The organism is Fibrivirga algicola, from assembly GCF_011742925.1.
In the GTDB taxonomy this organism is placed as follows: Bacteria; Bacteroidota; Bacteroidia; order Cytophagales; family Spirosomataceae; genus Fibrella; species Fibrella algicola.
Window position 1 is genome coordinate 576,715 of record NZ_WAEL01000003.1, and the last position, 57,671, is coordinate 634,385.

A 57,671-nucleotide genomic window follows, 5' to 3' on the forward strand; every position below is an offset into this window, starting at 1 on the left:
GTTTCATTCTGCTAACGATTGCCCTCGTACTGTTGCTGGCCGCATTTGAATCAGGCACGGGACGGCCCAGACGGGTGTCTCGGTCACACCGTACAGCGTCAAAAAAGCACACCAGGAAAGTGGTGAAGGTGGCAAAAGTTGCCAAGGTTGTGGCTGCGGCACGGCCTGTTGTTTACCCTACCGCTCGCCTTGAGTCAGAGCAGTTGGCCGGATATCAGGGTGTGAACGTACTCCAGATTCCCACCAACGGCGAAAGCTGGGTCGACAGCGTATTCCAGACCATGACGCCCGATGAAAAAATCGGGCAGTTTTTCATGGTGGCGGCCTTCTCCAACCATAGCGAAAGCCACCGGGTATACATCGAGCACCTGATTCAGAACTACCACATTGGCGGCGTCATCTTCTTCCAGGGAGGCCCCCATCGGCAGGCTGTGCTGACCAACAAATACCAGAGTTTGTCGAAAATCCCGTTGCTGGTAGGCATCGATGGCGAGTGGGGCCTCGGTATGCGCCTCGACAGCACCATGGAGTTTCCCCGGCAGATGACACTGGGGGCTATTCGCGACAACGACCTGATTTACCGGATGGGTGTTGAAATTGGCCGGCAATGCAGCCGCCTCGGCATTCATATCAACTTTGCGCCCGTTTCGGATATCAACAGCAATCCACAGAATCCGGTCATCGGTATTAGGTCCTTCGGCGAGGGTAAAGAGAACGTAGCCAGCAAGGCATCAGCCTACATGAAAGGCCTGCAAATGCAGCACGTAATTGCTACGGCCAAGCATTTTCCCGGTCACGGCGACTCCAATGTCGATTCGCACCATTCGCTGCCCGTCATCAGCCGCTCGTCGGCGCAGATGCACGACATCGACCTGTACCCCTTCCGAAAACTCATTGGCGATAGCCTGATGGGCGTTGTTACCGGCCATTTGCACGTGCCGGTGATGGACAACCAGACACCTGCTGTGGCTGCTACGCTATCTGAAAAGATTGTCACCGACCTGCTCAAGAAGGAGCTGGGTTTCCGTGGCCTGGTATTTACCGATGCCCTTAACATGGGCGGGGTCAGTCGTACAAACCGCTCGGAAGTAGTGAACCTAAAAGCGCTGATTGCCGGTAACGACATTCTGCTTTATCCCGAAAATATCCGGGAAGCCACCCGCGTCATCAAGGAAGCCATCACGTCAGGTACGTTGCCACAGGCGTTCATTGATGAAAAGGTGAAGAAAATTCTGCGGGCTAAGTACTGGTCGGGGTTGAGCCAGTACAAGCCGATTGCGCTGACCAACCTCATCAGCGACCTGAACTCGGACGCCGCCAAAGACCTGAAGCGTGAACTCTGCGAAAACGCAGTAACGATTGTCAGCGATGACAACAAACTGCTGCCCTTAAGCCCGGTCGATACCAACAAAATTGCGTCTATTGCCATTGGTGCCACAGCGGGAAACGTCTTTCAAAAGTCGCTGGCTGGGTTAGCTACCATCAGGCAGTTTGCTTCACCAGATCGCCCGCAAAGCGACGATGATGTCAACAACCTGGTGGCCAGCGTAGGCGATGCCAATCTGGTCGTGGTCAGTTTCCACAATATGAGCCAGTCATCGTTCCGGCGCTACAGCATCAATTTACCGTCGGTTACGCTCATTCAGCGACTAAAACAGCAGGGTAAAAAAGTGGTGGCCGTTGCGTTTGGCTCAGCCTACAGCCTGAACCTGCTGACCGACGCCGATGCACTGGTGTGCGGGTATCAGGAATTCAGCGAAACGCAGTTGGCGACCGCCAGATCGTTGTTTGGTCTTTCACCAGCAAGCGGTATGTTGCCAGTATCGACCGGCGATTTTAAAGTAGGCCACAACGTAAACGTCGACCCGTCGGGGCGGTTGGTGCCTGGTTTGCCCGAAAGCGTAGGGATGAAGGCGGCCGAATTGGCCAAGATCGACAAGATGGTTGAGCTAGCCGTGCATGACCGCGTTATTCCGGGATGTCAGGTGCTGGTGGCCCGAAAAGGCAAGATCGTTTACGACCGTAATTTCGGAGCGCTGACCTACAGTAGCGGCGGCGAGAAAGTAAACGACAACACACTGTATGACCTGGCGTCGCTGACCAAAGTGCTGGGTACGTTGCAGGCTGTGATGGTACTCTACGACCGCAAAGAAATTGACCTCGCCCAGAAGGCATCGTTCTACCTCCCTGAGCTGCGCGGTACTAACAAACAGAACATGACCCTTCAGGATATGCTCTGGCACCAGGCGGGTCTGATTTCGTTCTACCCTACCCTCTGGGACCGCACCCGCACCCCATCGGGCGGGTTGAATCCAGCGTATTACAGCAACAAGAACGATTCGCTGCACACATTACAGATTGCGCCAACGCTCTGGGCCAAACCAGCCCTGAAAGACTCGGTGTGGAAATGGGTAATTCAGTCGCCGCTGTCGCGCAAGATGGATGCCGATGGGAAGCCGTCGTTTGTCTACAGCGACCTGAGTTTCCTGATGCTGCAAAAGGTAGTGGAACGGGTCAGCAAGCAACCGCTCGACCGGTTTCTGGAGCGCGAAATCTACCAGCCACTGGGCTTGAAGTCACTGACCTTCACGCCCCTGCAAAAGTTGACTAGTCCGCATTGCGCCCCGACTGAGCAGGATACTTATTACCGGAATCAGTTACTGGTGGGTACCGTGCACGATCAGATGGCGGCGGTGCAGGGCGGTATCTCGGGTCACGCGGGCCTGTTTGGCAATGCGCACGATATTGCCAAGCTGCTGCAAATGAACCTGCAACGCGGTGTCTATGGTGGTCAGCGCATCCTACAGCCTATGACCGTGCCGTTCTTTACGCAGACGATCAGCACGCGCAGCCCCCGTTCGCTGGGTTGGGACAAGCCAAACCCCGAAAGCACAACCAGCAGTTATTTGTCGCCGCTGGCGCCGCCGCAGTCGTTTGGGCATACGGGCTTCACCGGCAACATGGTTTGGGTAGACCCCCAGCAGGAGCTTGTGTTCGTGTTCCTGTCGAACCGCCTCTTCCCCACGGGTGGCAACCAGGCTATTAACACCACGCGTCTCCGTCGCCGAATTCAGGAGGTCATCTACAACTCCCTGAAGCCGTAAAGTCGTAAATTTGGGGATGCTGAAAAAAGAGCGTTTCCGCCGATTCATCGACTATTTCACGACGCATTTTCCGGAGCCTGAAACAGAGCTCAATTTCTCAAATTCGTACGAATTACTGGTTGCCGTAATTCTGTCGGCGCAATGCACCGACAAGCGTATCAATCAGATTACACCCGCCTTATTTGCCCGTTTTCCAGAGGCCGAATCGTTGGCGGCGGCCTCGATCGAGGAGGTATTTAGCTACATCCGGTCAGTTTCGTATCCGAACAACAAGGCAAAGCACCTGGTTGGTATGGCGCGACTGCTAATGAGCGATTTTGGCGGGGAGGTACCCGGCACCGTCGAGGAGTTGCAGCGCCTGCCGGGCGTAGGGCGCAAAACGGCCCACGTCATTTTGTCTATCGTATTTAACCAGCCCACGATGGCAGTGGATACCCACGTATTTCGGGTGTCGCACCGGCTGGGTCTGGCTCCGCTCACGGCCAACACGCCGCTGGCTGTCGAGAAGGCCTTGATGGCGCACATTCCAAAGCAATACGTACCCAAGGCGCACCACTGGCTTATCCTGCATGGCCGTTACATCTGCATTGCCCGATCGCCCAAATGTGGTGAGTGCGCCCTCCGCGATGCATGTAAGTACTACAAGAAGATAGGGGCTATTATCAAGAAGTAAAGTCAAAAAACAAGAATGGCTCTGCCAGGTCCTAAACGGTGCCGTGGCAGAGCCATTCTTGTTTTTTTGACTTTACTTCTTGACTAGTACTGCTCCGTACCGGCGAAGAAGAACGAACCCTCGATTTGGGCGTTTTCGTCTGAATCAGAACCGTGGATGGCGTTCGCTTCGATCGACTTGGCGAACAGCTTACGGATGGTACCATCGGCAGCCTGTGCTGGGTTGGTAGCACCGATCAGCGTACGGAAATCAGCGACGGCGTTTTCTTTTTCCAAAATCATCGGCACAATAGCACCCGACGACATATAGGCTTTCAGATCGTTGTAAAACGGGCGCTCGCTATGTACGGCATAAAATTCACCTGCGCGCTCCGGCGTCAACAGGGTTTTCTTGATGGCCACGATGCGGAAACCCGCCTCTTCGATCATCTTCGTAATTGCTCCGGTATGTCCCTCTGCTACGGCATCGGGCTTAATCATGGTGAACGTACGGTTCGTCGTCATTGCTGAGATAACAAAATTTTATTTGGCAGCAAAAGTACGGGGGAACTTTCAAGTTTCAAGTTTCCGGTTTCAAGTGCTGCGCTAATTGACGGTATGGCGAATCAGCGCAGCACTTGAAACCGAACCTAGTCTAAAATCCCATCGCGGTATTATCGGCGCGAGGGTCCGAGGCACCTTCGTAGCTTCCATCGGGCCGAACAAGCACGCAATCCATGCGGCCAAGGGTGTTGGTCAGTTGTTCGAGGACGTACCCACGACCGATGAGCGCCTGTTTGGTAGCTTCGGTGAAAGCGCCATTCTCGAAAATGGTTTTGTCGGGTAGCCACTGGTGGTGAAACTTCAGCGCATTTACCGATTGCTGCATGGTCATACCGTGCTCAATCACGTTCACGACTGTCTGGAATACCGACGTCATAATGGTTGACCCACCAGGCGTACCCACCACCATAAATAGCTTGCCGTCGCGTTCCAGAATGGTGGGTGTCATGCTCGACAACATTCGTTTGTTGGGGGCGATGGCGTTGGCCTGGTTACCAATTAGCCCATACATATTCGGCGTACCGGGCTTGATGCTGAAGTCGTCCATCTCGTTGTTCATGAAGAAACCTGCACCGCCAACCACTACCCGGCTACCGTAGCCGCCGTTGAGGGTTGTGGTGATACTCACCGCATTACCGTCGCGGTCGACCACCGAGAAGTGAGTCGTTTCCAGACTTTCGTAACCGGGCAATGACCCACCGTGAATAGTTTTGCTATCAGTCGCTTTGCTGAAATTGAACGTGGCCCACTGGTTTTGCAAATACGTCCGGTCCATGAGTTGGGCACTGGGCACCTTCACAAAATCGGGGTCACCCAGGAATTTGGCCCGGTCGGCGTATACCCGGCGTTCGGCTTCGATCATGACCTGCGCCGTGCTGTCGCGGTTCCAGCCCCAGCGCCGGATCGGGAAAGGTTCAATGTAGCGAAGCAATTGCACCAGCGCGATGCCACCGCTTGAGGTAGGCGGCATGGTGATTACATTGAAATTTTTGTAGCCTTCGCGGATGGGCTCGCGCCAGATCGCCTGGTAGTTGGCCAGATCGGCTTCGGAGATCAGACCGCCGCCGCGCTGCATTTCGGCGGCAACCAGGCGGGCCGTTTCGCCACCGTAAAAACCATCACGTCCCTGCGTCTGAATCCGGCGGAGGGTACTGCCCAGATCCGTCTGCACCAGCAAATCACCCTTGGCCCAGGCGCGCCCCTCGGGATGCATAAAGTAGGTTTTGCCGGGATTGTATTTGAGCAGATCGTCTTTGATCCGGTTCAGGCCGGTGGCGTCGCGCTCGGTCAGGGCAAATCCTTTTTCGGCCAGATCAACCGCCGGTTGCAGCACCTGCGGCCAGGTTAACTTCCCGAATTTCTGATGCGCCTGCACCATGCCAGCTACTGAACCCGGCACGCCGCTCGCCAGATGGCCGCTCATGCTGAGGCCACCCGCCCGCACGTTACCCGCCGAGTCGAGGTACATGTTTGGCGTTGCTTTACCGGGCGCTTTTTCGCGGTAATCGAGCGTACTGGCCTTACCGCTTTTATCGCGGTAGACCATGAAACCGCCCCCGCCAATGTTCCCCGCACCGGGATAAACCACTGCCAGCGCAAACTGCATCGCCACGGCCGCATCTACCGCGTTGCCGCCTGCTTTCAGAATGTTTAACCCAACCTGCGAAGCTTCGGGATGTGCTGATGCGACCATGCCGTTTCGCCCGGTTACTCCCTGCCGATCCGAGTAAAACGGTTTCAGCGTTGGGTCTTCTTCCTTGTACTGGTAAACGCCCTGCCCGGTTTGTACACGACTCTGACTAGTAGTCGGTTGAGACGTTTTGCAGCCTACAGGCAAGAGGAAAATAGCGGAACAGAGTACTAAATACGTGGGTCGAACGACAGAACGGATAGGCATACGGCGTTAAAAACGGGTTGTTCCTGCTAAACTACGGATTCGCGGGCAACCGGAGTTACTGTTCAGTGCATTAAATGCGGTGGGCCGATACAGACTGGCCGTTGCCATTAAACCCCAAAAACAGCCAAACACCCGGCTTCGGTGGTATTCTGTCCGAAAGAGGTTGAAGCAGAGCAACGGCGCATTTACTTTTAGCGTTATTCCCAACCTGTCGCTTAGCTCCTGTTTCCGGTGAAAGTTGTTCGTCAAATTATTGAAAGCCTGCGCTTCGCCTGGCAATCGCTTCGGTCAAATCTGCTCCGTACCACGCTGTCGCTGCTGGGCGTAACCATCGGTATTTTCGCCATCATCGCCGTGTTTACGATCGTCGATTCGTTGCAGCGAAATATCAAGGATACCCTGGGCGGGCTGGGCAGCAATGTGATTTACGTGCAGAAATGGCCGTTTGAATTTGGCAGTGAATACCGCTGGTGGAAATATTTTCAACGGCCCGAGCCCACCTACAACGAGTACCGCCTGCTAAGCGACCGACTCGAAAACGCGCAGGCCGTGGTAGCCATGGGCGGGCGGGGCGGCATCACCGTCAAAAACGGCAGCAACAGCCTCAGTTCCCGCATATCGGGCGTTACCTACGACTACAATAAAATTTCGGACGTACCCATTGCGCAGGGCCGCTACTTTGCGCCACAGGAAATGGAATCGTCGCGCAATGTGACCATTATCGGCTCAGAGATCGCCGAAACGCTGTTTCCTACGCAAAGCCCCATTGGCCAGTCGATGCAGATTGCCGGGCTTAAATTTGTGGTCATTGGCGTTGGCGAGAAAAAAGGAGCAAGTATTCTGGAGATTGGCGGCAACCCCGACCTGCGTTGCATTATTCCCTATGGCACGTTCGCCAAGTTATTTTCATCCAACCGACCCAACCTGACAATTGCCATAAAAGGCTACGAAACCGATGCCGGACTGGAGAATCTGGAAGGTGAAATCAAGGGGGTGTTGCGCGCCCGACGCAGCCTTCGTCCGGCTCAGGAAGACAGCTTTGCCATCAACCGGCCTGAAGCGCTGGCCAAGTTCATCAGTGGCATTTTTGCGGTGTTGACTATCGCTGGCTGGTTTATTGGCGGTTTCTCGATGCTCGTTGGGGGCTTCGGTATTGCCAACATCATGTTCGTATCAGTGAAAGAGCGGACCAACATCATCGGCATTCAGAAATCGCTCGGGGCCAAAAACTACGTAATCCTGCTGCAGTTTTTGTTCGAAGCGGTGCTGCTGGCCGTGGTGGGCGGATTGGTCGGGATCGGCCTTGTTTACCTGATGTCGTTTATGAATCTGGGCAGTCTGGACATTCAACTCTCGGCCAGTAACATTATTCTGGGCCTTGCCGTGTCGGGCGGGATCGGGACGATCTTCGGCATTCTGCCCGCCGCACTGGCCGCCCGCATGAACCCCGTCGATGCGATCCGCTCAAAATAAACTGGATGACGGGTTATTGCTCATGCTGAAGCACATACTGCGTAAGCAACAACCCGTCATCGACTTATCCATTCACTACAATCGTGTGAGTCAGCGTGTAACCGGCAGATGGGCTACCCGATACGGTGGCCAGCTCGGTGGTGAACCCGTCTGAGAATACATTATCGCGTTCGTTCAGCGTATCCTGAGCCCCTTTCGTGTAGCCATAGGCCTGCCCCGTTGTATAGAGCGTGTTGGCGATAGCATACGGAAAGGCGATCTGCGTAACCAACAACGATTTTCCCGCCGAATTATAGACGTGCACGTGCACGTGTGGAGCGCGCCCCGAATACCAGCCGGGGAAGATCGTTGTGTAGGCCGCTAATCCGCTGGCATCGGTCACTTGCCGGCCGCGCAGAAAATCGACCGCCTGGAAGTTGACGCTCTGCATGCCCGAGCCACCGTATTCGGAGTAGTACCCGTCCTTATCGCAATGCCATACGTCGACGATGGCACCGGCCAGGGCGGCGCAGCTTGCATTTTTGTTTTTGATGGTGATGTTCATCGTCATCATCACCCCGGTACGGTCATCACGGATGTCTTTACGCACAAAATTTGCCGGAATTTTGGTTGGGAAAGGCCCTTCCGTTTCGGTGGGGCTGACCGTACAATCGCTGGCCGAACTGCCGTTGGTTGAGCCGGTCCCCGTTGTGCTGCCCGTGGTAGTGGTCGTTGGGTCTACGCTTGCCGAGTCTTTACAAGCCGCCAGTATTGGATTGATAGCCGCTATGCCCAACAGGCTGGTGAATCCCCGCTTCAAAAAGTCCTTACGTTCCATGCGCTTTATTGACAATGATTGATTAATGATGTACGGATAACGACGCGTCGTTCAACGGGTCGTTGCCATTTGTGTACATGACGCAGAAAACAGGAAGTTTCGTTGCACCCCCCTGTGACTTAGCGGTAAATGCCCTGAATGTGTCGGTAAAAGCCAACGGTTCCCGACCACATCACCGATGCCAAAAATCAGCCTCCTGGCTGACGCTGGTCAGGTTAGCAGCGGGCCCGATCGCGTTGCTTTGTGGCGTCACTCAAACCAAGAAATACACATGGCAACGCTCAGTCATCCAGGCCAATCCTCCTATACCTCACCGTCTACCGCTGGCTGGTCAACCCTTTACACAAATTTTGTTGATAAGGCTGAATTTAATCGCTTTGGCTGGGCAGCCACGGCCATGATGATTCAGGGCTGTCTACTTACACCTATTTTGCTGCTCACCTTATTTACATACGGTGGCGGTGACTGGCAGGTACTGGTTTCGTTCCTTAGTTTTTTACTGGTGCTGATTCCGGTGTTATCTGCATTACCCGTAAAATACATTGTTCCTGGCTTCCTCGTCAGCGCCGTAGTGCACCTCTCGCTTATCCTGATGAACATCCTGTAAAGATCGTTTTGGTGTTTCCTTCATTCTAGTCCCTATCAGGCATGAAAACCATCGTTGTTGCCACTGATTTCTCGTCGGGTGCGGCCCACGCCGCCGACTTCGCCGTACAATTGGCGAAGGCCCAACAAGCCGCCGTGGTGCTGGTGCACGCGTTTCACTTCTGGCCCACCAACCCGGCCGACGCTGGCGTTGATGCGGTGATTGGTACTAAAGCTGTCCGTGACGTTTGTCAACGCGAGATCAATCACCTGGTTCGAACGCTACGGGAACAACACGGTACCGACGTCCCCATCCGAACAGTTGTAGAAGAGGGCTATGCCATGCCGGTTATTCAGCGTGTGGCGCAGGATGAAAAAGCCGATTTACTGGTGATGTCGACCGTGGGATCGGCCCCCCAGAGCGCTCAGTTGATGGGTAGTTTGTCGACCAGTATGGTAACCGAAACCGAAGTGCCGCTCCTGCTCATTCCGCCCACCGCCTCGTATGCCTCGCTGAGTAATGTAGTGTTGAGCATCGACCTGACTTCGCCTACCGACGCGGTTGCATTGGATACCGCCATTCGGTTTGCCCGCCAGTTCAACTGCGTGGTGAATCTGTTGTGCATTCACGAGGAACCAACCAATTTGCAGGTACGTGCCCGAGCCACGCACATACGCGATTTGCTGGCCCACGTGCCGCACACCTTGTCAATTCTGACGGGCGAAGACGTGTATGACAATCTGATGAAGTTTGCCCATGCCAACAAAGCCAACCTTATTATGATGCTGCCCCAAAAACACAACTGGTTCAGAAGCCTGTTTGTGGAAGGCAACACCGAACGAATGGCTCGTTTAACAGACATTCCGCTGTTGGCAATCGTATAATCTATTCCCACCATACCTTGGATAGCCCGTCTTTCTGTACAGAAAGACGGGTTTTATTATACCAGCCCACGTCGACATCAATCTGATTACCGCTCTCGCAATCGCTTGTACGCTTGTATGGCGATCATCAACACGGTACCAAACAGGAGCAGACCGCCCAGCCCCCAGAGCATACTGAGTGCGTCTTTCAACACCACCAGAAACACAATACCGAACAGGAACAGCGTAGCTACTTCGTTCCAGATGCGGAGTTGGGTAGAGGTGTAGCGCAGTTCGCCCCGTTGCTGTTGAAGAAACAGTAGGTGGCAGGCAATGTGGTAGCTATAGAGACCGGCAACCAGCAACAATTTGTATATGAGCCAGGCGGGTGTTGCGCCATACTTATACCAGGTGCTCAGGCCCAGTAGTAAGGTCAATATCGCCGAGGGCCACGTTATACCGTACCATAACCGCCGCTGCATAAGCGCAAATTGCCTCTGTAACACCCGGCGGGCATCGTCGGGCTGGTCGGCGGCTTCGGTGAAGTAGATACACAGGCGCGGCAGGTAGAACAACCCGGCAAACCAGGTTACAATGAAAATGATGTGGAGCGCTTTAACGTAGAAAAAAGTCATGCTGTACTTGGCAAATCAATGAACAATGAGACCGTCCGACATGTCGATCACGCGGTCGGTGCCGGCCGCAAAATCGGGGTCGTGCGTAACGGCAATAATGGTTTGTCCGCCGCTGGCCAGTTCGCGAAAGATGCCAAAGACGTTGTCGGTATTAGCTTTGTCCAGATTTCCTGTTGGCTCGTCGCCCATGATGATGGTGGGGTCGTTGATCAGGGCTCGGGCAATAGCTACACGCTGCTGCTGGCCACCCGACAGCTTACTGGCGGGCTTGAGGGCATAATCGGCCATACCAATCATGCGCAGTTTGGTCATCGCCCGTGTTTCGATTTCGTCGGCCGAATACTTACCTAGTTTCAAGGCGGGGAGCATTACGTTCTGAAGCGCCGAAAACTCGGGCAACAGAAAATGGAATTGGAAAACGAATCCGAGATGCTCGTTGCGAAAATGCGCCAGATAATCCTGACTACGACCCGTTAGCAACGTACCTGCCAGCTCAATCTGCCCCTCGTAGTCGGTATCCATCGTGGATAACAGGTAAAGCAGAGTCGACTTGCCGCAGCCCGATTTACCTACGATAGCCACAAATTCACCCTGCTGCACTTCGAAGGTGATGTCGGACAAGACCCGGAATTTATCAGGGTCGTAGAAGTATTTGTTCAGGTGTCGGGCTGCTAAAACGGTGCTCATCTGGTTCTATCGTTTATCCTCTCAAAATGGCCACCGGGTCAATATGAGAGGCTTTTCGGGCCGGGAAAAAACCCGCCAGCACCGTGGTGATGACGCCAAACAACAGGCCGCTGACGTAATACTTCGCGGCGAAGATGACCGGAAACGTCTTCATGCTCATAAAATCTCCCGCATCGAACGGCGTGATCGACAGCAGATAGCTGAGCCCGAACCCGATAGCCAGTCCCAGCAAGCCGCCCGTGAAACCGATAAAGATGGCCTGCATCAGAAAAATGGCGATGATGTCGCGGCCCTCAAAGCCTGTTGCTTTCAGAATAGCAATGTCTTTGATCTTGTTCATCACGGTCATGTTCATGATATTGTAGATACCGAAACCCGCCACCACCAGCAGTGTAATAGACACCACGTAGGTAAGCATGTTCCTGATCTTCTCGCCCGCCAGAATTGCCGTGTTGGCCGTAGCCCAGTCTTCGGTGTGGTAACCATACTGCGCCTGTAGCACTTTCCCGAACGGAATAGCCTGTAATGGATCGTTCATCTTCAGGTGAATATCTGTGATGTAGCTGGGATCCTTGCCCAGCAATTCCTGTACGGTGGGCAGGTTGGCGTAGCCTTTTGTGTTATCGATGGTGCCGATGCCGAAACCGAACGTACCCACGATGCGCAGCACCCGCGTAGTGCCGGTGGGCGTGGTGACCGTCACCTTGTCGCCGGTGACCACGTTGAGTTTACGTGCCAGCGTACTCCCCATGATCAGACCATCGGGATTGCTGCGCAGGGCATTGATGCTTCCCGTTTTCAACCGTTTTTCGAGCTTGTACAGCCGGTTCTCCCGCTCGATGTTCACCCCCGAAATCGTGCCCGACAATTGAATGGGGCCGTTGTTGTAAAACGCCTGCGTGGCTACCTGCGGCGACACACCCAGCACATTTGGCTCCCGTTCGATGCGATCAGCGATAGTCAGACCGTTCTTGATGCGGGCGAGTTCATTTTTAGGCTTCTGGTGGTAGGTAACGTTGAATCCACCCGGCCGCAGTGTCTGGATCAGGCTGGGCCGCTGGGTATTCACTTCGTTATACATTCTAATGTGCGGGCTGGCATCGAGAGCCGAATCTTCCAGAAACTGGTTGACGCCCTGCATGAACGAAATCATCGTGATGAACATGGCAATGCCGAACGTGACACCAAGCATGGCCACGAGCGTCTGGCGCTTCTTAGCCAGCAGGTGCGTCTGGGCAATTTGTGAGGCGATGCGCAGGTTCATACAATGGTGCGGTCAGTCATTTGCCAGAATAATTGACTGCTCAGTCAAACCGCCTTTCACTTCAACGAGGTCAAAATTTTCGGCGCCTTTGCGAATGCGGATCCTCTGCTTTTTACCATCCTGATCGACCCACACGCTATCGGTACCGAAAACGTAGGTTTTAGGAATCGTAAGCACCCGCCGGTTCTGGCTAATGATGATGTTGGCCTCGACCGTCAGGCCGTAATACGCATCGGGCTTATCATCAGTGAATTCAGCGTCGGCGCGGAACGACTGGTCAGCGCGGTTGAGCTTCGGGTACACCTTTGCTATGCGGGCTTTAAATACCCGCTCGCCGTAGGCATCGGTTTTCACCAGCACTTCCTGCCCCACCCGGATGCGCCCGAAATCACTCTCATCAACTGCCAATTGAACAAACAGCCGTCGACCGCTGCCAAGCAGCGCCAATTGGTCGCCGGGTCTAACTAACTCACCGGGGTCCTTGTAGACTTCATAAATCTTGCCATCCACAAAACTTCGAATCCGGGTATTACTGCCCGCCACTTCAGTTGTCACCAGCTGACTCCGGCTGTTAGCCACGTCGACCCCCAACTGATTACGGGTACGTTGCAAGGTATTTTGCTGGGCGCGAAGGGTATTCTGCGACAGCGTGTAATTCAATTCGGTCCGCTCCAACTCGGCCTTCGACGTAGCATTCTGAGCATACAATTCGCGGAAACGGGTGTAATTGACCGAGTCATTGCGCAGTCGGGTGCGGGCGTTACGGACCTGATTTTCCAGCTCGGCTAACACCGGCGAATTAGCGCCCACATTGGCCCGAGACTGGCGAAGTGCTACACTGGCAGCCTGCCGCCGGGCGTCTTCAGCTGCGCTTTCAAGTACAAACAGTAACTGTCCTTTGCGAACCGTATCGCCCTCATTAACGAGTCGTTGCTGCAACGTACCGTCGGCATCGGCGCGCAGGACGTACTCATCGCGGGGCAGCACGTTTCCTGAGGCGTAAACAGCCTCGGTCAGGTCTTTATACGTTGGGTGTACACCCTGCTCGCCGCGTTGGCAGGCCAGCGCAAACAGGAGTAAAGCAGCGACAGGCAGCGTTTTTTTCATCGCACGGGTTGCCCGCTCCGAATATGCCAGAGCGTTTGGTTGATACATACAGTCGATAGCGTGTTGAGGTACCGGTTTTGCGCTGTCAGCGCTTCGTTGAACACATTCAGGTATTGATCATAGGCAAACAGACCGGATCGGTATTTGACCAACGCAATCTGCACGTTCTGCTGACTTAAGGCATAGTTCTGCCGGTTGATCGACAGCGAACGCAGCGCCTGGTTGTACGTAGTCCGGATGTCTTCTGTATCGGTATGCTGGCGGTTCATTTCGTAGGCCAGTTGTTGTTCAGTCAGCCGCAGCTGAATCCGGGCGCGGGTCAGGTTACTCTGGCGTAGCCCACCCGTGTAGATCGGCACATTGAGTTGTAAGCCTACTACACCGATCTCGAACCACCGCTGAGACGTATTCAGAAAATTGAACTGCTGCCGCTGCGCCTGCTGCGAATACCGTCCGTAGGCCGACACCGTAGGGTAAAACGCCATTCGTTCACGCTCAATTTGCAGGCGAGCCAACTCGGTCTGCGCCCGACGCAGGGTGATCTGCGGCCGTTCGATTGTAGGGAACACTGCCAAAGCGGGGCGGGCTGTGTCTGGAATCGGGCTGATGATCGACAGCGAATCGGCCAGCAGGTTTTCGGTCAGTTGCAGGCTGTCGGCAAGTGTCAGGCCCAGTAGCAGTTTTAGTTGGTTCAGGTTCCGGACGTAGCCCAGTTCATTCTGCAACAGCACATCGGCCGTGGTGAGCTGCACTTGCTGAATCCGGTTGTACTCGAGTGGTTCAATCAAGCCTTTGGTCAGGCGTTGGCGGGCAATCTGCGCCAGCGTGTCGGCGGCCAGCAGGTTGCGGCGGGTGAGGGCAATGGCAGCGCGGGTAAGTAACGTAGCGTGGTATATGCGGGCTGTCTGCGTCGACACTTCATCTTGTAACACCAGCGTCTGATCATCCGAGATCCGCAGGTTCTGCGCTACCAGTTGCTGATCGGCACGGGCGGGGCGGTTCAGGAGCGGGGCGGTTATTTCGCCGGTTGCCAGCAGTACAAAAGGCAGCCCGAACTGCACCGACCGAAACTCATTGGCCGTGCCACCAAACAGACTCAGCGGAATGAGCTGAACGGGTAGCGAATAGTTGTAATCGAGGGTGCTGTAAATACGGGCCTGCGGCCGTAGCACTGCCTGGCTGGCTACCTGCTGCTGTTCCTGCACCAACCGATTTTGCCGGGCATTGACCAGGTCAGGATTAGCACGCCGGGCCAATTCCAATGCTTCTTCCACGCCCGGCAGAATTGTTTGCGCCAGGGTAGCCGACCCCGTCAGGAACAACAGAAAAATACTCAGACATTTCATGCCGCCAGAATTTCAGGATAAGGTAATAAAATTCTCTTTAAGCATGTAAATCAGCACTATACGGTTTGTGAGAATACGGGTTTCTCCAGTACCGGACTAGTAGTCAAATACTGATCGAACACCATGCAGATAGTACGCAGAAACGGTTGTCCTTTGGCACGTACCCAGAGCCCGGTTTCGTCGTAGTCGAGCAGGCCATCGTCGCGCATATCATCGAGTTGCAGGCTGATCATCGCCCAGGCGTCGGGTGTCCAGTCAGTAGTTGACCAGTTGGTTTCAAAGCGGCACATGATATCCAGAATCAACCGACGTATGATCACGTCATCCCGGGTCAGTAAATGGCCGCGCAGAACGGGCAATTCGCCAGCAGTAACTCTGGTCAGGTAGGTAGCAAGATCTTTCTCATTCTGCATGAACGCCGTCCCGACATCACTGATCGATGATACGCCTAGCCCAAGCAGCACATCGGTACGGGTAGTGGTGTAGCCCATGAAGTTGCGGTGCAACGTACCGGCCTGCATGGCCTGGTGCAGCGAGTCGTGGGGCAGGGCGAAATGATCCATGCCGATTTCGGTGTACCCGCCCGCCTCAAACAACGCCCGACCAGTTTCATACAACCCGCGTTTCTGGTCGGCTGTGGGCAGGTCGGCGTCTTTGAACCCCCGCTGGCCGTTGCCTTTGATCCAGGGCACGTGGGCGTAAGAATAAAACGAGATACGGTCGGGACGCAGGCTCAGCGTCTGGGCCACCGTCTGCCTGATCGAAGATGTCTGCTGGAACGGAAGGCCAAATACCAGGTCATGGCTGATCGACGTGTAGCCGATCTCGCGGGCCTGCTCTGTCACGCGCTGTACGTTGCTGAACGGCTGATGCCGGTGAATCGCCTGCTGCACCAAGGGGTCGTAATCCTGCACCCCGAAGCTTACGCGCCGAAAACCAAAGTCATACAACGTTTTCAGGTGGTCGTGAGTCGTGTTGTTGGGGTGTCCCTCCCAGCCAAAGTCAGGCTTGTCGGCCAGGTCTGCATCCCGAAAGAGACCCGTCAGGAGCCGACTCAGTTCAGTCGGTGAGAAAAAGCTGGGCGTCCCTCCGCCAAAATGCAGTTCGGCAATTCGGGGACGCTCCGGCAGCCAGTCGCAGTACATCTGCCATTCATTGAGCAGGGCATTGATGTAGGGCGTTTCAACATCGTGGTTCTTGGTGACCCGCTTGTTGCAGCCACAGAATGTACACAGGCTTTCACAATACGGCAGGTGCACGTACAGACTAATCCCATCGGCGTAGTTACTATTGGCAAAAGCCGTGGTCAGCCGTTGTTGCCAGCCGCCCTGAGTAAAGGCGGCAGTGCTCCAGAACGGCACGGTGGGGTAGCTGGTATAGCGTGGACCAGGTACGTTGTATTTCGCGATCAGGGATGACATGGAGGCTCGTGAATGTGAAATCGGTCCGTCACTGCGGTCGAATTCGGGATTTATGGCAGCCTGGTCCGCCGGCGTAAGTAGCCTACGCGGAATTCCCGCTCGCCAATCCGGTATCCTTGGTAACAAAAGTGGCAAAACAGGCTGAGTGCAGGCCGTACCAGAATCAGTCGATGACCTGATTTATGTCAGCCTATGGCGGCGCTTACCAGACGAATTTTGAGAAAACCCCCGGCGATTATGACTACGGCTACGTCCACCAAAACGGCCTGTTACCACTGCGGCAACGACTGCCCAACCGATACCAACCCGATTTTTTTCGACGATAAACCTTTTTGCTGCACAGGTTGCGAAACCGTGTATCAGGTGCTGAGGGAGCATCAGCTATGCCAGTATTACGACCTCAACACGGCGCCCGGCACATCACTGGGTGAAACGCCGAACATCGCCCGGCTGGCCTTTCTGGACCACCCCGACATTGCCGCCCAGCTCATCGATTTTCAGAACGGCAGCGTGGCTCACGTTACGTTCTACGTACCCGCCATTCATTGCTCGTCTTGTCTGTGGCTGCTCGAACACCTGTACCGACTTGACCCGGGGGTGCAGCAAACGCGTGTCGACTTCCTGAAAAAGCAGGTGCATCTGGTGTTCGACCCCGCGCAACGGTCGCTGCGGCAAGTGGCCGAACTACTTACGTCGCTGGGGTACGAGCCACTCATTAGCCTAAATGATGTGGTGAAACAGGGGCAGAACTCCAGCTACCGATCGTTGCTGTATAAGCTGGCCGTAGCCGGTTTCTGTGCGGGTAACATTATGCTGTTCAGCTTTCCCGAATACCTTGGCCTCGATGATCCGTCGTTCAAGCACCTGTTCGGCGTATTGAACCTGCTGCTAGCCACACCGGTGGTCTTTTATTCAGGCTCGGGCTATTTCGAGTCGGTTTGGAAAAGCCTCCGTCGCGGTATCATCAACATCGACTTTCCCATTCTGCTCGGTATTCTGGTGGCCTATTTCCGGGGCACCTATGAAGTGTTCGCATTGGGAGGGGCAGGCTACTACGACTCCGTTAGCGGCCTGATTTTCTTCCTGCTGTGCGGAAAGTGGTTTCAGCAACGTACCTACGACTTCCTGTCGTTCGAACGTGATTATAAATCGTATTTCCCCCTCGCGGTAGAACGCCTGGGGCAGGGGGCGCAGGGCTTGATACCCAGGCCTGAGGGATCGGAAGAGCAAGAAATTACACCAACCCCCACCCCCCTTGCTCCCCGCCCCCAGCCCTACCCCCCAGCCCCTGCGCCCCCCGCCCTCGTCCCCGTTGCAGACTTGCACAAAGGAGACCGCATCCGGGTGCGGCACGGCGATCTGATTCCGGCCGATGGGCTGCTGTATCGGGGCGAAGGCCTGATCGATTACTCGTTTGTCACCGGTGAGTCGGAGCCGGAACAACGCGAGCCAGGTACGTTGCTCTATGCGGGCGGACGGCAGATGGGCGGGATAATTGACCTCGAACTCGTGCGCGATGTGTCGCACAGTTACCTGACCCAACTCTGGAATAACGACGCCTTCAAAAAAGACAAGCCGAGCCGCGCCAAGACCTTCGCCGATGCTGTGGGTACGTATTTCACCATCACTGTGCTGACACTGGCGACGCTTATTGGCGGGTACTGGTACGTTGTTGCCGGGCAGCCCACTACGGCGGTCAACGCCTTTACCGCGATCCTGATTGTGGCCTGTCCGTGTGTGCTGTCGCTGTCGTATCCGGTGGCGTTAGGGCATGGGTTGCGACTGTTGAGCAAGCGGGGCTTCTACCTCAAAAATGCCGACGTGATTGAGCAGCTGGCGCATTGCGACACCATCGTTTTCGACAAGACAGGTACGTTAACCACGCCCGCTTCAGCGTCTGTTACCGAATCGTTTATCCAGCCGCTAACCAGTATTCAGCGGGCGATGGTGAAGGCGCTGGTTAGCCAATCAGCGCACCCTCTGAGCATCCGATTGCGGCAGTACCTGGCCGAATGTCCACCGATGCGCGTCGAGAATTTTACCGAACTACCTGGCCAGGGCATCATCGGACTTGTCGACGATCTGATTATTAAAGTAGGCAATGCGGCGTTCGTGGGCGGGCAGAAGGCCGCTGGTGAGTCAACCGTTCATATCAACATCGACGGGGTATATCGGGGGTATTTCCAGTTTGCCACGCAACTCCGCGATGGGCTAATCAATATGCTGACGTCGTTTGTGGGGCACGGCAAACGGCTTTACCTGCTCTCGGGCGATACAGACGCCAGCCGCAGCCACCTCAGCACCTGGTTCGACGACGACGCCATGCGATTCAATTGCGGCCCGGAAAACAAACTCCAGTTTATTAAAGAGCTTCAGGCTAGCGGTCAGCGTGTGCTGATGATCGGCGATGGGCTCAACGATGCCGGTGCCCTCAAACAAGCCGACGTAGGTATTGCCGTAACCGATGACACGCTCCGATTCACCCCCGCCAGCGACGCCATTCTGGAAGCCAATTCGCTGGGGCAACTCCCCCGGTTCATGAATTATAGCCAGTTTGCCATGCGGCTCATCCGGTTCAGCTTCGGTGTGTCGCTACTCTACAATTTCGTCGGGCTGTCATTCGCCGCCACCGGTCATCTATCGCCCGTTGTAGCCGCCGTGCTAATGCCGCTGAGCTCCGCCACAATGGTACTCATGGCCACTATCGGTATGCGGTGGAAACCAATCCGTTAGTCGTCGGCCAGAAGTGTGTAACGCTCTTTTTAATCAGTCAACCTGAACAATAGCCAGCTGCAATAGTATTTCTCGTAATCCCATAGATTAAATAATAATACTATTTATGCATACTCAACAAAACCGCGACAACACCAACGATAAGCTGGAGGAACTGAACCAGAACCGGGAAGACGGCAGCGGGCAATTTTTGACCACCAATCAGGGGCTTCGCGTCAACGACGATCAAAATTCGCTTAAAGCGGGTGATCGGGGGGCCACGCTACTGGAAGATTTTATCCTGCGTGAGAAGATCACTCACTTCGATCATGAGCGCATTCCCGAGCGAATTGTTCACGCACGCGGAGCAGCAGCACACGGCTATTTCCAGGTCTATGAGCCCCAAGCCGAACTGACCAAAGCGAAGTTTTTGCAGGATCCGTCGAAGAAGACGCCGGTCTTTCTTCGCTTCTCTACAGTGGCCGGTTCGCGGGGGTCATCGGATCTGGCGCGCGACGTACGGGGGTTTGCCGTTAAATTCTACACCGAAGAGGGCAACTTCGACCTGGTGGGCAATAACATCCCTGTTTTTTTCATTCAGGATGCCATCAAGTTTCCAGACCTGATTCATGCCGTAAAGCCTGAGCCCAACAACGAAATTCCGCAGGCAGCCTCGGCCCACGATACCTTCTGGGATTTCATCTCAATCACACCCGAATCGATGCACATGATCATGTGGGTCATGTCTGACCGGTCTATTCCGCGCAGTTATCGCATGATGGAAGGTTTTGGCGTACATACGTTTCGGTTCATCAACGAAGCTGGCAAGGCCCGCTTTGTGAAGTTCCACTGGAAACCGCTACTGGGTGTACATTCGGTCGTGTGGGATGAAGCACAGTTGATTTCAGGTCGCGATCCTGATTTTCACCGCCGCGACCTGTGGGATTCGATTGAAGCGGGTGCGTATCCGGAATGGGAACTGGGGGTTCAGATTGTGGAAGAAGAAGACGAACACAAGTTCGATTTCGACCTGCTCGATTCAACCAAACTTATTCCCGAAGAGTTGGTGCCGGTAAAACGAATCGGTAAGCTGACGCTTAATCGCAATCCGGATAACTACTTTGCCGAAACGGAACAGGTCGCGTTCCACTTAGGGCATCTTGTTCCCGGTCTTGACTTCACGAATGACCCGCTGCTACAGGGCCGTTTGTTCTCCTACACCGATACCCAGTTGAAGCGGTTGGGTGGGCCAAACTTCCACGAAATACCCATCAACCGGCCTATTGCTCCCGTACACAACGGACAACGCGACGGGCACATGCGCCAGACGATCAACAAAGGCCGAACCAGCTACAGTCCAAACCTGATCAATGACAATTCGCCTGCTCAGGCAACCAAAGCAGAAGGAGGTTTTTCGAGCCATGCCGAGCGGATCGACGCACGCAAGGTACGCGCCCGTAGTAAAAGCTTCGGAGATCATTACAGCCAGGCTAACCTGTTCTGGACCAGCCAGTCGGACGCCGAAAAAACACACCTGGTTAAGGCCTTGCGGTTCGAACTGAGCAAAGTAGCTATTGAGGAGATACGCATCCGGATGCTTGTGCAGTTAGCGCAGGTCAACAGCACGCTGGCTAAACTTGTTGCCGAAGGGTTGGGTATGGACGTACCTGCCACCGACGGCATGCAGCTCAATCTGGCAGTACCGGCCGACGCCAACCCAGCAGATTACCAGTCGGCCCCTGCTAAAACAGCAACAGCCAAGTCGGAGGCATTGAGCATGGCCAACACCGTGAAGAGCGGAATAAAGACCCGCCAGGTAGCTATTCTGGCCGCGGATGGTGTTGATGCGGCCGAACTGAAAGCGATGAAAGAAGCGCTGTCGGCCGAAGAAGCGGTCATTGCCATTGTTGCGCCGCGCGTAGGCAAGCTAAAAACGTCAACGGGTGAACTGGTGCACATCGACGCCAGCCTACAGGGTACCTCATCGGTGCTATTTGACGCTGTTTACGTACCGGGCGGCAAGCCAAGCATCACCTCACTATTGCAGGAAGATGAATCGATTCGGTTCGTTCACGAAGCGTTTATGCACTGTAAAGCCATTGCTGCAACCAGCGAAGGCGTAGATCTGCTAAAAGCCGCCGCCACCGGAGGAGCCGCCGCGTTACTCACCAGCGACGGTGTCATCACTGGCTCAGGTGACATATCGCAGCAATTTATCCAGGCGATTGCTCAGCACCGTTTCTGGAGCCGGGAAAAGACGCTGGTGTAATCAGCGTAATTAATCACTTACCAGAAAAGCAAAAGGCCGTTGAGAACAACGGCCTTTTGCTTTTCTGGTAAGTGCTATATAATCTACCCAACTATTACTGAATCGGGAGGCTTTTACGGGCCAATTCTTTCCGCACTTTATCGGCGGCAGCCAGATCACTAAGCGTAATGCCCATCCGCTTCCGAAGGGTTGGCGATGTCTCCAGCATCTCACTCGCAATCCGAATCAGCACCGCCGCTGTGGCAGCCCCGTTTGTTTTGGGGCGTTTGCCGATAGTAGCCGTTGTAGTCGTGGTGTGATGTACCGTTGGATCAAGCAGTTTCAGTAAGTCCATGTTGAGAAATTTCCTGTTGTTTACGTTCTATACTACTAACGTAAATAACCGGAAATTCGTCGCAAAAAACAGGCTGTTCCAGGCACTATTTTCAGTTAATAGCTCACTGTTGATCAGCTACTTACTAAGTCTTTTCGCTCTAGCTGTTGGTCTACCATGCAAGCCCCCCTACTCACCAACCGACCCGTTGATATACTCCAGTTTGTGGTTCCAGACTGAGGCAATCTGTAAGGCGCGTTGACGTACCTGCTCGGCTGTTTCACCAGTGAACTGTTCTGTCAGTGTTGCGGAGAATAACGTCAGCCAGCGCTCGAAATGTTCGCGCCGGAGGGGGTGCTGCTGATTGACCAGCAGATGCGGCCGAAACGGATGGCCATTATACGCGCCATTACCCAGAATCAGCGACTCCCAGAAGGCATACATTTTGGGTAGGTGACTCGCCCAGTCGACCTCAGCCACATCCATAAAAATGGGACCAATCAGCGGGTCAACCTGGACTTTCTCGTAAAACGAATTCACCAGCAGCCGAACGGCTTCCGGCGAATCGAGCAATTGCTTATGCGTTTCCTCTATCATCGATAAAAGTTGACTACGCAGCAAACGTTGTGGCGTAGTCGTCAGCTTTAAAGCCTAACGCCACGATCTGCCCGTTTGATTCAATCAGCGGACGCCTGATGACCGACGTCTTGTCTAGCATCAGCGCAATCGCGCCTTCGGCATCGGTTGGTTTCTCAGCATCGGGTAGCTTTTTCCAAGTGGCCCCGGCCCGGTTCACGAGGTCTTCCCAGCTTTTCTGGGTTAGCCAACGTTCAATCGTAGCGCGGTCGATACCCCGCTTTTTGTAGTCGTGAAACTGGTAAGTAACCCCATGATCGGCCAACCAGGTTCGGGCTTTCTTCACGGTGTCGCAATTCGGAATGGCGTAGAGCGTATACATGTTTTTGAGATTGGCTAATGAAGAAGGGGATTATCACAGAAAGGTCCGACCTCTCGGCGCAGCGAACACAGAGTGGAAGCACACTTGCCAATGAGGTATTACTCTGTGTTCGTTCCATCTCTGCTTCCGCAAACATACCAGTTTCCTAACGTTGTCTCCCGCTGTCGGGGCCGCATCTAACCTGCGCCAACGGGCACGATAGTAAAGGTCATTCCCAGTAAACACACCACAAATTAGGCTGCAGGAAGGTCAGCGCTCAACTGAATCGACCCTGCTATCCTTTTTTTGTTTCACTATATTCAACAATGTTTCATCATTCCATTAATTACATAAATAATTGTAAAACAGTACTTTACTAGTATCAATCAAGTGTATAACATTCATAAAGTTTAATTAAAAATAAAAATATTGCTTAATACTTGACTTCGAAAAAACTATTTATACCTTTGTTTTCAACAGTGTTGAATAAAAAGAAACACTGTTCAAGCATTCACCCCCGACTTGGTAACTTGTCGATACCTGCTTCCTAAATCGTAAAAAACCATATCGTTTCATGATGAAAACTATCCTAAACCAACACAGGATTCTAGCTCGATTCCTGTGTTCTGTCCAGCTCGGGGTAATGCTGTTTCTGGCACTCGGAAAAACAGTGGCCGCCAACCCCATCAAGCAGCACATTGCAACGAATTCAGCCGGGCTCTCTAGCGTCGACCGGACCATTACAGGGAAGGTGACCGACGAAAATGACCAGGTGCTGCCCGGAGTCAGCATTGTGATCAAGAACACCACGACTGGAACGGCCACTAAATCCGATGGGGCCTACGAACTGCCTGTGAAAGACGGTTCCGTGACACTCGTTTTCTCGTTCATGGGGTACGTGGCCCAGGAAATTACGGTGGGCAACAAAGCCGTGATCAACGTGAAGCTGCTCCCCAACGCCGAACAGCTACGCGAAGTGGTTGTAGTCGGTTACGGTACGCAGCAGAAAAAAGATTTGACGGGGGCCGTGGGGTCTATCTCGTCGAAAGACATTGAAACGTCGACCATCAATACGCCCGACAAAGCTTTGCAGGGAAAAATTGCGGGGGTGCAGGTACACACCAACTCCCACGCACCCGGCGGTGGCATTGCGGTTCAGGTACGTGGTACAGCGTCGCTATCGGCGGGTGGTTCGCCCTTGTATGTGATCGATGGTATGCCCATCAGCAGTGGCGCGCAAACGAGCGCCAGCACCGATGCGGGCTCGTTCGGTGGTGCGCCTAACCCGCTCAACTCGGTCGACCCATCTGATATTGAGTCGGTTCAAGTATTGAAAGATGCGTCGGCCACGGCAATTTACGGATCGAGGGCGGCAAATGGCGTAGTACTGATTACCACCAAACGCGGCAAAGCCAACCAGCACAATGTCGACTTCGACGTGTCGGTGGGGGTGCAGGAAGCGCGGCGCAAACTCCCGTTCCTGAACGCGCAACAATGGGCGCAGCAGGCCAACGAACGAGCTTCGCTCCTGGGCCGTACGCCAACCTACACGGCTGCACAGGTAGCCGCCTTCGGGCAGGGCACCGACTGGCAAAACGAGGTATTTCAGGCGGCCCCGCGCCAGGCTTACAAACTCGCTTTTTCGGGCGGTAGCCAGAGTTTACGCTACCTTATTGGCGGCAACTATACCGATCAGCAGGGTATTCTTCCCGGTTCGAGCTTTAAACGCTACGGCACCACCATTAACCTCGACGCCACCGTCAGCAACCGGCTGAAAATTGGCGAAAGTCTGCTCTTCAGCGTCACGGACCAGTATACCGTCCCGACGGATACGAAAGGGTACGAAGGTATTTCCAACGTGATCAATGCGATTTATCAGGCACCGCCAACCATTCCGGCGCGCGACAGCCTCGGCACGCCCGTCAACCTGCGCAATTTTCCGCTGGGCAGTGGCCTCGAAAACCCGCTGACCATGACCGAACAATACAAGCAGTTGAGCAACACCCTGCGCCTGATTGGTACGGCCTATGCCAACTACAACATCATGGACGGCCTAGATCTGGATATTCGGGTGGGGGCCGATATTCGTGACTGGCGCTACCATGAGTACTACCCGATTGGTTCAGAAGCGGCCGCCGGAGCCAGTGGTAAAGCCCGCCAGATTGCGATTCGGAACCTGAACGTGAGTAACTCGAACACGCTGACCTACGCCACCACGATCAACAGCTTGCACAAACTGAAGATATTGGGCGGCTACACCTATCAACGCGAGAAAAACGAAACGATGGACGCGTCCTCGTTCGGTTTCCCCAGCGATGTGTTCCAATACTACAACCTCGGTCTGGGCAGCAGCCCCCAAACACCGAACAGCAACCAGAACGAGTGGACGCTGATCTCGTACCTGGGGCGGGTAAACTATACGTTCAATGATCGGTACCTGTTTACGGCCTCGATTCGGGCGGATGGGGATTCCAAGTTCGGGGTCAACAACAAGTACGGCATTTTCCCGTCGGTGGCGCTGGCCTGGCAACTGGGCGACGAGCCGTTCATCCGTAACCTGAATGTGTTTGACCAGCTGAAACTGCGCACCAGCTTTGGCCGCACGGGCAACGAATCGATCGGGGTATACCGGTCGCTATCGCTGCTTGGAACGGCGTTCGGCACGCGGAGTTCGTACATTTTCAATGGCTCGAAGGTACCCATCGCCTACCCCAACAACATCCCCAACCCGGATCTGAGCTGGGAGAAAACGCAGGAAGTAAACGTGGGGATCGACTTCTCCGTACTGAAAAACCGGTTGAACCTGTCGGTAGATGCATATTACAAAAAGACAACCGACCTGCTGCTCGACGTACCCATCGCCTCGCAAACGGGATTCAGCAGCGTGCTGAAAAACACCGGTGCCATGCTGAACAAAGGCATTGAAATTGGCGTGACCAGCACGAATCTGGCGGGTAAACTGGGCTGGACAACCAACTTCAATATCGCCTTTAACCGCAACGAAATTCTGTCGCTGGGCGGCGCGCCGTACCAGTACACCGGCTGGGTTGGTGGCGGCAACGTTACGCCCCACGACAAGAACACGGCCCGCCTAGAGCCAGGTCATTCGGTGGGTGAATTCTACGGTTCGGTCTACGAAGGCATCTGGAAATCAGCCGACGAGATCAAGCAGGTGGGTACCATGCCCTCGGCCAAACCCGGCGACATCCGCTACAAAGACGTGAACGGCGACGGCACCTACAACACCGAAAGCGACGACGTGTACCTGGGCAATCCGAACCCAAAATTCAACTTCGGCCTTACCAACGATGTCAATTTTGGTCCGCTCAGTCTGCACGTGTTCGTGTATGGCGAATACGGCAACTCGGTGCTCAACCTGGCTAAACAGCAATGGTTGCTCGACGGAGTCGGTATTTCGGCCATGCGCCTCGATCGCTGGTCACCCACGAATCCGAACGGCATTTATCCGGGCGCGGGCGCCTCGAATCCACAACGGATCAGCTCTATTATGGTTGAAGATGGCTCATTCCTTCGCATCCAGACCGTTGCGCTTACCTACAAAATCCCCACGTTCACCAAGTTCATCAAAACGGCCCGGCTTGGCGTCGGCGTGGATAACCTGGCCGTGCTGACCAAGTACACCGGCTACGATCCAGAGCTGAACTCCTACGGGTCGAGCAACACCACCAAGGGCATGGATCGCTACGGGTATCCGTCGGCCCGCACGTTCCGCCTCGATCTCAAGCTAGGCTTCTAATTCCTAAACCCGACCTTTTCCTATTTATGATCACTAAACTCAACAAAGCAATCGCCACTGGTTGTGTGGCGTTCGTCCTGGCCGGCAGCATTGGCTGCAAAGACATTCTGGACGAAAAAGTGTTCAGCCAGGTGGCCGTCGATGCCTTCTACAAAACCAGCGATCAGGCGCAACTGGCCCTGAACGGCGTGTATACCCGCCTCTGGGACGATACCTACCGCGATGGTCAGTGGGTAACGCTCGGCGACGTGACCGCAGGTACGTTGATCGGGGGTGGTTCGGCCAACGGCTCGGGCGACCGCTCGGGCGTAACCAACGATTTCAACACGTTTTCGTGGAACTCTGACGCGCTCGAACTATCAACGGCCTGGGATTTCTTCTATGCCGCCATCAACCGGTCGAACGTGCTGATTGACAAACTGGCGGCATCAAGTATTTCGAATAAAGCCAAACTCGACGGCGAAGCCCGGTTTCTGCGCGCGCTGTTTTATTTCAACCTCGTCCGCCTGTTTGGTGGCGTTCCGTTGCAGACGCAGGGCACAACCGACCTGAGCGAAGTAACGAAGCCCCGCAACACGGCCGACGAAGTATATGCATTGATTGTTAAGGATCTGGAAACAGCTGCTACCGAGCTGAGCCCCTACAGCGAAGCCGATCACACGGCCGGCAAAGCCACGTCGCTGGGGGCTACGGCCCTGTTGGCAAAGGTGTATCTGCAACAGCGCCAATGGGCTAAAGCGGCCACTGAAGCCAAAAAGGTGATCGACTCCAAAGCATTTGATTTGATGGCCGACTATGAGAATATCGTCAACCCAGACTTTCGGAATGGAAAGGAGATGATTTTCTCTATTCAGCATGGCGGCAATGCCAACAGCACCTCGCAACTGTACCAGACACGGATGATTTATCTCTTTGGGCCACCGGCCATGTCGCTGCCCAATGGCACCAGCATCCAGTTTCATTTGCTGAAAGATCTGGTCATTTTCCAGGTACGTAAAGACGTATTCAACAACACCCCGAATACATACCGGAAGTGGTGGTCGGTACGCGACAAGATGCCTTATTATTACAAAAATGGCATCAAGGATCTGGTGCGCGACACGGTGAAAATGTATGCCCCTTTCCTGACCAAGTTCAACCGGGTCGACTTCTCAACCGGCATTCTGCGCGAAGGCGTTGATTACCCGTTGATTCGTTATTCGGATGTGCTGCTCACCTACGCCGAAGCCACCAATGAAGTAGGCGGACCAACGGCCGATGCCTACGAAGCGATCAACAAAGTGCGCCGCCGGGCCAGGGCTGTGGGCACTGCCAACGCGCAGCCAGCCAGCATTTACCCTGACCTGACCGGACTCACACAGGCGCAGTTCCGCGATGCCGTACTGGCCGAATATTCGCAGGAATTCATTGGCGAAGGCCATTACCGCTGGGATCTACTTCGCCACGACCGGCTGATTACCAACGCCAAACAGCTGGGCATTACAGCCGCTGCCGATAAACATTTACTTTTCCCCGTTCCGGCCCTTCAATTGAGCCGCAACACGTCGCTCAAGCAAAATCCGGGATATAATTAATTTCCGAAAAAATAAGTCTTAACAAAGAGAAACAGGGGACACAGAGTTCGTATTGAGTATGATTTATTAATTGATTGAAAACTTAACTCTGTGTCCTCTGTGCCGTAACGACGGATCACTCTGTGTTGAACCCTGTTTTTTTCCAGCTTCCTCATTCCACTTTCTAGTCTATTAACCGTTTTATGAATCAACGTAAAAACAACATCTGGTCGACACTTACGGCACTCAGCCTGGGTACGTTCAGCCTCCTGCCCACCACCGATTGCCTGGCGCAGCCCGCACCCGATAAACCCGTACAGATTGAGGTTGATCTGGCGAAAAGCAAAGGGCCGCTAAAACCAATATGGGCGTGGTTTGGCTACGACGAGCCGAACTACACCTACATGAAGGACGGCAAAAAACTGCTGACAGAAATTTCCAAACTAAGCAAAGTGCCGGTCAACGTGCGGGTGCATAGTCTGCTGGTGACCGGCGACGGCGAAGCAGCCCTAAAATGGGGATCGACCAACGCCTACACGGAAGACGCCAAAGGCAACCCTATCTACAACTGGACTATTGTCGACAAGATTTTCGATACGTTCATCGAGCGCGGCATGAAACCCATTGCCCAGATCGGCTTCATGCCCGAAGCCCTCTCGACAAACCCGCAACCGTACCGCCACCACTGGAAGCCCGGCGATAACTACAACGACATTTACCTGGGCTGGGCCTACCCGCCCAAAGACTACAACAAGTGGAGCGAACTGGTGTATCAGTGGGTGAAACACTCGGTGGCCAAGTATGGCCAGAAAGAAGTAGAAAGCTGGTACTGGGAGCTATGGAACGAGCCGAACATTAGCTACTGGAAAGGCACCACTGAAGAGTACATCAAGCTGTATGACTACACCGCCGACGCCGTAAAACGCGCACTCCCAACGGCCAAAGTAGGTGGCCCCGAGGTGACCGGCCCCGGCAACAAAGGCGCCTTTACGTTCTTTAAAGCCTTTATGGAGCATATCGTGAACGGCAAGAACGCAGTAACCGGCAAAACCGGTGCGCCGCTCGACTTCATCACCTTCCACGCCAAAGGGGCACCTAAACTGGTTGACGGCCACGTGCAGATGAACATGGGCACGCAGCTCCGCGACATCGATCAGGGGTTCAGCGTGGTAGCATCATACCCAAGCCTGAAAAACCTGCCGATCATCATCGGCGAGTCGGACCCGGAAGGATGTGCGGCCTGTTCCGAAGATTTCAGCCCGCAGAACGCCTACCGCAATGGCACCATGTATTCGAGCTATACGGCCGCTTCGTTTGCCCGGAAATATGACCTGGCCCAGTCGCGGGGCGTTAATCTGGCGGGGGCCGTTACCTGGGCGTTCGAGTTTGAAAACCAGCCCTGGTTCCGTGGTTTCCGCGACCTGGCTACCAACGGCGTCGACAAACCAGTACTAAACGTATTCCGCATGTTCGGAATGATGCCCGGTGATCGGGTCGAGGTGAAGAGTGGTCTGGCCTACGATTACGCCCGCGTTCGGGACGAAAGCGTACGCGCCGAACCCGATATCAACGCGCTGGCCAGCAAAGATACCAAGTCGGCGGCGGTGATGGTCTGGAATTACCACGACGACAACGTACCTGCGCCCGACGCCCCCGTTTCGGTAGCCCTGAAAGGCATTCCTGCCAAAACGGCCACGGTGCAGCACTACCGCATCGACCAGAAATTCAGCAATTCGTATGAAGTCTGGAAAAAGATGGGATCACCCAAGGCCCCTACGGCCAGCCAAATCACGGAACTGGAGAAAGCCGGTCAGCTACAGATGATGGCCGCGCCCGAACAGGTACGTGTCACCAACGGAGAGGCCACCCTGAGCTTTGCCTTACCCCGGCAGGGCGTATCGCTGCTGAAAGTCACCTGGAAATAAAAAGCGCATTAAGATCAATTCACCCGGCGATTTGGCCAAAAATCGTCTCTCAAATTTTAGTTACTTTCGTTCAACACTATTGAATCAAAGTAAACAGGGAAGATGATTACAACAGACACGGCCACCACCAAACTAAATCTCGGCGATCGTATTAAAATCCTCAGGATCAACCAGAATCGGACACTTCAGGAAATCGCGGATGCGAGTGACTTGTCGAAAAGTATGATCTCGAAGATTGAGAATAATAAGACGGTTCCTTCGGTAGCGGCGCTGGTTAAAATTGCCAATACGCTGGGCACTACTATTTCCAATTTGCTGGAACACGACGGCTGGCTAAACGCCATTGTGACCTCCCGCCTGAAGGCCGAAGAAAGCCTGACGCAAACGGATAAAGGCTATTCCATTTACCCGTATGCGTCTGAGTATCACGAGAAAAAAATGCAGCCGTTCCTGTTTGTGGGCAAGAAAGGCGAAGTCAAACCGCACGAGCTGTCGCACGAAGGCGAAGAGTTTATCTACGTCATTCGCGGGCAGATGAAAATGCAGGTTGGCGAAATTGAATATCAACTCAAAGAGGGTGACAGCCTGTACTTTAATTCCTCGCTCAAGCACGGCATTCTGCCCACGTCCGACGAGGTAGCGTACCTGGACATCTTCGTTTAATTCGACATCTTTTTATGAAAATCATTGCCGTCAGGACCAAACTGTACCAATGGCAGGGGCCAGTAAAAACCAGCGATACCATCTTCGCAACGCCCCTTAGCCCGCTCCATTTCCAGAACGACTCGCAGGCCGCCTTCCGCTTTTTCAGCTGGCTGGTGGTGGAAATCGAAACCGACGAGGGACATATCGGACTGGGTAATGCGGGCTTATGTCCCGACGTAACCAAGAAGATAATCGACAGTAAACTGACGTCGCTCCTGATCGGCGAGAACCCGCTCAATACCGAATACCTCTTCGAGAAAATGTACCGGTCTACGGTGGCCTACGGCCGGAAAGGGGCCGTGATTGCCGCCATCAGCGCCATCGACATTGCCCTCTGGGACATTAAGGGGCTCGCCTTTGGGCAACCCGTTTTCATGCTGCTGGGCGGCCGCACAAAGCCCGCGATCGAGACTTACTACAGCCGGTTGTATACCCGCAACCTCGACGACCTGCAGGCCGAAGCCGCCCACTACAAAGCCGAAGGGTTCACCGGCATGAAGCTGCGTTGCGGTTACCCGCTCACCGACGGGCTGGAGGGCCTGAAGAAAAACGTGGAGATGGTGCGCGTGGTGCGCGAAACCGTGGGCGATGACGTGAACATCATGCTCGAAGCGTACATGGGGTTCAACCTGTCCTACGCCAAACAGTTACTGAAAGCGCTGGCACCGTATAACCTCCGCTGGGCCGAAGAGCTGCTGCTGCCCGACGAGATTCACAACTTCGCCAAGCTCCGGCAGTACACCGACATTCCGCTGTCGGGCGGGGAGCATGAGTACACGCGCTATGGTTTCCACGACCTGCTCCAGACCGGTGCGCTCGACATTTTCCAGTTCGACATAAACCGGGTGGGCGGCTTTACGGAGGCACAGAAAATCTGCAACATGGCGCTGACACACGGCGTCGACGTGATTCCGCACGGTGGGCAGATGCACAACCTGCACATGGTGATGAGCTCATTTGCCTGTCCCATGGCCGAGTATTTCCCCCAAACGGAGATCGAAGTGGGCAACGAAATGTTCTGGTACATTTTCGACGGGGAAGCCATTGCCGAAAACGGCAAACTCCAGCTCGACGATACCAAACCGGGCATGGGTCTGACGCTGAAAACCGAAGGCCTCGAACACTTCACCATCCTTGATTAATCAACCTGAACGCGACGTATTCGTATGGAACAGATTTCGGTAGAACACAGCATTTTAGACCAGTTTAAACTGCACGGCCAAACGGCGCTGGTGATGGGCGGAAACAGGGGCCTTGGTCTGGCTATGGCGCAGGGTCTGGCCGAGGCGGGAGCCAACATCATTATTGCCGCCCGCGACGAGGCCACCAACCGCCAGTCGGAGGAGATGCTCAAGTCGCTGTATGGCATTAACTGCATCAGCACAACCTGCGACGTAACGGCCGAAAAGAGCGTCAAAGCCACGATTGAACAGGCCGTTGACCACTTTGGCAAAGTCGATATTCTGGTCAATTCGGCGGGCATCAACATTCGCGGGGCCATCGAAGATTTATCGCTGGATGACTTCACAAAGGTGCAGCAGGTGAACGTAACGGGTACGTGGCTGGCCTGCCGCGAAGTGATTCCGGTGATGAAGCAGAACGGGTATGGCCGCATCATCAACATCGGTTCTATGCTGGCCCTGACGGCCATTCCCGACCGCACGCCCTACGCCACCAGCAAAGGGGCCATTCTGCAACTGACCCGCTCGCTGGCCATGGAATTGGCGAAAGAAGGCATTACGGTCAACGCCATTCTGCCCGGTCCCTTCGCCACCGACCTGAACCTGCCGCTACTGAACGACCCCGAAAAGTACCAGGCGTTCATTGCCAAAATTCCGATGGGGCGCTGGGGTGAACTGCACGAGATCGGCGGTATTGCACTCTATCTGGCCAGTCGGGCGTCAAGCTACGTTACGGGCTCCTGCTTCTCTGTCGACGGCGGCTGGGTAACGCAATAGTCCGGTCCTTCCTAAACGTCCTAAACCCTCCTTTTTTCGTGGAATCCATCCGATTAGTGCAGCTGTCGTCGGCCACTCAGCAACGACGCGTAGCACTGGTTCAGGAACCGCTTTTGCGATTCCTGAATCATACCCCGTCTATTTACGCTCTGGCGCTCGATGCCATTCGCGCCAGCCAATCGCTTACTAACCTCATTCATAGTCGTTTATCGGAAGAGACCGTCGACTACCAACCGGTGTATGACAGAACGGGCGACTGGCAGTTACTACCCGCCTTCGACCACCCCGACGGGCCGTTTGGCTGCATGGTGTCGGGCACCGGGCTGACGCATAAAAACAGCGCCCTGAACCGGCAAATGATGCACCAGTCGGCGGTTGAAAAACCCACTGACAGCATGCAGATGTACCAGTGGGGGGTTGAGGGCGGTTCACCCGACGCGGGGACCATCGGCGTTCAGCCCGAATGGTTTTACAAAGGCAACGGCTCCATTCTGCGCGCCCACGGCCAACCCCTGAACGTACCTGCGTATGGCAACGACGGCGGCGAGGAACCCGAAGTGGCGGCGGCTTACGTGATCGATGACGCCGGAACACCCCGACGCATTGGCTTCTGCACTGGCAACGAATTTTCGGACCACGTGATGGAAAAGAAGAATTACCTGTACCTGGCACCCTCAAAACTGCGGCAGTGCGCCATTGGCCCCGAACTGGTGATCACCGCCGATTTCAGCGAGTGGACCGGTACCGTAGGCATTGATCGGGACGGCCAGGAACTCTGGTCGGCCCCCATCCGAACGGGCGAAAGCAACATGGCGCATAGCCTTGAGAATCTGGAATACCACCACTTTAAATACGAAGCACACCGGCTACCCGGTCAGGCGCACGTCCATTTCTTCGGGGCCGACGCCTTCAGTTTTGGCCAGCAGTTGCTCTTGCAGGACGGCGATCTAATGCGGGTTGAATGGACTGGTCTGGGCCGGGCGCTGCACAACCCGCTTCAGGTGGTGAAGGAACCGGAGCAACTGATTCCGGTGCGGGCGCTCTAAGCTGTTTAGGACAAACTCAACGATGTTATCGCCTTCACCGGCTTCTCCTTATGGACAATCAGATTGGTTTGTTGACTAGCCCCGCGCCGCTGAAAATGCGCTGGGTTATGGTGGGTCTGGCGTTTCTGGCAACGGTACTGAATTACGTTCACCGACTGTCGTTCAACTACTTAAGCGCCGACGGCGACTTACGCAAGCTGATTCCCGACGACGCGTTTGGCTACATTGGCACTGCTTTTTTCGTGGCCTACATGATTTCCAACGCGTTTTCGGGCTTCGTCATCGACCGGCTCGGCACGCGCATTGGCTACGCCCTCTGCATGGCCTTCTGGACCAGTGCCGGCCTCATCCACGCCTTCGCCGTTACACCCCTGCAATTTGGCGTCTGTCGGTTTTTGCTCGGCATCGGCGAGGCGGGCAACTGGCCGGCTGCTATCAAACTGACCAGCGAATGGTTTCCTGCCAATGAACGCTCAACGGCGTCCGGCATTTTCAACAGTGGATCGGCACTGGGCGCGGTCATTGTGCCGCCCATGGTCGCGTACCTGGGCATTCAGTACGGCTGGCAGGCTACGTTTATCATACTGGCGGTGTTCGGCTACCTGTGGCTGGCCATTTTCTGGTTCACGTATTACACGCCCGAACAGTCGGCGAAGGAAGCCAAAGCCCGGATTATTCCGCCGCTGAAATTGCTCAAAACGCGGTTCGTGATCATGTTCACGCTCTCCAAAACCTTCATGGACCCGGTTTGGTATTTCGTCACTTTCTGGATTGGCCGTTACCTGGTCGATGTGCACCACTGGGACCTGAAACAGATTGGCTGGTACGCCACCATCCCGTTCATCATTGCCGACGTGGGTAACCTGGTGGGCGGCTATTTCACCCAGTTCATCATCAAGCAGGGCGTGCCTATTCCCCGCGCGCGCAAAGTTGCCGTGACCATCGCCGGCCTGATCATGGGTTCATCGCTGCTAATTGGCCCATTCGTTATCACTACCCCCTTATCAGCCATGTTCGTTTTTGGGATGGCGGGTTTTGGCTACACGGCCTACACGGCAAATTCGCTGGCATTCCCGGCCGATGTGGTGCCCAAAAGCGCGGCGGCGTCGGTCTGGGGGCTGGCTTGCGTAGGTACTGGCTTGGGTGGAGCACTGTTCCAGTCGCTTTCGGGTATTGTGCTGAAAACCTATTCGGCCACTTTAGGCTACACGGCGGCGTACAACATCCTGTTCATCGGCTTTGGTGCCGTTGCCCTGATCGGCTTGCTGATCATGCTTCTGTTCATGGGTCCGCTGGTTAAAAACAAAGAACTCCACGCGTATGTAGATGCTGATATTGAACCTGTTTTGACGTAACGTAATTGTAGTGTGTTGCTTCGCGAGCTAGTGTTGTGCTTCGCGCGTCGTGCCCTTCGACAGGCTCAGGGTGACAACTCACTCAAGTTGGTCATTCACATACTGGATGTGTATTGTCACCCTGAGCCTGTCGAAGGGCCATGCGTCAGCAATACACGCCAGCGCGAAGCAATACAACCACCTAACAATCAACACATTACTATCCACACCATTTACTCACTCACCACAACCTCAACCCGACTTATGCATTCGTTTACTGGCCAGAATTTTATTGGCTCCACAGCTAGTTCGCTTGGTGAGAACTCGTTTCAGGCATTCAGCACATTGGCCAACGACCTGCTGCCCGGCTCGTTTCACCAGGCAACGAGCGCCGAACTGGAGCAGGCCCTGACGCTCGCCGACACCGCATTCCCGATTTACAGCGAACTGCCCTACGCCCAACGAGCCGATTTCCTGGACGTCATTGCCGACGAAATCATGGACCTAGGCCAAATTTTGCTGGAGCGTTGTTCGGCGGAATCGGGTTTGCCGTTGGCTCGCATCACCGGCGAACGGGGACGTACCTGCGGCCAGTTGCGTCTGTTTGCCCAACTGCTCCGCGACGGCTGGTGGGCCGATGCCCGTATAGAAACTGCCCAGCCCGACCGCGCACCCTTGCCCAAGTCCGACATCCGGCGCATGTTCATTCCGATTGGGCCGGTGGCTGTGTTCGGAGCCAGTAATTTCCCGCTGGCTTTCTCAACGGCCGGTGGCGACACGGCGTCAGCGTTGGCGGCTGGTTGTCCGGTGGTGGTAAAAGCGCACTCGTCGCATCCGGGCACCAACGAACTGATCTCGACGGCTATCATCCGGGCAGCGCAAAAAACGGGCATGCCCGACGGTGTTTTCTCGTCGGTTTATCTGGCGCATGCCGATGTGATCCGGTTCGTGCAGCACCCGACGATCAAAGCCGTGGGTTTTACCGGCTCCCGTCAGGTGGGCATGCAACTGTTCAACGCCGCCGTTTCGCGCCCAGACCCGATTCCGGTCTATGCCGAGATGAGCGCCGTTAACCCGGTGGTGTTGCTGGAACAGGCAGTGCGAGTAGAAGGCGAAAAAATCGCCGCTCAACTGGCGGCATCAGTCGTGTTGGGGGCGGGGCAGTTCTGTACCAATCCGGGCTTGGTGTTGCTGGTCGATAGTGAGGCAGCGCAACAATTTCTAACCCATTTTGCCCGGCAAATGGGTAATACGGTACCGGCCACGATGCTTAACCGGAACATTCACAACGCGTATGTAAACGGCATTTCAGCCCTGCAAAGCAACAAAGCAGTCAACCTGTTGGCGGTCTCAGAACAGCATCCTGAACCTGACCGCTACGAAGCACAGCCCGCCGCCCACGTTGTTCGATCGGCTGATTTTCTGGCCGATAAAGCACTCGGCGAAGAAGTTTTCGGCCCGGCAACGCTGGTGGTTCTGTGCAGCGATACAGCTGATTTACTACAGGTTTTAACCTCGCTCGAAGGTCAGCTAACGGCCACGGTTCACGCCCTTCCTGCCGACGAACCAGCGGTACTGCCCATCCTTCGCGTGATGGCTCAGAAAGCGGGTCGGGTCATCTATGGCGGCTACCCAACGGGCGTTGAAGTGTGCCACGCCATGCAGCACGGTGGCCCGTTCCCCGCCACAACAGATGGGCGCTCAACGTCTGTAGGCACCGCCGCGATTAACCGGTTTGTCAGGCCGGTCGCCTATCAGGATGTCCCGGATCACCTGCTGCCCGCGCTCCTGCAAAATAGCAATCCGTTAAACAGTCTGCGCCTCATCAACGGATCATGGACACAAGCGGCTCTTTAGTCCGCAACAGGCTGTAGCTGACAGGTTCCTTTTCGCGTGTTGGCTTCGTGCCCTTCGACAGGCTCGGCGCGTGAAGCCAACACGCGAAAAGGAAAGTCTCTTCTGGCAATCAATACACTAATTAAACGAGTGCTTGAACTCCAACGGAGAGACGTTGGTCTTGCTTTTGAAGAGTTTGCTGAACGATTGTGGGTGCTCGAAACCGAGGCGGTAGGCTATTTCGCTGACGGATAACGAGGTAGTTGTCAGGCTCTCTTTTGCCTTTTCAATTAGCTTAGTATGAATGTGCTGCTGCGTGCTTTGCCCGGTCAGCGAGCGCAGCATATCGCTCAGGTACGTTGGCGAAATCGATAGCTGGTCGGCCAGGTACTGCACCGTTGGCAGGCCCCGCTCCTGCACGTTGTCGCCATTGAAATAATCAGTCAGGATCGTTTCCATCCTCGTCAGCAGGTCGTTGTTGACGTGTTTGCGGGTGATGAACTGGCGGTTGTAAAACCGATTCGCGTAGTTGAGCAGCAGGTCGACATGCGATAGCATCACATCCTGACTGAACCCATCGATCGGCGCGTGGTACTCCTGTGCGATGTTCAGCATGATCGACTTGATCATCGCCTCTTCTTTATCTGAGACGTGCAGGGCTTCGTTAACGGCGTACGAGAAGAATCCGTAGTCTTTAATGCCTTTCGCCAGCGCGTGGTTCAGCAGGAAATCGGGATGCACCGTCAGCCACCAGCCCGACATGGCCATATCGTCGGGCGTGACGGTCGAGATCACCTGACCCGGCGAAAAGAAGGTCATCACCCCCTCGTCGAAATCGTAATAATTCTGTCCGTATTTCAACTTGCCGGTGAAGCCTTTCTTGATGCAGATCGAATAGAAATTATAAACAAAACTCTGGGTCGGCACATCGATGTGGCAAACGATGTCGCTCATGTCAATGACGCTCACCAGCGGATGGGCTGGTTTCGGCAGTTTCATCAAGCGGTGCAACTCCGAGACAGACTCGATGATGTAGGGGTGATTGGCTTCTTTTTTCATAACGTTTACTGATCGACCATGCTCATGCCAACAGATTCATAGCGGTCGCCCGTCGATAGACCTAACGGAACAATAGCTTCCAGGCGTTCCAGTTCAGTGGCTGTCAATGTGATACTGGTTGCGGCGATATTTTGCTCAACGTACCTGACGCGCTTGGTACCGGGAATGGGCAACGCTCCTTTTGCGATTGTCCAGGCGATCGCCAACTGCGACGGGGTGATTCCTTTCTCGCCAGCCATCGCTTTGATCGCCGCAACCAGGTCAAGATTCTTCTGGAATTGCTCGCCCTGAAACTTGGGAATGCTGCGCCGAAAATCATCAGCCGGGAAATCGTCCGGGCTGGTAATATCGCCCGACAGGAAGCCACGGCCCAGCGGTGAATACGCGACGAAGCCGATACCCAGTTCGGCCAGCCCCGCCAACGTACCCAGTTCTTCGGGGTTGCGCTCAAACAGCGAATATTCAGTTTGCAGGGCGGTGATGGGGTGAACTTGATGCGCGCGTTTCACGGTGTCCAGCGATACCTCCGACAATCCGACGTAGCCAATCTTGCCTTCTTTCACCAGCTCGGCCATAGCGCCAACGGTATCTTCAATAGGCGTGCTGGCGTCGAGCCGGTGGAGGTAATACAGGTCGATGTAGTCGGTACCGAGGTTTGTCAGCGACCGCTCGATGGCCTTTTTCACGTAGTCGGGCCGACCGTTGATCTGCCACGTAAGGTCACCGGCATCGTCGATCTCATAACCGAATTTGCTGGCGATAATATACTGATCGCGGTTGCCTTTGATGGCTTTGGCCAGCAGCCGTTCGTTGTGCAGCGGACCATACAGATCGGCCGTATCAAGGAAGTTACCGCCCAGTTCGAGCGAGCGGTGGATGGTGGCGATGGCTTCCGTTTCATCGGATTTACCGTAGATATCGGCACCGGCAATCTGGGTCATGCCCATGCAGCCAAGCCCGATGGCTGGCACGACGAGTCCCTGGCTACCCAGGTTCATTGTTGGAACACTGTTCATTGTCTTTCTGGTTTGTTGCGTCTTATTCTGACCATGCAAAGGTCAGTAAGCGCACCGGTCAAAAAGTAGCCAAAGCCCGTATCGTTGTATCCAGAATGAGGAACGGGTGAAACAAAGCTATCAGGTACGCTGGATAAGCCAGACGCCCGATTACTAAGTGCCTGATTAATTGACTTTCATCAGCCAGTAGTATTGGACCTACATATCAACTATATCCAAACCATGAAAAAAACACTGATTGTAGGACTAATGATGAGCGTTGCTACCCTGACCGGTTGCAGCAAAAAAGACACCGTAAAGCCGGGTGAAAACTCGGTAACAGCTTTCATTACCGAGAATACGTTAACGCCAGGCACCCGTACGTCGGGCCCCTGGGAACTGGGTATCGTATTCAGTGCTTCGGTAGCTGGCAAAATAACGGAAGTAGGGAGCAAAATGCCGGAGCCTGGCAGCTACCGGGTGATTGTCTGGGATTTCGATACGAAACAGGTACTACGCCAGAAAACAATCGAGCAAACCAGCCCCGATAAACTCACCCTCAACGGCATAGATGCGCTGGCCCTAACGGCCAACAAGAAGTATGTAATCAGCGTAAATAACCAGTCAGATGGGGTAAACAAGAAGTATGCATTTACGGCTAAAACGGGAGGGGCTGACTTTATGCCGTTTACCAAAGGCAGCATCCTGGTCTATAACAGCTGTTACAGAAACACCGCTACACCCCTTTTCCCCGACGTTGTCAGCAACGTAAAATACGAGCTCTACGGCTACCCTGAGTTTACGTTCGTTCCCGATTGACAGTGATTTCGCCTTTATGTCTGCAGCAAGCCAGCCGTATACATCCGACTCTGCATGACGGCGGCGATCGACTGAGCCCTGAGCAGCGCTTCGCGGGTACGTTCGCCTGCGAAGCACTCGTTCAGTGTTTGGGTAAATAGGGTCAGCCACTGATCGAAGTGGTCGGCTGAGATCGGCGTTTTCTGCGCCAGCTCAAAATGGGGCCGCATGGGGTTGCCCTGATACGTACCTGACCCCAGCAGAATACCCGACCAGAAAGCCGCTACACGAGGCAGGTGCGCCAGCCAGTCCACCTTCGCCACCTCGTCGAAGATGTAGCCGAGCTCAGCATCGTTCCGAACACGGTCGTAGAAACGATCCAGAAAATAGGCAATATCCGCCTCCGATTCAATATCGTGTAGAGTCGTAGTCACGGGCTTTTACATGTACGCTTCGTCGCGACCGAGGCGTAGCTTCAGGATGCCCACTTTATTGAGTAACAGAATCAACGGGTAGGCGGGGTCGAACTCGTGCCAGCGGAAGCCACCGAAGTTGGGACGGCCACCGAACTTGTGATGGTTGTTGTGGTACGATTCGCCCATCATCAGGAAATCGAAGGGAAGCAGATTTCTGGCGGTGTCTTCCAGCTTGAAGTTGGTGTATCCGTAGCGGTGCGCATACCAGTTGATGATCGCGCCATGCACAGGACCCATCAGGAAGTGAACAGGCAGCAATAAAAACAGCCAGGGCGAGGTGGCAAACTGGATGTAGAAGAGCGTATAGGCCGTTCCCCAGGCCAGCCGAACCGGCCAGCGGTCGCCCAGCCATTCCATGAATTGCCAGTTGGGCACGCCTTTTTTGAATTTGGCGGGTACCGAGTCGCGGTCGTTGAGTATATCGTTGTAGATCACCCGCGTTTTCCACATCATGTCGAACAGATTCTTCGAGAATTCCGGCGAGTGCGGATCATTCTCGGTGTCGGCATGGGCGTGGTGCAGGCGGTGCATGATACCGTAGGCGCGGGGGCTGAGAAACGAAGAGCCCTGCCCAACGAAGGTCAGCGTGTAGAAGAATTTTTCCCAGCCTTTACTCATCGTAAACATCTGATGGGCGGCGTAGCGGTGGAGAAAGAACGTTTGCATCAGCACCGACAGGTACCAGTGCGCCAAAAAAAAGAGGAGAATGATCATGTAGTAGTTGGCAACCGATTGTACAGTTGCAGGTAGCCTAGACCGGGCGGGTGGACCCAAGCCAGTTTCAGCGAAAAATCTATAGTAAGCCCGAAGCTAACGCGGTTCCGCCCGCCCGGTTTAGAGTATTGCAGGTACGTTGCACCAGGTAACGCACGGGGGTCTGCTAGATCAGGTTAAGCAACATCAGTTCACCAAGGAATGCCTGGCAGCGCTCTTTCATACGGTCATATTCGGCCGACACTGCCGAGATGATCGTGCTACTGGTAGACGGCTCAACGAAATGCGGGTCGGGGCAAGACACCGTCGTAGCCGACGATGAACAGCTTGTACCGGTACAGACCACGTCGGCTCGCAGGTTGTGAATACGGGATTTCAGGCGGTTGAGCGATTGCGTGTACCCAACCAGCGGATGGTTCAGGCTCCGGAAACTGTCGCTGGGCAGATCGGCCAGTAACGCCAGTAGTTGATCAATTTCATCTTCGCTTTGTTCCAGGCTGGTTGCCCAGGCCTGATGCTGTGAGCGGCAGGTCTGTAAGGGCGTTTGAGTGAGTAAAGCAGCAGTCGTTTTCTGCAATTCAGTGGCGGTATTCATATGTATTGGGCTCATTGGTGCCGTAAAAGTGGGGACTACATTCACGCACGTACCTGACCCGGCTCAGGCTGATACCTGATAAAAATCAGTCCGCCCTGTAACTGAATTTTATCACTTTCCCGACTGACGAACCTCATCGGGAGCCCGGTAGATGCCCCCCAATTTTGGCCTGTCAACTATCAATGATATGGCTATCATCTTCTTCATGATTGGAATTAGCCTGTTTATGGCGCTGGGGTTTCTGGCCGCCTTCATCTGGTCGATGCGTACCGGTCAGCAGGATGATCTGTATACACCGGCAATGCGCATGCTACTCGATGACACAACCCCCTACACAGCGGTGGGTGAGCCCGGCGAGCTACTAAAAACGGCCCATACCGTTCCCCCCGACTCACGGCCCAATCCAGCCATCATACTACCTGCCGCCTGATTTGCCCAACCGTTACATTTTCCTCCGTTACCCTATGAACACCGTTACAACCACTACGCCGCCTGTACTTATATCACCCGACCGGGAGGCTATCGGGCAACCGCCGAAAGGGCAGCCGCCAGTAGCCGAGCGCTTTGCATACGATAACACCATTGTCCGCAATTTCGCCGTCGCCACCATTATCTGGGGCGTCATTGGCATGCTGGTGGGTGTCATTGTTGCCACGCAGTTATTTGCTCCAGCCGCCAACCTGGGTAACCAGTACACCACGTTTGGCCGAATTCGGCCGCTGCATACCAACGCAGTCATTTTTGCCTTCGTGGGCAACGCCATTTTCATGGGCGTTTATTATTCGTTACAGCGGCTCTGCAAGGCCCGTATGTTTTCTGATTTACTCAGCAAAATCCACTTCTGGGGCTGGCAACTCATCATTCTATCGGCCGTAGCCACGTTGCCTCTGGGCCTAACCACGTCGAAAGAATACGCCGAGCTGGAGTGGCCTATTGACATTGCCATTACGCTGGTATGGGTTGTGTTCGGCATCAACATGTTTGGCACCATCATCAAACGGCGCGAGCGGCACTTGTACGTAGCCATCTGGTTCTACATCGCCACGTTCGTGACTATCGCCGTGCTGCACATCGTCAACTCGATGGCCATTCCGGTTAGCTTTCTGAAAAGCTACTCGATGTATGCCGGGGTGCAGGACGCGCTCGTTCAGTGGTGGTACGGCCACAACGCCGTGGCGTTCTTCCTGACAACGCCGTACCTGGGCATGATGTATTACTTCCTGCCCAAAATGGCTAACCGGCCCGTGTACTCGTATAAACTGTCGATTCTGCACTTCTGGGCCCTGATTTTCATCTACATCTGGGCCGGACCGCACCACTTGCTCTACAGCTCACTACCCGATTGGGCGCAGTCACTGGGCGTTGTGTTCTCCATCATGCTCATTGCGCCGTCGTGGGGCGGTATGATCAACGGGTTACTGACGCTGCGCGGTGCCTGGGATAAGGTGCGCGAAGACGCCATTCTGAAGTTTATGGTCGTGGGCCTCACCGCCTATGGTATGGCCACGTTTGAAGGCCCACTGCTGTCGCTGAAAAACGTAAATGCCATTGCCCATTTTACCGACTGGATTGTGGCGCACGTGCACGTTGGTGCCCTGGGCTGGAACGGCTTTCTGACGTTTGCCATTCTGTACTGGCTCATCCCACGCATGTACCACACGCCGCTGTACTCGAAAAAACTGCTAAATACGCACTTCTGGCTCGGCACATTAGGCATCCTGTTCTACGCCATTCCGATGTATATCTCGGGTTTTACACAGGGTATGATGTGGAAAGAATTTACGCCGGAAGGCATGATGAAGTACCCCAACTTCCTTGAAACGACCCTACGCCTGCTCCCCATGCATATGATGCGGGCCACAGGCGGCACCATCTACCTGATTGGCGCTATTCTGATGGGGTATAATCTGTTCAAAACCATGTCGCTGGGTACGTTGCAGGCTGACGAACCAGCCGAAGCGCCGGCCCTGCAGAAAGAATACGTACCTACGGGCAGCGACACCTACTGGCACCGCTGGTTCGAGCGCAAGCCAATGCCGCTGCTGGTTGGTTCGCTCATCGTGATTCTGATTGGCTCGCTGATCGAACTGGTGCCTACGTTCATGGTCGAAAGCAACGTACCTACCATCGCCTCGGTCATGCCGTATACCGCGCTTGAAGTACAGGGCCGCGACCTGTACATCCGCGAGGGCTGCGTAAACTGCCACAGCCAGCTGGTTCGGCCATTCCGCTCAGAAACAGAACGGTATGGCGAATACTCGAAGGCCGGCGAATATGTCTATGATCACCCCTTCCTGTGGGGCAGCAAGCGGACCGGACCGGACCTGCAACGCGAAGGCGGCCGCTATCCGAACTCGTGGCACTACTACCACATGGAAAACCCCCGCTCGATGTCGCCCGGTTCGATTATGCCGGCTTACCAATGGCTGCTGTCGCAGCAACTGGATGTGTCATCGACCCCCGGAAAACTGGCTGCCCTGCAGAGTGTGGGTGTTCCCTATCAGGATGTCGACATCGCCAGAGCTAACGACGAGCTGAAACAGCAAGCCGACGGCATTGCAGCGAACCTCGCTAAAGAAGGAATCAAGGTGAAACCGGATCGCGAGATCGTGGCCCTTATCGCCTACCTGCAACGGCTGGGTACGGATATCAAGAAAATGGAAAACTAAAAAAAGCTGGGAGTGGGGCTGGGGGCGTAAGTTGCCCCATACCCTACGCCCCCAGCCCCACTCCCACGCAACACAATGTTCAAGCAATTCATAACCACTATTCCAGGTGCAGATGTGTACATGGTCGGCTCGTTTCTGACCTTCCTCGCCTTCTTCATCCTGATCGGCCTCTACCTGCTTCTGGCCGACAAAAATCAGCTCAATCAAATTAGTCGATTGCCGCTCGACGAACCCCAAGACGCCTGATTGACCCCATGAACGCACTCTTTCTAACCGTAAATGCCCCCAGCTCGGTCTGGAACCTCACCTCTGGCGAAGATCTGCTGTGGGTAGTTATGCTGACGATCATTACCATCGGTATGATCCTGATTCTGGGGGTTACCATCTACCTGGCTTTCGTTTTGAAGAAAGCCCTCAACCCCGAACAAGCAACCGAAATTGCTAAACCGCAACTGTCGTTCTGGCAGCGCTTCAGTGGCTTACGTCCCCTAAGCCACGAAAAAGACCTGGCGCTGGACCACACCTACGACGGCATTGTGGAACTCGACAATCCAACGCCCCCGTGGTTTATGTATCTCTTTTACAGCACGATCGCGTTCGGTGTCGTTTACCTGTTCCTGTTCCATATCGTCGGAAGCAGCGACCTCCAACTTGCTGAATACGATAAAGAGGTAGCCATGGCCGACGTGCAGCACGAGGCCTACATCAAGCGGGTAGCGGGCTCGATCAACGAAAACACGGTTGCCTTTGTGAAAGACGCCAAATCGATCGACGACGGGAAAACACTGTTCACCCAATACTGTGTTGCCTGCCACGGCAATGCCGGGCAGGGCGGCGTTGGCCCCAACCTGACCGACGACTACTGGCTGCATGGCGGCTCGGTACAAAAGGTATTTCACACCATTACGGAAGGGGTGCCCGAAAAAGGGATGATGTCGTGGAAAAAGCAACTAAACCCGCTACAGGTACAGCACGTAGCCAGTTTCATTCTGTCGCTGCAAGGATCGAAACCAGCCGGTGGTAAAGAACCACAAGGCGAAAAAGAAGCCCCTGCCTTAACTGCACAAGGTGAGAAAGTAGCGGCGAATTAGGTACGTAGTGCTGTCAGGTCCCCGACCTGACAGCACATGAGTCCCCGACCCAGCGATAGCCAAATCAACTGCCGCTAGGCGAGCCCAGCACAGGCATGACTCTAGAGAGCCCAATCAAAAGATATCCAGATAGTGAAGCAGGGCAGATGTTTTGTTGCTGGTTAGGTAGAATGCCGCACTGGAGTGGCGATAGTGTTCGGGGGCAGCCACAAGACCCGCTTTGACCGGATTTTGATGCATGTAGTCGATTTTGGTTTCGCAAACATCCCGGCTGTATAGCACCACATCGTCGAAACGGTCTTCCCATATTTTGAAGGATTGCTCATTCACTTCATGGACCATTGATAAGGCGAGGTGTGTATGGTGTTTTAGCAACTAATCGCGAAGGGTGCGCGATGTCATCTTCTTGAAATCACGCACATAGTCCGACAATCGATTTTCCTGTTCGAAATACACGATCAAATGAATGTGATTCGACATGAAAACATAAGCTACCAGGCGGGTCGAGTACTTCTGATTGTAGAAGCGGATATTCTCATAGAGGATAGTAAAGCTGACTTCATCTGGAAGAAAGAAATGATGCTCATGGCAGGTAATAGTTACAAAGAAACAGCGATGATCTGTCAGTTTAGTCCGATTCCGAAGGCCCATTTGTGCTACTTGGATTGTGATAATACCCTGAAAGTTAAGGCTGTTTTGATGCTGACCACAACCCTTCACTACATCGCTTTCGCCCGGCGGCGTTTTAGTAGCCTTAAGATGGGTCAGGGACCCGCAGGCCGTCAGGTCACGGACCTGACGGCACATGATCAAGCAACACAGCAACTAGTATATAAATACGAGTAACGTACCCAACTCAACAAATCTAATGACTACTATTGACACCCCTGTGGACGACTATTTCCGGTCGCATTTGCCGAACCAGACAGAAGCGGGCGGGCGGAAATGGCTCTACCCCAAGGCTACGTCAGGCCGGTACACCAACTGGCGGATGGTGGTATCCTGGGTACTGCTGGCCTGCTTGTTTGCCGGGCCAATGATCTGGGTCGATGGGCATCCGCTGTTTCTGTTCAACGTGCTCGAGCGGCGATTTATCTTCTTTGGTGTAACCTTCTGGCCACAGGATTTTTACCTCGTTGCCATTGGGCTTATCACGTTCATTGTCTTCGTGGTACTGTTTACCGTGGTATTTGGCCGCGTATTTTGCGGTTGGGCGTGTCCGCAGACGATCTTTATGGAAATGGTTTTCCGGAAAATCGAAGGCTGGATCGAAGGCGATTTCAGAGCCCGCCAACGCCTCGACGCTGCTCCCTGGACACCCGACAAGATGGTGAAGAAAACCGCCAAACACAGCGTATTCTTTCTCATCTCTTTTCTCATCAGCAACACCTTTCTGGCTTATCTCATCGGGCGCGATCAACTGCTGGCCATCGTCACCGACTCACCTGCTAACCATACTGTTGGGCTGTTCGCCATCCTGATTTTTACGGGCGTCTTTTACCTCGTCTTTGCTCGACTCCGCGAAATTGTTTGCACCACCATCTGCCCCTACGGTCGCTTGCAGGGCGTTATGCTCGACAAAAATTCCCTGACCGTTGCCTACGATTTTATCCGGGGCGAACCGCGCGGGAAGAAGGTCCGGGGGGGCGAAGGGACGGGGGCGCGGGGCTTGGGGGTAAATGCTCCGCTCCAAACTCTTTACCCCGAGCCCCAGACTCCCCGCCCCACGCCAAAGGGTGATTGTATCGACTGCAACCTGTGCGTGCAGGTGTGCCCGACGGGAATCGACATCCGGAACGGAATTCAGCTGGAGTGCATCAACTGCACCGCTTGCATGGATGCCTGCGATGAGGTGATGGACAAGATCGACCGGCCACGTGGGCTGATCCGAATCGATTCGCTCAACAACATCGAACAGTCCATACCATTTCGGGTATCGGGCCGCATCATGGCCTACAGCGCAGTACTGCTCGCCTTACTGGGCCTGATCGGTTACCTGCTGGCCAGCCGACAACCGCTCGACCTCACGGTGTTGCGGGCTCCCGGCCAATTATATCAGCGGGGCGAAGGTCAACTAATCTCCAATCTCTACAGCCTGGAAGTTATCAACAAGACTTACAAGCCCATGCAGCTGGCTATTCACGCCAGCCGTGCCGATGCCAAACTACGCTTCGTGCAGCCGCTAGGTACGTTGGAACCCGGAACGCTCACCAAAGTCATGTTCTTCATCGACCTGCCCGAGCGGACGATCACGCAGAACAGCACGCCACTCACCCTCGACGTTGCCACCAACGGCGACGTTCTGAACAACATCGAAACCACCTTTCTGGGGCCGGTGAAATAGAGAGCGAGCTGTTCGCTCTTTACCTAACTTTTTCACTCATTAACGCTATGAACTGGGGTAAATCAATTGTACTTGTCTTTATCGTCTTTGCCGGATTCATCGGCAGTATGGTCTATCTGATGGTCAGCCAGCGGGTCGATCTGGTGCGGGAAGACTATTACCAGGACGAGATTGCGTATCAGAAGCAGATTGACCGGGTAGCTCGTACGGCCCGCCTGAGTCGTGCACCGGCTCTGGCGCTTGACGTTAACAGGCAACAAATAGCCCTCAATTTGCCTGCTGGCTGGGAAAAAGGCAAACTGACCTTCTACCGCCCCAGCGACAGCCTCAAAGACCAAACCATCCAGCTCGTTTCAAATCAACAGACCGTATCAACGGCAGGGCTCATCACCGGCATCTGGCGGGCACAACTGAGCTGGTCGGCCAACGGTGAGGACTATTACTACGAACAGACCCTCACGCAGCCATGAGCATCGCCTGGCTCCTGACCGCCCTCACGACGGGGCTTGTCGGCAGTCTGCACTGCGTCGGTATGTGCGGTCCGCTGGCGATGGCTCTTCCCGTTGGGCGGTTGCCACACGCACAGCGGGCTCTTGGCGTAGGTACGTACCACCTGGCCCGGCTGACGGCTTACGCCACCGTGGGGGCAACCTTCGGCCTGGCCGGACAAGGGTTCTTGCTGATGGGGTTGCAACGCCCCCTTTCCATTTGTGCCGGTCTGTTGTTGCTGGCCTGGACGCTGTGGGCCCGTGGTAAATTTGGCAGCCTTATCACCGCCAAATCCACCCGCTGGATTGTAGGGCCGATCGGTCACTTGTTGCAGGAACCCGCCTGGTATTCCTTCACCGCACTGGGTTTTCTGAATGGCCTGCTGCCCTGTGGTTTCGTCTACGTAGCCCTCGCCGGTGCCATTACTACCGGTAACGCCGCCGACAGCGCCATCTACATGGCTATTTTCGGAGCTGGTACCGTACCCGCCCTCTTGTTGGTTCGGGCGGTTCCGTCACTGTTTCCCCTCAGCCTGCGCCGCCGCTTTACCCGCCTGATGCCCATTATGGCCGTTTGCGTAGCGGTGCTGCTACTGGCGCGTGGCCTCTACCACCCAGGTACGTCTGCCGGCCACTCGTCAGACCAACCCATCCCCGTCTGCCATGGTCCGCTGATCGTTGGGAAGTAAGGCATCGTCGAGTCGGCTTCCTGGTTCATTGCCTTTTGTACGAAAAAGCAGGTCTACGCGTTTTACACCAAATAAACTGCTTTCCAGTGATCCGTTTTAACCTGACCTTTCTCTGCACGTTACTACTGGCAATCAGCGGCATAAACGCCCAGAATACCAACCAGCGTAGTGAAGCCCGTACCCCGATCTTCCGCGTTAATTTTTACGTTAACGGCTCGTTAATTGACCCTAAAAAAGGCGTACTCGCTCGAGCCGAGGATTTCAGGATTGATATCGAGTCACCAGATCCGGCTCATGAAAAGGTGGTGTTGAAAAAAGCGGTAGTTACCGTAGCTAGTGGTGCGCGCAGAATAGCGTTCTCTCCCTACTACCCAAATTCAAAAACATCGTCGGGTATGGGCTGGAATGCTACCGCTGGCGACAGAGTTGTGATTGACTTAACCGAGTTAACTATTGAAAGACCCGGTGAAAAGCCAGTTGCATTAGCTAACCGAACTAACTACACGCTACCTGTTTACTAGTATGATATCTTTACCGGTGTTATATCGACAAGGGTTCTGCTCATGAAATACATATACCTGGTCATTACACTATTACTCGCTCACTCGGTCTTTGGTCAGTCGAAGTGGCCCGTCATCAAAGCTACATCGAGCCGCGTAGCTATTCGCGATGGTGCGTTTCTGGATAAAAACGCCTGGTCACTGTCGCCAAAAATAAGGCCCGACGTGTTTACCGCCGACCGGACAAGGCAATCGAAATGGGTCACGTTTTACACCGATATCGACTCGATTCGGGTTCGGGTAAAGCCGGGCAGCACCTTTGATTTCGTAGTACTGCTGAACGGAAAAGATTCCTGCTTCACGCGCATAGCCAGCGCCATTCCTGCTGAGCGGAACGCCCCCGGCGCCAAGCATACCCACGATACGATCCCATTCGTGCTGACGAGTTACAACGCCATCCACGTTCGCTCGATCCTGAACGACCGCGACACGGTAAGCCTCCATTTCGATGTAGGTGCGTTCGACTTCCGCCTAACGCGGGAAGCCATATTGAAACGGACAAAACTAATGGCCAGCCAACCTGACGCGGTGGCTGGGAAAGCCACGCCCGACTTTACCAAACGGGAAAAAGTCGTGAAGCTACAGATGGGTAAGTTAGTCTGGGTCAACCCCTCCCTTTCAGTAACCACGCAGACAGCCCATGAGATGGACGGTCGCTTTGGCTGGAATCTATTCGAAGGCAAGTCCGTAGAAATTGATTACGACAAAGGGTTGCTCATCATTCACTCGCAACTACCCAAAAACCTGACCGGGTACGTTAAATCGCCCCTTACTTTCATCCGCTCCTTCGTGTGTATGGACGGCACACTAACCATTGCCAACAAGCCCTACAAAGGCAAATTCCTCTTCGACACCGGCGCCGACAAAGCCATGATTCTCGATAGCACCTGGGTGGCCACCCAGCATGTTCCGGCGAATCTGCCGCTGATTAAAAAATCGGCAGTGACAGACCCGCGCGGTGTAAAATACGAAACCCGCGTGGTGCGTATGCCCGGCGTGACCATCAACGGGTTCGCACTCTCGGCCATTCCAGCCACGCTGTTGGGCAGCAAACGCCCACTCGATTTTGAGATCAACTACTTTGGCAACGACCTCCTGAAGCGCTTCAACACCATCCTCGATTTCAGGAACGACTACATTTACCTCAAACCCAACAGCCTGATCAATCTGCCCTACCGGGAAAACTCATAGCAACCAGCTTATAAAGCGATTACCAGGTAACTCTCCATACCAAAACAAGCGCTCCCTCACCGGGAGCGCTTGTTGCGTATCTCAGCCTGTTCAGGCTTACTGCTTCGGTACGATAGCCGCCACATCAGGTACGGTGATCTTCTCGATCTGTTGCTGGCGACACTGATTGTTGAAGTTGGCGATATCGGTGCTGATCAGCTTGTTCATTGCTGACTTGAGCGGTTGCCAGAGCGCATTCAACTCAGCCAGGCGTTCTTGCTGACCAGCCGTGACGTAAGGCGTACTCACGTCTACTTCACCTTTCAGAAAGATGTAATCGGCGCTCAGCTTGTTTTCGAAATTGATCACGTCATCGTTCGACTGCGACTTGGGCTGAATCACTTTTTCTTCCCACAGCTTGATCTTTTTGGCGACCACCCGACCCGAGTCGGCCAGGGCTTTCAGGTTCGGCTTGTCGTCGATCAGGTCGATCAGGTCGATCAGGTCATTGAGCTGTTTCTGGGCCTGCCGCATCCGATTAACGCCCTGATGAATCTCCTTTACCCCGTCTTCGATACCGATCAGCGTTTTTTGCTGCTGCTCATAGTCGGCGGCGGTGTAGTTGAGTCGTGGATCGGCCACGATGGTGAACGGCACCGTTTTTACCTGCTTACCCAATTTCAGCTTTGCCAGGTACGTGCCGGGCGGCATCTTGCGGCCTTTGTAACTGCCCTCGATAAACACCTTTTCGATAGCTGGCAGCGTTTCGGCGCGCATGTCCCACACAAAGCGGTTCAGACCCGGCCGAACGGTTAACGTAGGATCAGCCGAAGGGCCACCCGGAAACGTGACAAACTTCTTGTCTTTCTTGCTGCTGAAACGGCGGATAAGCGTTCCCTGCTCGGTTAGCACGTCCATCGTCAGCGTGGCGCTCGTGTCGGTTTTGGCGGGCAGTTGGTAGTACAGCACGACACCTGTGGCGGGGTTGGTCCCCGAAAATCCGTTGCGACCGAGACCACCACTGGCATTATCCTCGTCGTCATCCTCCACCACTTTGTCCAGCGCGCTGCTGCCTGATACCCGGTACGTATTGGCAGGTTTGTAGAGTAGCAGGCTGTCTTTACTGGCCGTAGCGCTGAACTGCCGGACAGGCTCCAGATCGTCCAGAATCCAGAACGAGCGGCCAGCCGTAGCGGCAATCAGATCGCCCTGGTGCACCTTCAGATCGGTGACCGGGCTAACGGGCAGGTTGAGCTGCATGGGCTGCCAGTTACTGCCTCCATTGTAGGATACATACACCCCCGTTTCGGTACCGGCATACAACAGGCTTTTACGCTCGGGGTCTTCTCTGACAGTGCGCGTGAAGGCCCCGTAGGGGATGCCCGTCACGATTTTAGTCCAGGTTTTACCATAATCGGTGGTTTTGTAGATCGCCGGGGCGAAGTCGTTAACCTTGTAACGCGTGGTGGCGATATAAGCCGTTGCTTTGTCGTGGGGCGATACCTCGATGGAGTTGATCAGTGTTTCAGGCAAACCGGCGGGCGTTACGTTGGTCCAGGTAGCGCCACCGTCGCGGGTAAGGTGCACCAGGCCGTCGTCACTACCGGTCCAGATTACGCCTTTTTCGGCGGGCGATTCGAGCACATAAGTAAGGGTGCCATAATTCTCGCCACCCGCGCCTTCGTTGGTGTACGGTGCTCCGCCCCAGCCGAGTTTGGTCGAGTCATTGCGGGTCAGGTCAGGCGACACTACCGTCCAGCTTTTGCCGAGGTCGGTGGTTTTAAACAGTCGGTTGCCGGCATGGTAAAACGCCTTCGGTTCGTGCTTCGACCAGATAATCGGCGCGTTCCAGTTGAACCGGTACTTCATGGTTTTGGCCTGCAACGCCTGGTACTGAATCGGCGACACCATGATGGGTTTACCCTCGTGCGTTTGCTGGTCGAGCACCTCGATCGTGCCCTGGTAGCTGCCACCCATCACGTAGCGCGGGTTGTCGGGGTTGAAGGCCAGAAACGCACTTTCGCCCCCCGCCGAGGCTTCCCAGTCTTTGTCGGAAATACCGCTGCCATTAGTAGACCGGCTGCTGATCATCACCGACGTGTTGTCCTGCTGACCGCCGTAAATACGGTACGGAAAGTGATTGTCAGCGTTGATCCGGTAAAACTGGGCCGTGGGCTGGTTATTCTCCGACGACCATGATTTACCGCCGTTGAACGACACCGCTCCGCCCCCGTCGTTGCTCAGGAACAGGTTTTTGTTGTTTTTCGGATTGATCCAGAGGTTGTGGTGGTCGCCATGTGAACCAGAAATAGTGGAGAACGTCTTGCCGCCATCGATCGATTTCAGCACCGACGTGTTTAGCACATATACCGTATTCTCGTCGACCGGATCGGCGAAGATTTCGATGTAATACCAGGCCCGCTGAATGGTGCGGTGGTCTTTGCTCACCCGGGTCCAGCTTTTACCTGCATCGTCGGAGAGGAAAACGCCGCCTTTATCGGCCTTCGAATCCGATTCAATCACGGCAAATACCCGGTTTGGATTGGCTTTAGAGACCGAAATACCCATTTTGCCCAGCTCTTTGGGTAAGCCCTTTTCCAATTTAGTCCAGGTTTCGCCCGCATCCGTCGATTTGTAGAGGCCGCTGCCTTTGCCGCCACTCTGCACCTGCCACGGCAGGCGGCGGTGCTCCCACATCGAAGCATACAGAATGCGCGGGTTGGTCATGTCCATGCTCAGGTCGTTGCAGCCCGTGTTTTCATCCACAAACAGCACCTTCTTCCACGACTTACCGCCATCGGTAGTTTTGTAGATACCCCGATCAGCCGACGGCCCATGCAACGCACCCTGTGCGGCTACAAACGCTACATCGGGGTTTTGCGGGTGCACCCGAACGGCGGCAATGTGGCGGGTCAGGTCGAGGCCGAGGTGCTGCCAGGTTTTACCGGCATCGGTCGATTTGTACACGCCATCGCCGTAGGAGGTCATCACACCACGCGGCGCATGTTCACCCATGCCTACGTACACCACGGCCGGGTCTGACTCGCAAATGCCAATTGCCCCCACCGACGAGGTTTTGAACTGCCCATCGGAGACATTTTTCCAGGTCATCCCGGCATCCTCAGTCTTCCAGACACCCCCCCCAACAGTACCCATGTAATAGAGCTGCGGGTCGCTGGTAACGCCAGAGCCAGCCACCGAACGACCACCCCGAAACGGACCGATGTTCCGCCACTTTACTGGTTTCAGGTACGTGTCGATACTCATTGGACTATCGACAGCAGAGATCGAGACGGGCCTGGCTGTTTTGGAGACCTGTGCCAGCAGAGGCGTTGAAAACAGCACGGCACACAGAAAAAGTAGGGGTTTTTGCATAGGGGGTCTGTTGGTGAATTGATGTCAGCTAAGATAGGTGAAATCGGGGGCGCTACGCTAACGCCAGGTCAGTCAGCGGCCGACCAAGCCAGTCAGCCAGCACCGCCACGATGACGCTGTGATCGTCGCGCTGGGGCAGGCCCGAGATGGTGATGGTGCCGATAAACGTACCCCGCAACCGAATAGGAAAACTGCCGCCATGCGTGGCGTAATTCCGTAAATCAAGCCCTATTTTTTCCTGAAGGGTAGCCTTTTTTTGTGTCAGTTCAAGGCCCATCGCGTAGGAACTGCGGTGAAAGTGCAGCACTGTATTCCGTTTGCGACGTACCCAATCGATGTTGTCGGGCGTCGTGCCGGGCATGGCGTAGAAAAATAGCGGCTGGCCAACCAGTTGAATGTCGATGGCCACGGCATTGCCCCGCTTTTCCACGGCCTGTTTCAGCAACGTACCCAGTTGCCAGGCCGTATCGGCAGTAAAGGTGTCGAACTGTAAGTGTGCTTCCTGCAACGCAAGCTGCGTCAGGTCCCGATCGATTGATGCATCCATGCCGTAAACTTAATCTCAGTTACGGATTGGGCCTACATCACCCGACAACCACAACACATCGAAACAGGTACGTTACTGGTACCGCCGAAACGCGGCCTTCAGCTTTTCATTGGCACCGGCAGTCAGTAGTCGACCGTGCCCAAACACGGCTTTATCGAACCGCTGCTCTGCTACGGCCAGAATACTGCGGGTTGCCAGGGCGCGATCCTCATACACTGTGCTGAAGTCAATTCCGGCCACGTTGGCGCACAGGTCGCCGGCAATCAGAACGCTTTCCTGCTGAACCAACAGCGCCATGTGGCCGCGACTATGGCCCGGCGTGTGCAACACCTGAAGGCCGCCCGCAAGGGGCAGTAGCTCCTTATCAATCAAGCGCCGATCGACGGTAACGGGGTCGATCGCGTTTCCGCCCGATTTGATGAATAGAGTATAAATCAGCCAGTTGATGAGGCCGGGCGAGCAATAGATAGGCGCTTCGCCCGCCACTCCCTTTTCAAGAAGTGGAGCTTCCTGCTCATGCGCCCACACCGGAATGCCCAGTTCCTGCTGAATGGCCGCTACACTACCCGCATGGTCTGGATGAGCGTGTGTCAGCATAATGCGTTTGATCGCCGCCGGGTCTTCGCCCCCTTTTCGTAGCGCCGAGAAGATGGCGTCGACACTGCCTGCATAACCGGTATCAACCAGCGTGAGCCCGTTGAGGTCATCCTTAATAACAAATACATTGACGCCCCCCAGACTGATCTGGTAAAGTGATGCCGTTATCTGCTGCATGCGCGCCATGACGTCAGGAACAGATTAGTAGTCCGTGGGCAGATACACGGTAAATGCAGCGCCCGCCCCCGGCTGGCTCTGCACCATGATCTGACCATGATGATTCTCAACTACTTTCTTCACCACCGCCAGCCCAATGCCCGTTCCAGTGTATTTACTGCGTCCATGAAGACGATGGAAAAGCTCGAAAATACGCTCCTGGTAGACCTCGTCAAACCCAATACCCTGATCGGCAACGCGTATACTTATCCAGCGGCGGCTAGCCGTGTTATGAATAGGCTGCGGAAGTTGGTCAGCCCTAAATAATGTGGCCGTGATACGTACCTGAGGAGCCAGGCCTGGCCTGGTAAACTTAAGTGCATTGGCAATCAGGTTCTGGAGCAGCTGCCCAAGCTGAGTCTTGTCGCCAGGAATTGTAGGCAACTCATCACCGTCAACCGTGACCACAGCGGCTGTATCCTGAACGGTTGTCTCCAGATCATCAAGCGTTTCCCGAAGCAGGTTTTGGAGCGAGACCGGCTGTAGCGATGCTTCCAGCGTGGTTAAGCGCGAATACTCGAGCAGGTCTTTTACCAGCGTTTGCATCCGTATCGCCGCATTCTGCATCCGCTGGAGTAGATCCAGACCTGTGTCGTTGAGCGCACCCGCGTGCTGTTTCATCAGCAGATCGCCAAACGAATAAATTTTGCGCAGGGGTTCCTGCAAATCGTGCGAGGCTACGTAGGCAAACTGTTGCAGGTAGTCGTTCGAGCGAATTAGCGCAGCATTGTTTGCTTCGAGTTGCTGCTGATAAGCCCGTAACGGAGTAATATCGGTGGTGATCATGAGTACGCCCGATTGAAATGGCGTAATCGCATAATCGTAAGTGATGCCAAACTGCGGGTAATCGACCGAATGGTAAATGGGCTGATCCGTGCTGACAACAGACTCCAGTGCCTTAAACAGATCTCGTTCCCGGGTGGCCGGAAACAGTGTCAACATCGTTTGCTGCTGTATGTCCTCGTGCATAAAGTCACGACCCAAAAAACGGGCAAATAGGGTTTGTGTAGCCGGGTTCGCCAGCTTAACCCGAAAATCAGCGATCTGTCCGTCTTCACTATAAATCGGGTTCAGCACCAGAATACTGCTGGCTGAGCTGTTGAGCACTTCCGCCGTCAATTCAGCCTGGTGCTTCAACTCCAGTTGAGCACGCTTGAACGGAGAGATGTCCAGGGTTGTGAGCACAAACCCGTTGTCATGCGCCACAGCCGTACAGTCGAACCAGGTTGTTTGCGAATCGGTTTTGTGCTCCATTTCGAAGCGGTCGCTTTTACCTGATTCAACCACAGCGACGTACCGATCGAACGTACCATTTGCCTGCAACTGTGGATAGAGATCGAGCATTCGTCGGCCAACCATAGAAGGATAGGGCCGGAAGGCACGGTAGGCCTCGAGTTCGTTACCTGTCCCGGTCATGAAGTCGATGATCCGGCCGGTCGGGTCGCGAATGGTTTCATAGTATCGAACTGCCGCCGGTGAACTTTTCATAACGCTTGTCAGCAGCGAAGCCGTTTGCTGCCCAGTCGTTACGTCCTGAAACGAAATCAGCATCCCATCGCCATATTTTATGACCGATATATCAAGCCAGAGATTCAGTTTCGGCAGAAAGACCAGTTGCGTATAAGCCACACCGGAAGTCACCACAGCCACATACTGGCGGAAGAACGCATCTTCCTTCATGTTTGAGTAGCGCTGGCTAACGGGCTTGGTCAGCATAACCTCGCGAGTATAGCCAACGGCATCAGCCCCAAACTGATTGCAGAGAATAGCCTGAAAGTCAACGATCTCCCCAGCCTCATCCCGTATGGCCCGAAACACAATGAGGCCGGTGGGCATCGTTTCAACAATATCGGCCAGCGCCAGGTGCTTCTCTTGACCGGCCAGTAGTTCCAGCGTCAATACCACTTGCGTATCATCGATACGCAGCAGTTCACAGGCATAGGTGCAAACCAGGCTCATTGGCTGGTAAGGCTGATCGAGCTGAAACTGACAGGGTGACGGTTGATTGAGCGCTTGCCTAAGCTGCGTGGTTAGCGCTGGCAGGTTGAACGGAGCAGGTAGTTGGTCGAGCAAAGCCCCGACGGGGAGCGTAGACAATCCTTTTTCCGGATCATGAACAGTTCCTTGTCTGACGCTAAACTGCAACTCGGGCTGCTGGCTGACATTGAGTACCAGCGTGGCTTTTCGGACTGCATCAGGCCGAAAACTATCAGGCGAAAAAAGACGGTTCACAATACGTTGGAAAGCAAGGCAAGTTACATGATTATAGTCGTATATTATATTAAATTCATTTACTAAAAATAACTAGTAAAAAGTATACATGCCCCGCCAGTAAGTGGTATTTGATTGCCGCGAATGCTGGCTTAGTTACGGCGGATAAGAGCTGGTTATCAGCACACTTGTATCAGTTCGCACACGGCTTCATTCCAAATCAGTCCATCTAAAACAGCTTACTCTCCTGATCGTCTTACTCCTTGCTCGGGCCGTTTAGGAACAATCGACACGACCAGTTATCAGGGCGACATCGA

At 54.5% G+C, this 57,671-nt stretch carries 49 protein-coding genes (1 of these 49 running past the window's edge); 26 read left to right on the forward strand and 23 right to left on the reverse strand.

Going from position 1 to position 57,671, the window contains the following annotated elements; genetic code table 11:
- Together F7231_RS10825 and nth are read left to right on the forward strand one after the other, a co-directional pair.
- Window positions 1-3,104, forward strand: the 3' portion of a protein-coding gene (locus tag F7231_RS10825; protein WP_166691893.1) for a serine hydrolase domain-containing protein. Its footprint begins 10 nt before the window's first position; only the last 3,104 of its 3,114 coding nucleotides appear in the window; the start codon falls outside the window, past its left edge; the stop codon is at window positions 3,102-3,104.
- Between the two features lie 16 nt (window positions 3,105-3,120).
- Window positions 3,121-3,777 carry an endonuclease III gene (gene nth / locus F7231_RS10830; RefSeq protein WP_166691894.1) on the forward strand — a complete coding sequence of 219 codons (657 nt, stop codon included), beginning with the start codon at window positions 3,121-3,123 and terminating at the stop codon, window positions 3,775-3,777.
- Between the two features lie 83 nt (window positions 3,778-3,860).
- Here the strand turns inward: nth and F7231_RS10835 are convergent, their stop codons facing one another.
- Both F7231_RS10835 and ggt read right to left on the reverse strand, forming a co-directional pair.
- The gene (locus tag F7231_RS10835; protein ID WP_085411059.1) at window positions 3,861-4,280 is read right to left on the reverse strand and encodes a nucleoside-diphosphate kinase; all 420 of its coding nucleotides are present in this window, start codon (window positions 4,278-4,280) and stop codon (window positions 3,861-3,863) included.
- A 130-nt stretch (window positions 4,281-4,410) separates the two neighbouring features.
- On the reverse strand, window positions 4,411-6,216 hold the full coding sequence (gene ggt, locus F7231_RS10840; protein WP_166691895.1) for a gamma-glutamyltransferase: 1,806 nt from the start codon (window positions 6,214-6,216) through the stop codon (window positions 4,411-4,413).
- Window positions 6,217-6,447: 231 nt separating this feature from the next.
- Between ggt and F7231_RS10845 the strand changes: the two genes are divergently transcribed.
- Window positions 6,448-7,689, forward strand: a complete 1,242-nt coding sequence (locus F7231_RS10845; RefSeq protein WP_085411061.1) for an ABC transporter permease — start codon at window positions 6,448-6,450, stop codon at window positions 7,687-7,689.
- Window positions 7,690-7,753: 64 nt separating this feature from the next.
- On the opposite strand, the gene F7231_RS10850 is transcribed toward F7231_RS10845, so the two are convergent.
- Entirely contained in the window at window positions 7,754-8,506 is a 753-nt protein-coding gene (locus F7231_RS10850) for a dioxygenase family protein (protein WP_085411062.1), read from the reverse strand.
- 271 nt (window positions 8,507-8,777) lie between these two features.
- On the opposite strand from F7231_RS10850, the gene F7231_RS10855 reads away from it, so the two are divergent.
- Window positions 8,778-9,113 (forward strand): hypothetical protein, encoded by a 336-nt coding sequence (locus tag F7231_RS10855; RefSeq protein ID WP_166691896.1) that lies wholly within the window; start codon window positions 8,778-8,780, stop codon window positions 9,111-9,113.
- A 41-nt stretch (window positions 9,114-9,154) separates the two neighbouring features.
- Entirely contained in the window at window positions 9,155-9,976 is an 822-nt protein-coding gene (locus F7231_RS10860; RefSeq protein WP_166691897.1) for a universal stress protein, read from the forward strand.
- 86 nt (window positions 9,977-10,062) lie between these two features.
- Here the strand turns inward: F7231_RS10860 and F7231_RS10865 are convergent, their stop codons facing one another.
- From F7231_RS10865 to hemN, 6 genes are read right to left on the reverse strand one after another with little or no spacing between them, the layout of a single operon-like run.
- Window positions 10,063-10,590, reverse strand: a complete 528-nt coding sequence (locus tag F7231_RS10865; RefSeq protein ID WP_085411064.1) for a CopD family protein — start codon at window positions 10,588-10,590, stop codon at window positions 10,063-10,065.
- Between the two features lie 15 nt (window positions 10,591-10,605).
- Window positions 10,606-11,277: an ABC transporter ATP-binding protein gene (locus F7231_RS10870; RefSeq protein ID WP_166691898.1), complete on the reverse strand. Its 672-nt coding sequence runs from the start codon at window positions 11,275-11,277 to the stop codon at window positions 10,606-10,608.
- Window positions 11,278-11,290: 13 nt separating this feature from the next.
- A complete protein-coding gene (locus F7231_RS10875) occupies window positions 11,291-12,541 on the reverse strand; it encodes an ABC transporter permease (protein WP_166691899.1) in 1,251 nt (416 codons plus the stop codon).
- Window positions 12,542-12,553: 12 nt separating this feature from the next.
- Window positions 12,554-13,648 carry an efflux RND transporter periplasmic adaptor subunit gene (locus F7231_RS10880; RefSeq protein WP_085411067.1) on the reverse strand — a complete coding sequence of 365 codons (1,095 nt, stop codon included), beginning with the start codon at window positions 13,646-13,648 and terminating at the stop codon, window positions 12,554-12,556.
- Window positions 13,645-14,994, reverse strand: coding sequence for a TolC family protein (locus tag F7231_RS10885; protein WP_166691900.1), 1,350 nt, complete (start codon window positions 14,992-14,994; stop codon window positions 13,645-13,647). Before F7231_RS10885 ends, F7231_RS10880 begins: the two co-directional genes overlap by 4 nt.
- A 56-nt stretch (window positions 14,995-15,050) precedes the next feature.
- Window positions 15,051-16,415 (reverse strand): oxygen-independent coproporphyrinogen III oxidase, encoded by a 1,365-nt coding sequence (gene hemN, locus F7231_RS10890; protein WP_166691901.1) that lies wholly within the window; start codon window positions 16,413-16,415, stop codon window positions 15,051-15,053.
- A gap of 237 nt (window positions 16,416-16,652) precedes the next feature.
- Between hemN and F7231_RS10895 the strand changes: the two genes are divergently transcribed.
- Window positions 16,653-19,148 (forward strand): heavy metal translocating P-type ATPase, encoded by a 2,496-nt coding sequence (locus F7231_RS10895; protein WP_166691902.1) that lies wholly within the window; start codon window positions 16,653-16,655, stop codon window positions 19,146-19,148.
- A gap of 106 nt (window positions 19,149-19,254) precedes the next feature.
- On the forward strand, window positions 19,255-21,396 hold the full coding sequence (katE, locus tag F7231_RS10900) for a catalase HPII (protein WP_166691903.1): 2,142 nt from the start codon (window positions 19,255-19,257) through the stop codon (window positions 21,394-21,396).
- A gap of 94 nt (window positions 21,397-21,490) precedes the next feature.
- On the opposite strand, the gene F7231_RS10905 is transcribed toward katE, so the two are convergent.
- From F7231_RS10905 to F7231_RS10915, 3 genes are all read right to left on the reverse strand, one after another.
- Window positions 21,491-21,730: a hypothetical protein gene (locus F7231_RS10905; protein ID WP_085411072.1), complete on the reverse strand. Its 240-nt coding sequence runs from the start codon at window positions 21,728-21,730 to the stop codon at window positions 21,491-21,493.
- A 168-nt stretch (window positions 21,731-21,898) separates the two neighbouring features.
- Entirely contained in the window at window positions 21,899-22,306 is a 408-nt protein-coding gene (locus F7231_RS10910) for a group III truncated hemoglobin (RefSeq protein WP_166691904.1), read from the reverse strand.
- A 13-nt stretch (window positions 22,307-22,319) separates the two neighbouring features.
- Complete coding sequence (locus F7231_RS10915) at window positions 22,320-22,667, reverse strand: ArsC family reductase (protein ID WP_166691905.1); 348 nt, start codon at window positions 22,665-22,667, stop codon at window positions 22,320-22,322.
- A 553-nt stretch (window positions 22,668-23,220) separates the two neighbouring features.
- Here F7231_RS10915 and F7231_RS10920 point away from each other — a divergent pair.
- The 9 genes from F7231_RS10920 (at window position 23,221) to F7231_RS10960 (ending at window position 36,781) form a co-directional block, all read left to right on the forward strand.
- Window positions 23,221-26,403 carry a SusC/RagA family TonB-linked outer membrane protein gene (locus tag F7231_RS10920; RefSeq protein WP_166691906.1) on the forward strand — a complete coding sequence of 1,061 codons (3,183 nt, stop codon included), beginning with the start codon at window positions 23,221-23,223 and terminating at the stop codon, window positions 26,401-26,403.
- 26 nt (window positions 26,404-26,429) lie between these two features.
- The gene (locus F7231_RS10925) at window positions 26,430-27,977 is read left to right on the forward strand and encodes a RagB/SusD family nutrient uptake outer membrane protein (RefSeq protein WP_085411076.1); all 1,548 of its coding nucleotides are present in this window, start codon (window positions 26,430-26,432) and stop codon (window positions 27,975-27,977) included.
- Window positions 27,978-28,159: 182 nt separating this feature from the next.
- A complete protein-coding gene (locus F7231_RS10930; RefSeq protein ID WP_166691907.1) occupies window positions 28,160-29,881 on the forward strand; it encodes a GH39 family glycosyl hydrolase in 1,722 nt (573 codons plus the stop codon).
- A gap of 102 nt (window positions 29,882-29,983) precedes the next feature.
- Window positions 29,984-30,544, forward strand: a complete 561-nt coding sequence (locus tag F7231_RS10935) for a helix-turn-helix domain-containing protein (protein ID WP_085411078.1) — start codon at window positions 29,984-29,986, stop codon at window positions 30,542-30,544.
- A gap of 14 nt (window positions 30,545-30,558) precedes the next feature.
- Window positions 30,559-31,728 (forward strand): enolase C-terminal domain-like protein, encoded by a 1,170-nt coding sequence (locus F7231_RS10940; protein ID WP_085411079.1) that lies wholly within the window; start codon window positions 30,559-30,561, stop codon window positions 31,726-31,728.
- 24 nt (window positions 31,729-31,752) lie between these two features.
- Window positions 31,753-32,544 carry an SDR family NAD(P)-dependent oxidoreductase gene (locus F7231_RS10945; protein WP_085411080.1) on the forward strand — a complete coding sequence of 264 codons (792 nt, stop codon included), beginning with the start codon at window positions 31,753-31,755 and terminating at the stop codon, window positions 32,542-32,544.
- A gap of 38 nt (window positions 32,545-32,582) precedes the next feature.
- Window positions 32,583-33,590: an AraD1 family protein gene (gene araD1, locus F7231_RS10950; protein WP_310589305.1), complete on the forward strand. Its 1,008-nt coding sequence runs from the start codon at window positions 32,583-32,585 to the stop codon at window positions 33,588-33,590.
- 50 nt (window positions 33,591-33,640) lie between these two features.
- Window positions 33,641-34,945 (forward strand): MFS transporter, encoded by a 1,305-nt coding sequence (locus tag F7231_RS10955; RefSeq protein ID WP_166691908.1) that lies wholly within the window; start codon window positions 33,641-33,643, stop codon window positions 34,943-34,945.
- Between the two features lie 243 nt (window positions 34,946-35,188).
- Complete coding sequence (locus F7231_RS10960; RefSeq protein WP_166691909.1) at window positions 35,189-36,781, forward strand: aldehyde dehydrogenase (NADP(+)); 1,593 nt, start codon at window positions 35,189-35,191, stop codon at window positions 36,779-36,781.
- Window positions 36,782-36,898: 117 nt separating this feature from the next.
- Here the strand turns inward: F7231_RS10960 and F7231_RS10965 are convergent, their stop codons facing one another.
- Together F7231_RS10965 and F7231_RS10970 are read right to left on the reverse strand one after the other, a co-directional pair.
- The gene (locus F7231_RS10965; RefSeq protein ID WP_166691910.1) at window positions 36,899-37,819 is read right to left on the reverse strand and encodes a helix-turn-helix domain-containing protein; all 921 of its coding nucleotides are present in this window, start codon (window positions 37,817-37,819) and stop codon (window positions 36,899-36,901) included.
- A 5-nt stretch (window positions 37,820-37,824) separates the two neighbouring features.
- Window positions 37,825-38,835 carry an aldo/keto reductase gene (locus F7231_RS10970; RefSeq protein WP_166691911.1) on the reverse strand — a complete coding sequence of 337 codons (1,011 nt, stop codon included), beginning with the start codon at window positions 38,833-38,835 and terminating at the stop codon, window positions 37,825-37,827.
- A 222-nt stretch (window positions 38,836-39,057) separates the two neighbouring features.
- Between F7231_RS10970 and F7231_RS10975 the strand changes: the two genes are divergently transcribed.
- Entirely contained in the window at window positions 39,058-39,633 is a 576-nt protein-coding gene (locus tag F7231_RS10975; protein WP_166691912.1) for a DUF4082 domain-containing protein, read from the forward strand.
- 14 nt (window positions 39,634-39,647) lie between these two features.
- Here F7231_RS10975 and F7231_RS10980 read toward each other — a convergent pair whose 3' ends face one another.
- The 3 genes from F7231_RS10980 to F7231_RS10990 form a co-directional block, all read right to left on the reverse strand.
- Window positions 39,648-40,046: a group III truncated hemoglobin gene (locus F7231_RS10980; RefSeq protein ID WP_166691913.1), complete on the reverse strand. Its 399-nt coding sequence runs from the start codon at window positions 40,044-40,046 to the stop codon at window positions 39,648-39,650.
- A gap of 6 nt (window positions 40,047-40,052) precedes the next feature.
- Window positions 40,053-40,802, reverse strand: a complete 750-nt coding sequence (locus F7231_RS10985) for an acyl-CoA desaturase (RefSeq protein ID WP_166691914.1) — start codon at window positions 40,800-40,802, stop codon at window positions 40,053-40,055.
- 166 nt (window positions 40,803-40,968) lie between these two features.
- Entirely contained in the window at window positions 40,969-41,397 is a 429-nt protein-coding gene (locus F7231_RS10990) for a hypothetical protein (protein ID WP_166691915.1), read from the reverse strand.
- Window positions 41,398-41,584: 187 nt separating this feature from the next.
- Between F7231_RS10990 and ccoS the strand changes: the two genes are divergently transcribed.
- The 4 genes from ccoS (at window position 41,585) to F7231_RS11010 (ending at window position 45,157) form a co-directional block, all read left to right on the forward strand.
- A complete protein-coding gene (gene ccoS / locus F7231_RS10995) occupies window positions 41,585-41,827 on the forward strand; it encodes a cbb3-type cytochrome oxidase assembly protein CcoS (protein ID WP_085411089.1) in 243 nt (80 codons plus the stop codon).
- 34 nt (window positions 41,828-41,861) lie between these two features.
- On the forward strand, window positions 41,862-44,066 hold the full coding sequence (ccoN, locus tag F7231_RS11000) for a cytochrome-c oxidase, cbb3-type subunit I (protein ID WP_166691916.1): 2,205 nt from the start codon (window positions 41,862-41,864) through the stop codon (window positions 44,064-44,066).
- Between the two features lie 75 nt (window positions 44,067-44,141).
- A complete protein-coding gene (locus tag F7231_RS11005) occupies window positions 44,142-44,312 on the forward strand; it encodes a hypothetical protein (protein WP_166691917.1) in 171 nt (56 codons plus the stop codon).
- An 8-nt stretch (window positions 44,313-44,320) separates the two neighbouring features.
- Window positions 44,321-45,157: a cbb3-type cytochrome c oxidase N-terminal domain-containing protein gene (locus F7231_RS11010; protein ID WP_166691918.1), complete on the forward strand. Its 837-nt coding sequence runs from the start codon at window positions 44,321-44,323 to the stop codon at window positions 45,155-45,157.
- A gap of 114 nt (window positions 45,158-45,271) precedes the next feature.
- Here F7231_RS11010 and F7231_RS11015 read toward each other — a convergent pair whose 3' ends face one another.
- Both F7231_RS11015 and F7231_RS11020 read right to left on the reverse strand, forming a co-directional pair.
- On the reverse strand, window positions 45,272-45,499 hold the full coding sequence (locus F7231_RS11015) for a hypothetical protein (RefSeq protein ID WP_166691919.1): 228 nt from the start codon (window positions 45,497-45,499) through the stop codon (window positions 45,272-45,274).
- Window positions 45,500-45,532: 33 nt separating this feature from the next.
- Window positions 45,533-45,964 (reverse strand): transposase, encoded by a 432-nt coding sequence (locus tag F7231_RS11020; RefSeq protein WP_166691920.1) that lies wholly within the window; start codon window positions 45,962-45,964, stop codon window positions 45,533-45,535.
- Window positions 45,965-46,025: 61 nt separating this feature from the next.
- Here F7231_RS11020 and ccoG point away from each other — a divergent pair, with 61 nt between their 5' ends.
- The 5 genes from ccoG to F7231_RS11045 all read left to right on the forward strand — a co-directional run bounded on the left by ccoG (window position 46,026) and on the right by F7231_RS11045 (window position 50,429).
- On the forward strand, window positions 46,026-47,501 hold the full coding sequence (ccoG, locus tag F7231_RS11025) for a cytochrome c oxidase accessory protein CcoG (RefSeq protein WP_166691921.1): 1,476 nt from the start codon (window positions 46,026-46,028) through the stop codon (window positions 47,499-47,501).
- A gap of 47 nt (window positions 47,502-47,548) precedes the next feature.
- Window positions 47,549-47,971 carry a FixH family protein gene (locus F7231_RS11030; RefSeq protein ID WP_166691922.1) on the forward strand — a complete coding sequence of 141 codons (423 nt, stop codon included), beginning with the start codon at window positions 47,549-47,551 and terminating at the stop codon, window positions 47,969-47,971.
- Window positions 47,968-48,678: a sulfite exporter TauE/SafE family protein gene (locus F7231_RS11035; protein ID WP_166691923.1), complete on the forward strand. Its 711-nt coding sequence runs from the start codon at window positions 47,968-47,970 to the stop codon at window positions 48,676-48,678. Before F7231_RS11030 ends, F7231_RS11035 begins: the two co-directional genes overlap by 4 nt.
- An 86-nt stretch (window positions 48,679-48,764) precedes the next feature.
- Window positions 48,765-49,199 carry a hypothetical protein gene (locus tag F7231_RS11040; RefSeq protein ID WP_166691924.1) on the forward strand — a complete coding sequence of 145 codons (435 nt, stop codon included), beginning with the start codon at window positions 48,765-48,767 and terminating at the stop codon, window positions 49,197-49,199.
- Window positions 49,200-49,241: 42 nt separating this feature from the next.
- Entirely contained in the window at window positions 49,242-50,429 is a 1,188-nt protein-coding gene (locus F7231_RS11045) for a hypothetical protein (protein ID WP_166691925.1), read from the forward strand.
- A gap of 96 nt (window positions 50,430-50,525) precedes the next feature.
- Here the strand turns inward: F7231_RS11045 and F7231_RS11050 are convergent, their stop codons facing one another.
- From F7231_RS11050 to F7231_RS27725, 4 genes are all read right to left on the reverse strand, one after another.
- Window positions 50,526-53,783, reverse strand: coding sequence for a WD40/YVTN/BNR-like repeat-containing protein (locus F7231_RS11050; RefSeq protein WP_166691926.1), 3,258 nt, complete (start codon window positions 53,781-53,783; stop codon window positions 50,526-50,528).
- 52 nt (window positions 53,784-53,835) lie between these two features.
- A complete protein-coding gene (locus F7231_RS11055; protein WP_085411098.1) occupies window positions 53,836-54,330 on the reverse strand; it encodes a heme-degrading domain-containing protein in 495 nt (164 codons plus the stop codon).
- Window positions 54,331-54,402: 72 nt separating this feature from the next.
- Complete coding sequence (locus F7231_RS11060) at window positions 54,403-55,113, reverse strand: MBL fold metallo-hydrolase (protein ID WP_166691927.1); 711 nt, start codon at window positions 55,111-55,113, stop codon at window positions 54,403-54,405.
- Between the two features lie 15 nt (window positions 55,114-55,128).
- Window positions 55,129-57,375 carry a PAS domain-containing sensor histidine kinase gene (locus tag F7231_RS27725; protein ID WP_166691928.1) on the reverse strand — a complete coding sequence of 749 codons (2,247 nt, stop codon included), beginning with the start codon at window positions 57,373-57,375 and terminating at the stop codon, window positions 55,129-55,131.
- Window positions 57,376-57,671 lie beyond the last annotated feature (296 nt).

Excerpts from the sequence above, each read along its gene's own strand:
- nth (WP_166691894.1), top strand. The coding sequence starts at position 3,121 with ATGCTGAAAAAAGAGCGTTTCCGCCGATTCATCGACTATTTCACGACG.
- F7231_RS10835 (WP_085411059.1), bottom strand. The coding sequence starts at position 4,280 with ATGACGACGAACCGTACGTTCACCATGATTAAGCCCGATGCCGTAGCA.
- ggt (WP_166691895.1), bottom strand. The coding sequence starts at position 6,216 with ATGCCTATCCGTTCTGTCGTTCGACCCACGTATTTAGTACTCTGTTCC.
- F7231_RS10850 (WP_085411062.1), bottom strand. The coding sequence starts at position 8,506 with ATGGAACGTAAGGACTTTTTGAAGCGGGGATTCACCAGCCTGTTGGGC.
- F7231_RS10855 (WP_166691896.1), top strand. The coding sequence starts at position 8,778 with ATGGCAACGCTCAGTCATCCAGGCCAATCCTCCTATACCTCACCGTCT.
- F7231_RS10860 (WP_166691897.1), top strand. The coding sequence starts at position 9,155 with ATGAAAACCATCGTTGTTGCCACTGATTTCTCGTCGGGTGCGGCCCAC.
- F7231_RS10865 (WP_085411064.1), bottom strand. The coding sequence starts at position 10,590 with ATGACTTTTTTCTACGTTAAAGCGCTCCACATCATTTTCATTGTAACC.
- F7231_RS10870 (WP_166691898.1), bottom strand. The coding sequence starts at position 11,277 with ATGAGCACCGTTTTAGCAGCCCGACACCTGAACAAATACTTCTACGAC.
- F7231_RS10875 (WP_166691899.1), bottom strand. The coding sequence starts at position 12,541 with ATGAACCTGCGCATCGCCTCACAAATTGCCCAGACGCACCTGCTGGCT.
- F7231_RS10880 (WP_085411067.1), bottom strand. The coding sequence starts at position 13,648 with ATGAAAAAAACGCTGCCTGTCGCTGCTTTACTCCTGTTTGCGCTGGCC.
- F7231_RS10885 (WP_166691900.1), bottom strand. The coding sequence starts at position 14,994 with ATGAAATGTCTGAGTATTTTTCTGTTGTTCCTGACGGGGTCGGCTACC.
- hemN (WP_166691901.1), bottom strand. The coding sequence starts at position 16,415 with ATGTCATCCCTGATCGCGAAATACAACGTACCTGGTCCACGCTATACC.
- F7231_RS10895 (WP_166691902.1), top strand. The coding sequence starts at position 16,653 with ATGACTACGGCTACGTCCACCAAAACGGCCTGTTACCACTGCGGCAAC.
- katE (WP_166691903.1), top strand. The coding sequence starts at position 19,255 with ATGCATACTCAACAAAACCGCGACAACACCAACGATAAGCTGGAGGAA.
- F7231_RS10905 (WP_085411072.1), bottom strand. The coding sequence starts at position 21,730 with ATGGACTTACTGAAACTGCTTGATCCAACGGTACATCACACCACGACT.
- F7231_RS10910 (WP_166691904.1), bottom strand. The coding sequence starts at position 22,306 with ATGATAGAGGAAACGCATAAGCAATTGCTCGATTCGCCGGAAGCCGTT.
- F7231_RS10915 (WP_166691905.1), bottom strand. The coding sequence starts at position 22,667 with ATGTATACGCTCTACGCCATTCCGAATTGCGACACCGTGAAGAAAGCC.
- F7231_RS10920 (WP_166691906.1), top strand. The coding sequence starts at position 23,221 with ATGATGAAAACTATCCTAAACCAACACAGGATTCTAGCTCGATTCCTG.
- F7231_RS10925 (WP_085411076.1), top strand. The coding sequence starts at position 26,430 with ATGATCACTAAACTCAACAAAGCAATCGCCACTGGTTGTGTGGCGTTC.
- F7231_RS10930 (WP_166691907.1), top strand. The coding sequence starts at position 28,160 with ATGAATCAACGTAAAAACAACATCTGGTCGACACTTACGGCACTCAGC.
- F7231_RS10935 (WP_085411078.1), top strand. The coding sequence starts at position 29,984 with ATGATTACAACAGACACGGCCACCACCAAACTAAATCTCGGCGATCGT.
- F7231_RS10940 (WP_085411079.1), top strand. The coding sequence starts at position 30,559 with ATGAAAATCATTGCCGTCAGGACCAAACTGTACCAATGGCAGGGGCCA.
- F7231_RS10945 (WP_085411080.1), top strand. The coding sequence starts at position 31,753 with ATGGAACAGATTTCGGTAGAACACAGCATTTTAGACCAGTTTAAACTG.
- F7231_RS10955 (WP_166691908.1), top strand. The coding sequence starts at position 33,641 with ATGGACAATCAGATTGGTTTGTTGACTAGCCCCGCGCCGCTGAAAATG.
- F7231_RS10960 (WP_166691909.1), top strand. The coding sequence starts at position 35,189 with ATGCATTCGTTTACTGGCCAGAATTTTATTGGCTCCACAGCTAGTTCG.
- F7231_RS10965 (WP_166691910.1), bottom strand. The coding sequence starts at position 37,819 with ATGAAAAAAGAAGCCAATCACCCCTACATCATCGAGTCTGTCTCGGAG.
- F7231_RS10970 (WP_166691911.1), bottom strand. The coding sequence starts at position 38,835 with ATGAACAGTGTTCCAACAATGAACCTGGGTAGCCAGGGACTCGTCGTG.
- F7231_RS10975 (WP_166691912.1), top strand. The coding sequence starts at position 39,058 with ATGAAAAAAACACTGATTGTAGGACTAATGATGAGCGTTGCTACCCTG.
- F7231_RS10985 (WP_166691914.1), bottom strand. The coding sequence starts at position 40,802 with ATGATCATTCTCCTCTTTTTTTTGGCGCACTGGTACCTGTCGGTGCTG.
- F7231_RS10990 (WP_166691915.1), bottom strand. The coding sequence starts at position 41,397 with ATGAATACCGCCACTGAATTGCAGAAAACGACTGCTGCTTTACTCACT.
- ccoS (WP_085411089.1), top strand. The coding sequence starts at position 41,585 with ATGGCTATCATCTTCTTCATGATTGGAATTAGCCTGTTTATGGCGCTG.
- ccoN (WP_166691916.1), top strand. The coding sequence starts at position 41,862 with ATGAACACCGTTACAACCACTACGCCGCCTGTACTTATATCACCCGAC.
- F7231_RS11005 (WP_166691917.1), top strand. The coding sequence starts at position 44,142 with ATGTTCAAGCAATTCATAACCACTATTCCAGGTGCAGATGTGTACATG.
- F7231_RS11010 (WP_166691918.1), top strand. The coding sequence starts at position 44,321 with ATGAACGCACTCTTTCTAACCGTAAATGCCCCCAGCTCGGTCTGGAAC.
- F7231_RS11015 (WP_166691919.1), bottom strand. The coding sequence starts at position 45,499 with ATGGTCCATGAAGTGAATGAGCAATCCTTCAAAATATGGGAAGACCGT.
- F7231_RS11020 (WP_166691920.1), bottom strand. The coding sequence starts at position 45,964 with ATGTGCCGTCAGGTCCGTGACCTGACGGCCTGCGGGTCCCTGACCCAT.
- ccoG (WP_166691921.1), top strand. The coding sequence starts at position 46,026 with ATGACTACTATTGACACCCCTGTGGACGACTATTTCCGGTCGCATTTG.
- F7231_RS11030 (WP_166691922.1), top strand. The coding sequence starts at position 47,549 with ATGAACTGGGGTAAATCAATTGTACTTGTCTTTATCGTCTTTGCCGGA.
- F7231_RS11035 (WP_166691923.1), top strand. The coding sequence starts at position 47,968 with ATGAGCATCGCCTGGCTCCTGACCGCCCTCACGACGGGGCTTGTCGGC.
- F7231_RS11045 (WP_166691925.1), top strand. The coding sequence starts at position 49,242 with ATGAAATACATATACCTGGTCATTACACTATTACTCGCTCACTCGGTC.
- F7231_RS11050 (WP_166691926.1), bottom strand. The coding sequence starts at position 53,783 with ATGCAAAAACCCCTACTTTTTCTGTGTGCCGTGCTGTTTTCAACGCCT.
- F7231_RS11055 (WP_085411098.1), bottom strand. The coding sequence starts at position 54,330 with ATGGATGCATCAATCGATCGGGACCTGACGCAGCTTGCGTTGCAGGAA.
- F7231_RS11060 (WP_166691927.1), bottom strand. The coding sequence starts at position 55,113 with ATGGCGCGCATGCAGCAGATAACGGCATCACTTTACCAGATCAGTCTG.